Source organism: Brevundimonas sp., assembly GCF_030704825.1.
GTDB lineage: Bacteria > Pseudomonadota > Alphaproteobacteria > Caulobacterales > Caulobacteraceae > Brevundimonas.
On the sequence record NZ_JAUYNX010000011.1, the window covers coordinates 1 to 54145 of the forward strand.

General features: G+C 69.8%; 59 protein-coding genes, 1 other RNA gene and 1 pseudogene (1 of these 61 cut by a window edge). 29 read left to right on the forward strand and 32 right to left on the reverse strand.

Annotated features, from left to right (window positions below):
• On the reverse strand, positions 1–1159 hold a 1159-nt coding region (locus Q8Q71_RS03610; protein WP_305758271.1), incomplete at its 3' end, for a DUF2793 domain-containing protein.
• Positions 1160–1332: 173 nt separating this feature from the next.
• Positions 1333–1806, reverse strand: a complete 474-nt coding sequence (locus Q8Q71_RS03615; protein WP_305758272.1) for a DUF4112 domain-containing protein — start codon at positions 1804–1806, stop codon at positions 1333–1335.
• Positions 1807–1839: 33 nt separating this feature from the next.
• Between Q8Q71_RS03615 and Q8Q71_RS03620 the strand changes: the two genes are divergently transcribed.
• Positions 1840–2838, forward strand: coding sequence for an endonuclease/exonuclease/phosphatase family protein (locus Q8Q71_RS03620; RefSeq protein WP_305758273.1), 999 nt, complete (start codon positions 1840–1842; stop codon positions 2836–2838).
• Here Q8Q71_RS03620 and Q8Q71_RS03625 read toward each other — a convergent pair.
• The 6 genes from Q8Q71_RS03625 to Q8Q71_RS03650 form a co-directional block, all read right to left on the reverse strand.
• Positions 2819–4039, reverse strand: a complete 1221-nt coding sequence (locus Q8Q71_RS03625) for a CCA tRNA nucleotidyltransferase (protein WP_305758274.1) — start codon at positions 4037–4039, stop codon at positions 2819–2821. The two genes, Q8Q71_RS03620 and Q8Q71_RS03625, sit on opposite strands and share 20 nt — an antisense overlap.
• Positions 4036–4698 (reverse strand): CoA pyrophosphatase, encoded by a 663-nt coding sequence (locus Q8Q71_RS03630; protein WP_305758275.1) that lies wholly within the window; start codon positions 4696–4698, stop codon positions 4036–4038. Before Q8Q71_RS03630 ends, Q8Q71_RS03625 begins: the two co-directional genes overlap by 4 nt.
• Positions 4695–5261: a DUF1285 domain-containing protein gene (locus Q8Q71_RS03635; RefSeq protein WP_305758276.1), complete on the reverse strand. Its 567-nt coding sequence runs from the start codon at positions 5259–5261 to the stop codon at positions 4695–4697. The genes Q8Q71_RS03630 and Q8Q71_RS03635 overlap by 4 nt, the downstream gene beginning before the upstream one ends.
• Positions 5262–5522: 261 nt before the next feature.
• Positions 5523–6014: a GNAT family N-acetyltransferase gene (locus Q8Q71_RS03640; protein ID WP_305758277.1), complete on the reverse strand. Its 492-nt coding sequence runs from the start codon at positions 6012–6014 to the stop codon at positions 5523–5525.
• A gap of 34 nt (positions 6015–6048) precedes the next feature.
• A complete protein-coding gene (locus tag Q8Q71_RS03645; protein WP_305758278.1) occupies positions 6049–6822 on the reverse strand; it encodes an enoyl-CoA hydratase in 774 nt (257 codons plus the stop codon).
• The gene (locus Q8Q71_RS03650; protein ID WP_305758279.1) at positions 6819–7910 is read right to left on the reverse strand and encodes an MBL fold metallo-hydrolase; all 1092 of its coding nucleotides are present in this window, start codon (positions 7908–7910) and stop codon (positions 6819–6821) included. Before Q8Q71_RS03650 ends, Q8Q71_RS03645 begins: the two co-directional genes overlap by 4 nt.
• A 134-nt stretch (positions 7911–8044) precedes the next feature.
• Here Q8Q71_RS03650 and Q8Q71_RS03655 point away from each other — a divergent pair, with 134 nt between their 5' ends.
• The 5 genes from Q8Q71_RS03655 to Q8Q71_RS03675 all read left to right on the forward strand — a co-directional run bounded on the left by Q8Q71_RS03655 (position 8045) and on the right by Q8Q71_RS03675 (position 12509).
• Positions 8045–9022, forward strand: coding sequence for a hypothetical protein (locus tag Q8Q71_RS03655; protein ID WP_305758280.1), 978 nt, complete (start codon positions 8045–8047; stop codon positions 9020–9022).
• A 108-nt stretch (positions 9023–9130) separates the two neighbouring features.
• Positions 9131–9928 (forward strand): exodeoxyribonuclease III, encoded by a 798-nt coding sequence (xth, locus tag Q8Q71_RS03660; RefSeq protein ID WP_305758281.1) that lies wholly within the window; start codon positions 9131–9133, stop codon positions 9926–9928.
• Between the two features lie 125 nt (positions 9929–10053).
• Positions 10054–10569, forward strand: a complete 516-nt coding sequence (locus tag Q8Q71_RS03665) for a hypothetical protein (RefSeq protein ID WP_305758282.1) — start codon at positions 10054–10056, stop codon at positions 10567–10569.
• Positions 10570–10661: 92 nt separating this feature from the next.
• Positions 10662–11567, forward strand: coding sequence for a cobalamin biosynthesis protein CbiG (locus tag Q8Q71_RS03670; RefSeq protein ID WP_305758283.1), 906 nt, complete (start codon positions 10662–10664; stop codon positions 11565–11567).
• A 3-nt stretch (positions 11568–11570) separates the two neighbouring features.
• Complete coding sequence (locus Q8Q71_RS03675; RefSeq protein ID WP_305758478.1) at positions 11571–12509, forward strand: glycerophosphodiester phosphodiesterase family protein; 939 nt, start codon at positions 11571–11573, stop codon at positions 12507–12509.
• A 445-nt stretch (positions 12510–12954) separates the two neighbouring features.
• Here the strand turns inward: Q8Q71_RS03675 and glyS are convergent, their stop codons facing one another.
• Genes glyS through Q8Q71_RS03690 form a run of 3 tightly spaced genes read right to left on the reverse strand, consistent with a single transcriptional unit; the run spans position 12955 to position 16508 of the window.
• On the reverse strand, positions 12955–15114 hold the full coding sequence (gene glyS / locus Q8Q71_RS03680; RefSeq protein ID WP_305758284.1) for a glycine--tRNA ligase subunit beta: 2160 nt from the start codon (positions 15112–15114) through the stop codon (positions 12955–12957).
• Positions 15115–15624: a YegJ family protein gene (locus Q8Q71_RS03685; RefSeq protein WP_305758285.1), complete on the reverse strand. Its 510-nt coding sequence runs from the start codon at positions 15622–15624 to the stop codon at positions 15115–15117.
• Entirely contained in the window at positions 15621–16508 is an 888-nt protein-coding gene (locus tag Q8Q71_RS03690) for a glycine--tRNA ligase subunit alpha (RefSeq protein ID WP_305758286.1), read from the reverse strand. The genes Q8Q71_RS03685 and Q8Q71_RS03690 overlap by 4 nt, the downstream gene beginning before the upstream one ends.
• 110 nt (positions 16509–16618) lie before the next feature.
• On the opposite strand from Q8Q71_RS03690, the gene Q8Q71_RS03695 reads away from it, so the two are divergent.
• Entirely contained in the window at positions 16619–17356 is a 738-nt protein-coding gene (locus Q8Q71_RS03695) for a polysaccharide deacetylase family protein (RefSeq protein ID WP_305758287.1), read from the forward strand.
• 12 nt (positions 17357–17368) lie between these two features.
• On the opposite strand, the gene Q8Q71_RS03700 is transcribed toward Q8Q71_RS03695, so the two are convergent.
• The 5 genes from Q8Q71_RS03700 to Q8Q71_RS03720 all read right to left on the reverse strand — a co-directional run bounded on the left by Q8Q71_RS03700 (position 17369) and on the right by Q8Q71_RS03720 (position 24163).
• Entirely contained in the window at positions 17369–18292 is a 924-nt protein-coding gene (locus Q8Q71_RS03700; RefSeq protein WP_305758288.1) for a hypothetical protein, read from the reverse strand.
• A 102-nt stretch (positions 18293–18394) separates the two neighbouring features.
• Positions 18395–19390, reverse strand: coding sequence for a fasciclin domain-containing protein (locus tag Q8Q71_RS03705; protein ID WP_305758289.1), 996 nt, complete (start codon positions 19388–19390; stop codon positions 18395–18397).
• 203 nt (positions 19391–19593) lie between these two features.
• A complete protein-coding gene (locus Q8Q71_RS03710) occupies positions 19594–20475 on the reverse strand; it encodes a 4-(cytidine 5'-diphospho)-2-C-methyl-D-erythritol kinase (protein WP_305758290.1) in 882 nt (293 codons plus the stop codon).
• Between the two features lie 3 nt (positions 20476–20478).
• On the reverse strand, positions 20479–22344 hold the full coding sequence (locus tag Q8Q71_RS03715; RefSeq protein WP_305758291.1) for a hypothetical protein: 1866 nt from the start codon (positions 22342–22344) through the stop codon (positions 20479–20481).
• 67 nt (positions 22345–22411) lie between these two features.
• Entirely contained in the window at positions 22412–24163 is a 1752-nt protein-coding gene (locus Q8Q71_RS03720) for an electron transfer flavoprotein-ubiquinone oxidoreductase (protein ID WP_305758292.1), read from the reverse strand.
• Positions 24164–24260: 97 nt separating this feature from the next.
• Between Q8Q71_RS03720 and Q8Q71_RS03725 the strand changes: the two genes are divergently transcribed.
• Together Q8Q71_RS03725 and Q8Q71_RS03730 are read left to right on the forward strand one after the other, a co-directional pair.
• Positions 24261–25049, forward strand: coding sequence for a uracil-DNA glycosylase family protein (locus Q8Q71_RS03725; RefSeq protein WP_305758293.1), 789 nt, complete (start codon positions 24261–24263; stop codon positions 25047–25049).
• 158 nt (positions 25050–25207) lie between these two features.
• Entirely contained in the window at positions 25208–26872 is a 1665-nt protein-coding gene (locus Q8Q71_RS03730) for a lytic transglycosylase domain-containing protein (protein ID WP_305758294.1), read from the forward strand.
• Positions 26873–27061: 189 nt separating this feature from the next.
• On the opposite strand, the gene Q8Q71_RS03735 is transcribed toward Q8Q71_RS03730, so the two are convergent.
• The gene (locus Q8Q71_RS03735; protein ID WP_305758295.1) at positions 27062–27712 is read right to left on the reverse strand and encodes a glutathione S-transferase; all 651 of its coding nucleotides are present in this window, start codon (positions 27710–27712) and stop codon (positions 27062–27064) included.
• A 116-nt stretch (positions 27713–27828) separates the two neighbouring features.
• Between Q8Q71_RS03735 and Q8Q71_RS03740 the strand changes: the two genes are divergently transcribed.
• The 3 genes from Q8Q71_RS03740 to Q8Q71_RS03750 are packed head-to-tail and all read left to right on the forward strand — an operon-like array spanning position 27829 to position 31406.
• The gene (locus Q8Q71_RS03740) at positions 27829–29577 is read left to right on the forward strand and encodes a hypothetical protein (RefSeq protein WP_305758296.1); all 1749 of its coding nucleotides are present in this window, start codon (positions 27829–27831) and stop codon (positions 29575–29577) included.
• A gap of 33 nt (positions 29578–29610) precedes the next feature.
• Positions 29611–30912 (forward strand): adenylosuccinate lyase, encoded by a 1302-nt coding sequence (gene purB, locus Q8Q71_RS03745; protein ID WP_305758297.1) that lies wholly within the window; start codon positions 29611–29613, stop codon positions 30910–30912.
• Positions 30909–31406 carry a DNA-deoxyinosine glycosylase gene (locus Q8Q71_RS03750; protein WP_305758298.1) on the forward strand — a complete coding sequence of 166 codons (498 nt, stop codon included), beginning with the start codon at positions 30909–30911 and terminating at the stop codon, positions 31404–31406. The genes purB and Q8Q71_RS03750 overlap by 4 nt, the downstream gene beginning before the upstream one ends.
• 70 nt (positions 31407–31476) lie before the next feature.
• Here the strand turns inward: Q8Q71_RS03750 and Q8Q71_RS03755 are convergent, their stop codons facing one another.
• Positions 31477–31800, reverse strand: coding sequence for a DUF1476 domain-containing protein (locus Q8Q71_RS03755; RefSeq protein WP_305758299.1), 324 nt, complete (start codon positions 31798–31800; stop codon positions 31477–31479).
• A 275-nt stretch (positions 31801–32075) separates the two neighbouring features.
• Between Q8Q71_RS03755 and purC the strand changes: the two genes are divergently transcribed.
• Genes purC through purQ form a run of 6 tightly spaced genes read left to right on the forward strand, consistent with a single transcriptional unit; the run spans position 32076 to position 35167 of the window.
• The gene (gene purC / locus Q8Q71_RS03760; RefSeq protein WP_055829677.1) at positions 32076–32834 is read left to right on the forward strand and encodes a phosphoribosylaminoimidazolesuccinocarboxamide synthase; all 759 of its coding nucleotides are present in this window, start codon (positions 32076–32078) and stop codon (positions 32832–32834) included.
• Complete coding sequence (gene purS / locus Q8Q71_RS03765; RefSeq protein ID WP_305758300.1) at positions 32834–33073, forward strand: phosphoribosylformylglycinamidine synthase subunit PurS; 240 nt, start codon at positions 32834–32836, stop codon at positions 33071–33073. The genes purC and purS overlap by 1 nt, the downstream gene beginning before the upstream one ends.
• Positions 33070–33201, forward strand: coding sequence for a hypothetical protein (locus Q8Q71_RS03770; protein ID WP_305758301.1), 132 nt, complete (start codon positions 33070–33072; stop codon positions 33199–33201). The genes purS and Q8Q71_RS03770 overlap by 4 nt, the downstream gene beginning before the upstream one ends.
• A gap of 57 nt (positions 33202–33258) precedes the next feature.
• Positions 33259–33732: a YbhB/YbcL family Raf kinase inhibitor-like protein gene (locus Q8Q71_RS03775; RefSeq protein ID WP_305758302.1), complete on the forward strand. Its 474-nt coding sequence runs from the start codon at positions 33259–33261 to the stop codon at positions 33730–33732.
• A 25-nt stretch (positions 33733–33757) separates the two neighbouring features.
• Positions 33758–34471: an HD domain-containing protein gene (locus Q8Q71_RS03780; protein ID WP_305758303.1), complete on the forward strand. Its 714-nt coding sequence runs from the start codon at positions 33758–33760 to the stop codon at positions 34469–34471.
• Positions 34472–34504: 33 nt separating this feature from the next.
• Positions 34505–35167, forward strand: coding sequence for a phosphoribosylformylglycinamidine synthase subunit PurQ (purQ, locus tag Q8Q71_RS03785; protein WP_305758304.1), 663 nt, complete (start codon positions 34505–34507; stop codon positions 35165–35167).
• Positions 35168–35185: 18 nt separating this feature from the next.
• Here purQ and Q8Q71_RS03790 read toward each other — a convergent pair whose 3' ends face one another.
• Together Q8Q71_RS03790 and Q8Q71_RS03795 are read right to left on the reverse strand one after the other, a co-directional pair.
• Positions 35186–36217 carry an aspartyl/asparaginyl beta-hydroxylase domain-containing protein gene (locus Q8Q71_RS03790; RefSeq protein WP_305758305.1) on the reverse strand — a complete coding sequence of 344 codons (1032 nt, stop codon included), beginning with the start codon at positions 36215–36217 and terminating at the stop codon, positions 35186–35188.
• 45 nt (positions 36218–36262) lie between these two features.
• Positions 36263–36484: a hypothetical protein gene (locus tag Q8Q71_RS03795; RefSeq protein WP_305758306.1), complete on the reverse strand. Its 222-nt coding sequence runs from the start codon at positions 36482–36484 to the stop codon at positions 36263–36265.
• Positions 36485–36594: 110 nt separating this feature from the next.
• Here Q8Q71_RS03795 and Q8Q71_RS03800 point away from each other — a divergent pair, with 110 nt between their 5' ends.
• The gene (locus tag Q8Q71_RS03800) at positions 36595–37392 is read left to right on the forward strand and encodes a hypothetical protein (protein ID WP_305758307.1); all 798 of its coding nucleotides are present in this window, start codon (positions 36595–36597) and stop codon (positions 37390–37392) included.
• On the opposite strand, the gene Q8Q71_RS03805 is transcribed toward Q8Q71_RS03800, so the two are convergent.
• Positions 37389–37538 (reverse strand): hypothetical protein, encoded by a 150-nt coding sequence (locus Q8Q71_RS03805; protein WP_305758308.1) that lies wholly within the window; start codon positions 37536–37538, stop codon positions 37389–37391. The genes Q8Q71_RS03800 and Q8Q71_RS03805 overlap by 4 nt on opposite strands.
• A gap of 100 nt (positions 37539–37638) precedes the next feature.
• Here Q8Q71_RS03805 and purL point away from each other — a divergent pair, with 100 nt between their 5' ends.
• From purL to Q8Q71_RS03820, 3 genes are read left to right on the forward strand one after another with little or no spacing between them, the layout of a single operon-like run.
• Positions 37639–39849: a phosphoribosylformylglycinamidine synthase subunit PurL gene (gene purL, locus Q8Q71_RS03810; RefSeq protein ID WP_305758309.1), complete on the forward strand. Its 2211-nt coding sequence runs from the start codon at positions 37639–37641 to the stop codon at positions 39847–39849.
• Complete coding sequence (locus tag Q8Q71_RS03815) at positions 39849–40193, forward strand: DUF305 domain-containing protein (RefSeq protein WP_305758310.1); 345 nt, start codon at positions 39849–39851, stop codon at positions 40191–40193. The genes purL and Q8Q71_RS03815 overlap by 1 nt, the downstream gene beginning before the upstream one ends.
• 52 nt (positions 40194–40245) lie before the next feature.
• The gene (locus tag Q8Q71_RS03820; protein WP_305758311.1) at positions 40246–41814 is read left to right on the forward strand and encodes an alkaline phosphatase; all 1569 of its coding nucleotides are present in this window, start codon (positions 40246–40248) and stop codon (positions 41812–41814) included.
• Positions 41815–41816: 2 nt separating this feature from the next.
• Here Q8Q71_RS03820 and Q8Q71_RS03825 read toward each other — a convergent pair whose 3' ends face one another.
• The 3 genes from Q8Q71_RS03825 to Q8Q71_RS03835 all read right to left on the reverse strand — a co-directional run bounded on the left by Q8Q71_RS03825 (position 41817) and on the right by Q8Q71_RS03835 (position 43564).
• On the reverse strand, positions 41817–42647 hold the full coding sequence (locus Q8Q71_RS03825) for a DUF5694 domain-containing protein (protein WP_305758312.1): 831 nt from the start codon (positions 42645–42647) through the stop codon (positions 41817–41819).
• A 123-nt stretch (positions 42648–42770) separates the two neighbouring features.
• Positions 42771–43088: a BlaI/MecI/CopY family transcriptional regulator gene (locus Q8Q71_RS03830; protein ID WP_305758313.1), complete on the reverse strand. Its 318-nt coding sequence runs from the start codon at positions 43086–43088 to the stop codon at positions 42771–42773.
• A gap of 5 nt (positions 43089–43093) precedes the next feature.
• The gene (locus Q8Q71_RS03835) at positions 43094–43564 is read right to left on the reverse strand and encodes a hypothetical protein (protein WP_305758314.1); all 471 of its coding nucleotides are present in this window, start codon (positions 43562–43564) and stop codon (positions 43094–43096) included.
• A gap of 139 nt (positions 43565–43703) precedes the next feature.
• Here Q8Q71_RS03835 and Q8Q71_RS03840 point away from each other — a divergent pair, with 139 nt between their 5' ends.
• Positions 43704–43904, forward strand: coding sequence for a hypothetical protein (locus Q8Q71_RS03840; protein ID WP_305758315.1), 201 nt, complete (start codon positions 43704–43706; stop codon positions 43902–43904).
• 1 nt (position 43905) lies between these two features.
• Here the strand turns inward: Q8Q71_RS03840 and Q8Q71_RS03845 are convergent, their stop codons facing one another.
• The 8 genes and pseudogenes from Q8Q71_RS03845 to Q8Q71_RS03880 all read right to left on the reverse strand — a co-directional run bounded on the left by Q8Q71_RS03845 (position 43906) and on the right by Q8Q71_RS03880 (position 48914).
• Entirely contained in the window at positions 43906–44730 is an 825-nt protein-coding gene (locus tag Q8Q71_RS03845) for a TIGR00282 family metallophosphoesterase (RefSeq protein ID WP_305758316.1), read from the reverse strand.
• A gap of 6 nt (positions 44731–44736) precedes the next feature.
• Positions 44737–45348 carry a 5-formyltetrahydrofolate cyclo-ligase gene (locus Q8Q71_RS03850; protein ID WP_305758317.1) on the reverse strand — a complete coding sequence of 204 codons (612 nt, stop codon included), beginning with the start codon at positions 45346–45348 and terminating at the stop codon, positions 44737–44739.
• A gap of 63 nt (positions 45349–45411) precedes the next feature.
• A non-coding RNA gene (gene ssrS, locus Q8Q71_RS03855) (6S RNA) lies at positions 45412–45572 on the reverse strand.
• A 124-nt stretch (positions 45573–45696) separates the two neighbouring features.
• Positions 45697–47076: pseudogene (locus tag Q8Q71_RS17190) on the reverse strand (TIGR01777 family oxidoreductase); the annotation flags it as partial.
• Positions 47066–47728, reverse strand: a complete 663-nt coding sequence (locus Q8Q71_RS03865) for a DUF4166 domain-containing protein (RefSeq protein WP_305758319.1) — start codon at positions 47726–47728, stop codon at positions 47066–47068. The gene Q8Q71_RS03865 and the pseudogene Q8Q71_RS17190, both read right to left, overlap by 11 nt.
• Positions 47729–47745: 17 nt before the next feature.
• Positions 47746–48288 (reverse strand): GbsR/MarR family transcriptional regulator, encoded by a 543-nt coding sequence (locus tag Q8Q71_RS03870; protein ID WP_305758320.1) that lies wholly within the window; start codon positions 48286–48288, stop codon positions 47746–47748.
• 57 nt (positions 48289–48345) lie between these two features.
• Positions 48346–48657, reverse strand: a complete 312-nt coding sequence (locus Q8Q71_RS03875; RefSeq protein WP_305758321.1) for a cell division protein ZapA — start codon at positions 48655–48657, stop codon at positions 48346–48348.
• On the reverse strand, positions 48657–48914 hold the full coding sequence (locus Q8Q71_RS03880) for a hypothetical protein (RefSeq protein WP_305758322.1): 258 nt from the start codon (positions 48912–48914) through the stop codon (positions 48657–48659). Before Q8Q71_RS03880 ends, Q8Q71_RS03875 begins: the two co-directional genes overlap by 1 nt.
• Before the next feature lie 143 nt (positions 48915–49057).
• On the opposite strand from Q8Q71_RS03880, the gene tkt reads away from it, so the two are divergent.
• The 6 genes in view from tkt to purT are tightly spaced (at most 26 nt apart) and all read left to right on the forward strand, a layout consistent with a single transcriptional unit that may run on beyond the window.
• Positions 49058–51007, forward strand: coding sequence for a transketolase (gene tkt / locus Q8Q71_RS03885; protein ID WP_305758479.1), 1950 nt, complete (start codon positions 49058–49060; stop codon positions 51005–51007).
• A gap of 26 nt (positions 51008–51033) precedes the next feature.
• A complete protein-coding gene (locus tag Q8Q71_RS03890) occupies positions 51034–51816 on the forward strand; it encodes a hypothetical protein (protein ID WP_305758323.1) in 783 nt (260 codons plus the stop codon).
• Positions 51813–52652, forward strand: a complete 840-nt coding sequence (locus tag Q8Q71_RS03895) for an alpha/beta hydrolase (RefSeq protein ID WP_305758324.1) — start codon at positions 51813–51815, stop codon at positions 52650–52652. Before Q8Q71_RS03890 ends, Q8Q71_RS03895 begins: the two co-directional genes overlap by 4 nt.
• A complete protein-coding gene (locus tag Q8Q71_RS03900; protein ID WP_305758325.1) occupies positions 52649–53068 on the forward strand; it encodes a VOC family protein in 420 nt (139 codons plus the stop codon). Before Q8Q71_RS03895 ends, Q8Q71_RS03900 begins: the two co-directional genes overlap by 4 nt.
• 2 nt (positions 53069–53070) lie before the next feature.
• Positions 53071–53547: a group II truncated hemoglobin gene (locus Q8Q71_RS03905; protein WP_305758326.1), complete on the forward strand. Its 477-nt coding sequence runs from the start codon at positions 53071–53073 to the stop codon at positions 53545–53547.
• On the forward strand, positions 53544–54145 hold the 5' portion of the coding sequence (gene purT, locus Q8Q71_RS03910) for a formate-dependent phosphoribosylglycinamide formyltransferase (protein ID WP_305758327.1). It continues 595 nt past the right edge of the window; 602 of the gene's 1197 nt are visible here — the first part of the coding sequence; it begins with the start codon at positions 53544–53546; the stop codon falls past the right edge of the window. The genes Q8Q71_RS03905 and purT overlap by 4 nt, the downstream gene beginning before the upstream one ends.

The following is a 54145-nucleotide window of genomic DNA, read 5'->3' on the forward strand; positions in this document are numbered from 1 at the left end:
CGCCGCCGGCGCCGCCCCCGCCCGGCGCATCGGGCCGGTCGAGACTGCGGCCGGTTCCGCCGCCTGCGGCCACGCTGGAGGCTCCGCCGCCGTTGGACGCGGGCATGCCCGCGCCGCCCGACCCCGCCGCGCCGCCTGAAACCCCGTCCAGCCCGCCGCCGCCGCCCGGGGCGGTCACCAGGGGAAGGCCGTCCAGCAGGACGCGGCTGTCGCCGCCGTCCGCCCCCGGCCCGGCCAGGCCTCCGGCGCCGCCGGGGCCGACCACGACAGTCAGGAAGCCGGGCAGCTCCTCGACCGGCCATTCGCTCCGGCCGATCCCGCCGGCGCCGCCGCCGCCGCCGAAGCGGTCGCCAGACACGCCGAAGCCGCCCGCGCCGCCCCCGCCTCCTCCGCCGACGGCGATCGCCTCGACCGACCGGGCCCAGGCCGGCGGGGTGTAGACGCCGTCGGCGCCGAACACGGTCACGGACCGGCGACCCGCCCCCAGGGCGAAGGTCGCCCGTCCCGTCGTCCGGTCGACCGAAAAGGCCTCCCGCCAGTCGGAGCCGTCGCCGCTCACCTTCAGCCGCAGGTCGTCATCGCCCACCAGGCCGAGTTCCGCCCTGCCGCCCCAGCCGCTCTGGAACAGCAACGACAGGACATCCCCGGCGGCCTCCTTGTTCAGCGTCAGACGCAGGTCCCCGGTCCCGCCCGAGGCGGCGTCCAGGGCGGTCCACAGCGCGGTGTTCAGGCGGGCCGCGAACGGGCTGGCGGCGTCCGCGGTCGTTCCCAGCCCCAGCCGACCCAGGTTCTGCGCCACGCCCAGCCGCGCTCCCAGCGGCGCCCAGGCGCCCGCGTGCCGCACCACCAGTTCGTCGGCGTCCAGGACAAGGGCGATCAGCCCGTCCGGCGCCGCGATCCCGGTCCAGCCGCCGCCTTCCGCCCGCATCAGCGCCCCGGCGGGCTTGCCGTCCCAGTCAGCGCCCGAGGCGTCCGCCGGCAGGATCCACAGGGCTCCGTCCGCCGCGGAGGGCGGCTGGGCCGCCGTCGTACGGCTGACCACGGCGGTCTGGACCAGGGCGTCCAGCCGGGTCAGGGCCTCGTTCAGGGTGACATGCTTCTGCATCTGCCCCGCCGCCAGATAGGGCAGCGTCAGTCGGGCGCTGTGGTCGTCGCTCATCGAAAAATCTCCGGACATCGTCGTCGGAGATCAGTGTGGACGCCCCTCTTCCTGCGGCGCGCAAATGACGCTGCAGGCGACAAATTTCATCGTCTTTTCAACGAAACGGCCCGCAAAATTACTATGTCTGGCGATGAAATTGTAGCAGTCTCCGGCCCGGTTCCGCCGATGTTTCAGTCGTGCAGATAGACGATGCGGCGCAGCTTCGGGTTCCGCCGCATGTCGGCGACATGGCTCTCGTGCGCGCCTGACGCCCGGGCCTCGCGCTCGTTCGCCTCGACCCAGTGGGTGCTCTCGATATCCTTCTGCAGCGCCTTGGCCGCCATCAGGTGGCCGGGGAACAGCAGGTCGACGACGTCGGGAGCGAACGGGATCACCTCGCCGACCACCGTCGTGGCGCTGTCCAGACCCAGATAGCTGACCATCCGCATGAGGGTGCCGGGCGTCGCCTTCGCCTTCATCGCCTGGACCAGCAGCCAGCCCGCCGCGCCGACGCTGTAGACCGTGCCCACCACCGGTATCCAGGTCAGCAGGCCGTCCAGGCCGATCCCGAACGGACCGACGCCCACGGCCCGGTCGGACAGCTTCTTCACGCCCTCGACATTGGACCAGATTTTCTCGATATCCGCGACGGACCGTCTGGCCATGCCTGCCCTCCTGAAGCGAGACCGTAACGCGCCATGACGAACCCCGTTCACCATGAAAGGCAAGGCCGGCGTTTCCGGCTTCCGGCGTGGACGTTGAAGCGGGGGCTGGAGGTCCTGTTCCTGCTGGGTCTGGCCCCCGTCGTGGCGCTCACGGGCCTTGTGCTCGCCGGCGTCGACAACCGGGCCGTCGACCTGCTGGCCCAGTTCGTGGCGCCGGCGCTGTCCGCGACGGTCCTTCTGACCGCCGGCCTTGCGCTGTTGCGGATGAGGGCCGCAGCGGGCCTGGCCGGGTTCGCCGGTCTCCTGCTGGTCCTGGCCGTCTGGCCCCAGTGGTTCCCCGGCGGGCCCGCGGGCGAGCCGGACGCGCCTGTGGTGCGTCTGTATTCCGCCAACCTCTTCTATCTGAACAACGACACCGCCCGGATTCGTCAGTCGATCGAGGCCGCCGACGCCGACATCGTCGTCCTGATCGAACTGGCCAGCGATCCGGCGCTGAAGATCGACGAACTGCTCGCGGGCTATCCGCACCGCGCCGCCTCGATGCGGCTGGACCAGACCCGCGGCCCATCCCGGTCGGTGATCGCCTCGCGCTGGCCGCTGACCCCGCGGGCCGACCCGCCGGACGGCCTCCATTCAGTCGCGGCGACCGTCCGGACGCCGCTGGGCCCGGTCAATGTCGTCGGCGTCCACCTGACCCGACCCTGGCCGTTCCAGCACTCCTGGGGCCAGATCAGCCAGACCATGGCGCTGGATACGGTGATCGAGGGTCTCGACGGCCCGGTCGTGGCGGCGGGGGACTTCAACAGCGTCTCGAGCGCCCGCATCGGCAAACAGGTCCGGCGGGACCTCGGCCTGCATCCCGCGCCCGGCTTCCCCGGCACCTGGCCGGGCGACCTGCCCGCCGTTCTCGGCATCACCATCGACCAGGTCTACGCCTCGCCGGACCTGGCTTTCGTCAGCCGCCGTCTGGGCGGCTCCACGGGCTCGGACCATCGCCCGGTGGTGACCGGGATCACCCGCGCGGCGCGCTGACCAGGGCGGCCAACCTTTCGGCGTGGCCGTGCGGTGGAAAGTCGTCGGCGATCCAGCTCTCCTCGAAGGCCTTGAGCAGTCGGCCCGTCTCCGGTCCGGGCTCGACGCCCAGCCGCGCCAGCTCGCGCCCGCCGACGGGCATGGGCGGCCGCTTCCAGTCTTCGGCGACGGCGAGAAGGCGGCGGGCGGTGACGGCCTCGCCCGGAGCCCCGGCCCAGCGCCGGAACAGGGCGTCGGCGACGGCCCGGCGTCCGTGGCGCCAGACGGCGGCGCGGACCGCGGCTTCGTTCATCGTCAGGCTGACCATGGGCGCAATCCGTGCGGCGGCGGCCAACCGGTCGCGGATGGAGTTTGACAACCGCAGGCGGGCCGAAGCGTCTCTCGCCAGCCTCTCGTCCGCCGGAAGAAGCGCCGCCAGCCGCACCACCGGGTCGGAACTCAGCCCGACCACCGCCTCGAACAGCTGGCTCGACCCGGCCTCCGGCAGGACCTGGGCCAGCACGCCGGTCCCGGTCATCGCCGTCACGGCGGGGCGCGGATCGGGCGCCGCCAGCAGGGTCATCAGCTCCTTGGACACCCGCTCGGCGGACAGGCGCGTCATGCCCGACACGAGCGCCCGGCAGGCTTCCAGCGCCGCCGCGTCGGGGTCGCCCCGACCATACCACGCATGGAAGCGGAAGAAGCGCAGTATGCGCAGATAGTCCTCGCTGATGCGGGTTCGCGGATCGCCGACGAAGACGATCCGCCCGGCCTCGGCGTCCGCCAGCCCCTCCCCCGTCGGATCGAACACCCGACCCTCGGCGTCGGCGTAGAGGGCGTTGAGGCGGAAATCCCGGCGCGCGGCGTCCTCGGCCCAGTCGTCCGTGAAGGCGACGGTGGCGTTGCGGCCGTCGGTGGAAACGTCGCGGCGCAGGGTGGTGATCTCGAACGGCTGGCGCTCCGACACCGCGGTCACCGTGCCGTGGGTCATGCCGGTGGGCACGGATTTCAACCCGGCCGCGCGGATGGCGCGGTCGGTCTCCTCCGGCTTCAGCGTGGTGGCGATATCGATGTCGGCCACCGGCGCGCCGATCAGGGCGTTGCGCACGCAGCCGCCGACGAAGCGGGCGCAGCCGGGGCCGCCCGCCGCCTCCAGCGCCGCCATCACAGCCCGCGTGGACGAGGCCGTCAGCCAGGGCTGGTCCGTCAGCCGAACGCTCATGCCGCATCCTCCGCCGCCGCCGCGTCGGGCGCGGCCTCGAGACCGTACAGCCGCGTATGCAGGGCCCGGATGATCCCCGCTGTCACCCCCCAGATGTAGCGCTCGCCCCAGGGCATGGCCCAGAACCAGCGCGGCGGCTGGCCGTCCCGCTCGTACGAGTCCTGGCGGTGGTTGGCGACGTCCATCAGGAAGTCCCACGGGACCTCGAACACCTCCGCCACCTCGTCCAGGGCGGGCGTGGTCGCGGGCCGTTCCGTCAACCAGCCGACCACCGGCGTCACCAGAAAGCCCGTGCCGGTCTCATAGGCGTCGCCCAGCCCCAGCACCTCCACCAGGGCAGGATCCAGCGCCACCTCCTCGAAGGCTTCGCGCAGGGCGGCGTCGACGGCGGTCTCGCCGGGGTCGAGCCGGCCGCCGGGGAAGGCGATCTGCCCCGTATGGCTGGCCAGACTGTCCGATCGCCGGGTCATCAGCACCTTGGCCCCCTCCGGCTCGGCGATCACCGGAATCAGCACCGCCGCGGGCCGCAACGTGCGATCCGGACGCGCCGCGCCCGGATTGAGGTCGAAGTCCGACCGCGCCGGGACCCTGTCCGGGCTCCAGCCGGCAGCGGGCTCCAGCCGCTCGATCAGGCGTGCACGCAGGGTGGACAGGCTCATTCCACGCCCGCTCCGACCGGGCCGAGCGCGAAGGCCGCGCCATTCGAGCGCACCGTCAACCGCCCGTCCGCGACGTCCGCCATCTCGACCAGTTCATAGAAGACCGGCCGGGCGATCCGCGCCCATAGATCGGCCCGGACGCGCACCGATGGGGAGGGCTCGCCCGTCTCCGGATCCGTCTCGACCACGATGGGGTGTTCAGGCCCCGCCCCGGCCTCGTCGCCGACATCGGTGGTGAAGACCAGCGCCTCCCCGCGCCGCTCCACGGTCACCGCCCGGAACGGCAGGTCCTCGACCGTGATCGACAGCTTCTCGCCCGGCGTGACCAGCACATAGCCGTCGTCGTCCTTGCGCAGCACCGTCGAGAACAGCCGCACCAGCTCGGCCCGGCCGATCGGCGAGCCTTCGTGCATCCAGACGCCGTCGCGGCGGATGACGATGTCGATCTCGCCGCAGTGCGCCGGATGCCACAGATGCACGGGCGGCAGGCCCCGGCCCGGCGCCTGTTTCGCCGCCTCGGCGATGGCGGCCAGTCCTGTCTTGCTGTCGGCGGTGGATGCCATGGTCCAGACTTAGGCGTCGTGACGGCGGCGGCAAACCCCTGTCGGCTCTATCTCCCCCCTACGTCCATATCCGACGCAGGCGCACGGCATCATGACCGCCGTCCAGTCCGGACGGGTCTTTTGACAATCGAATACCGCGCGCGCCCGCCGTCGACGCCGTGCGGACGGAGTGGACGCTTCGCACGCTTCGGACGCTGTTTTCGCACGCGTACGGAGCGCACGCAGCGGACGCTTCGCACACTTCGCACTGTGTTTTTTCCGTCAGCCCTGACTGACGGCGCGCGCCAGACCGGCGGGCTCTCCCTCGCCTCGCCACAGCAGGCGGGCGCGATCGACCGGGCCGGACAGTCGCACGTCGGGCGCGACGGCGAAGCCGAAACGCTCGAAATAGCCCACGTCTCCGACCAGCAGGATGCCGACGCCGAGGCTGGCGGCGTGGTCCACGCAAGCCTGGACCAGATCGGCGCCCAGCCCGGCCTTGCGGCTGTCCGGGGCCACCGCGATGGGCCCCAGGAACAGGGCCGGGGTCTCGCCGATCGTGATCCGCCACAGGCGCACCGATCCGATCGGCCGTCCCTCGTCGCGCGCCACGAAGGCCGCCGCCACGCTCGAGCGCTCGCGCAGCCGCTCCGCCGTCTTGGCGAACCGGCCCGGGCCGAAGGCGGCCAGGACCAGCGCCTCGACCGCGGCGGCGTCGGCGGGCGTCTCGGCTTCGATGCGCACAGGCGCGGGCTTGGGCACGACGTCGAACATCAGGCGGCGCAACTAGGACCGTCGCCCAGCCGAATCAACCGGCTTTCGAGAAATCGGGCGCGCGCTTCTGGCTGAAGGCCATGAAGGCCTCCATCGCCTCGGGACTCTTCATCTGGCTGCCGAAGACCTCGCCTTCGCGCTGCATCAGCGCCCAGAGGCGTTCGGAATCCCGCATCAGCGCCTTGGTCCGGCGGATCGAGTTCGGCGCGCGGGACGCCAGCTTGCCGGCCAGCTCCAGCGCCGTCGCCTCGACCTGGTCGGCCGGAACCGCCCGGTTGGCCAGGCCCCAGGCCAGCGCGGTCCGCCCGTCGATCGGTTCGCCGAGGGCGAAGATCTCGAACGCCCGCTGATGCCCCAGCACCGCCGGCAGAAGCAGCGACGAGGCCGCTTCCGGCGCCAGCGCCAGGTTGATGAAGGGCGCCGACAGCAGCGCATCCTCCGCCACCACCACCATGTCGCAATGGAGCAGCAGGGTCAGGCCGATGCCGACCGCCCGGCCCCGCACGGCGGCGACCGCCGGCTTGTCCAGCTCGGCCAGGGCCTTCAGGAAGCGGAAAACCGACATGTCCAGCGGCTCGCCGGTCTGCGATCCGATGGCGATGAAGTCGGCGATGTCGTTGCCGGCCGAGAAGCTGTCGCCCTCGCTCCGGAACAACAGCACCCGGACCGCCTCGTCCGTGCGCGCCCGTTCCGTCGCGTCCGAGAGGGCCGCGTACATGGCCTGGGTGATGGCGTTCTTCTTCTCCGGCCGCGCCAGGGTGACGGTCAGGACGCCGCCCTCAAGCCCGGTGCGAATATGGTCGGTCACGCCGCCTCTCCCTGTTCGATGATGGTCCACCAGTCGACGCCCCCGGCGTCCCGGGTCCGGCTGACCCGGCCCCGTTGCAGCAGATAGTTCAGATGCGCGATCGCCTCGCCCGTCGCCATGCCGCGGACGCCGTCGCCGACGGGCCGCGCGAACAGGGCGGAAAAGACGTCCACCGCCCGCCGGGGCTCCCGCAGCGTCCGCTCCAGCCGCCTGAGGGCGGTCAGATGTCCCCGGATCAGGGCGTCCAGCCGGTTCTGCACGCCCTGGAACGGCTCGCCATGCGAGGGCAGCACCAGCACGTCGTCGGGGAACACCGTCTTCATCCGCTCCAGCGAGGCCAGCCAGTCGCCCAACGGATCGGCGTCCGGCTCGGTCGGCCAGACCGAGACATTGGACGAAATCCTCGGCAGGATCTGATCGCCGCCCAGCACCACGCCATCGTCCTCGCGCCACAGGCAGGCGTGTTCGGGACTGTGCCCCTCCCCGACCACCACCCGCCAGTCGCGGCCGCCGATGCCGAGGCGGTCGCCCTCGCGCATCCGGACATAGCCGGAGGGCATGGCTGAAACGGCGCGGCCGAACTGGCCGTACTCCCGGCGATACGTCTCGACCTGCGCCTCGTCCCAGCCGGCCGCGCGATAGTGGACGGCGCCCGCTTCCGGCGCCGGCTGGCCGGTGTCGGCCAGCAGCATCCGCGCCGTGACGTATTCCAGCCGGGTCATCACCAGCGGCGCCTCGAGCCGTTCGCACAGCCAGCCGGCCAGGCCGATGTGGTCGGGATGCATGTGGGTGCAGATCACCCGCGTCACCGGCTTTCCGCCCAGCGGGCCGGCCAGCAGGGCTTCCCAGCGGTCCCGCGAATCGGGAATGTTCAGGCCGGTGTCGACCAGGGCCCAGCCGTCGCCGTCCTCGACCGCATAGACGTTGATGTGGTTCAGCGCGATCGGCATCGACAGCCGCATCCACAACACGCCGGGCGCGACCTCGACCGCCTCGCCGGACGCCGGCGGGGCCGGATACGGATAGGTCAGGCCGCGCGCGTCGCGCGAAGCCGGGTCAGTCTCCGCCGGGGCGACGCCGTCCGCCAAGTCCGTCTCCAATCGAAACTCAGCCTAGATAAGCCGAACGGACCGTTCCCGTCCAGACGCGGACACCGGTTGGCCTTGACCGCGCCATGGAGGGCCTTCAAACGCTTTGGAAGTTCACCAGCAGGAGTTCCCCCGTGTCCCTGACCAAGCTTCTCGCCCTGGCGGCCGGCGCCCTTGCGTTGTCCCTGGCCGTCGCCGAGCCCGCGCTCGCCCAGTATACGCCCCAGCCCGGATCGGCCGCGGCCAGCACGGACCGCCCGGCCGACGCCCAGGAAGCCCAGCCCGAGTCGAACCGCGCGACCCGCACCCGGGACCCGCGCGGCCGCCGGAACCGCGATCAGGCCCCGCAGCCCAGCGCCGAGGAGGTCAAGACCGCCGTCCGGGCCCAGCTGACGGCGGCGGGCGTGGTCTGCGAGGTCACCGAGGCCTCCCTGCTGGGCGTGAACCCCGAGCAGCAATCGCTGTACGAGGCCGTCTGCGCCTCGGGGCCCGGCTATCTGGCCCTGGCGTCCACCCCGCCCCAGGTCTTCAACTGCCTGGAGCTGGCCGGCCAGGCCGAGACCTCCCGTCTCCGCGATCCGGCGGCCAACGTCGGCCAGCAGTGCACCCTTCCCGCCAACCAGAACGGCCTGGCCGTCATCGGCGGCTTCGCCCGCGACGCCGGCCTGGCCTGCACGACCGACCAGGCCGCCGCGATCGGCAAGAGCGCCGCCGGCAACCTCATCTACGAGGTCGGCTGCTCCGAGGGCGTTGGCTACTGGGTCGAGAAGCTCCAGGACGGCTGGAAGACCACTCCGTGCTGGGACCTGGCGCTCTCGAACACGGCCTGCCGCTACACCACGCCCGCCGAGGTGCTGGCGTCGTGGCGGGGCGTCCTGGCCGACTCCCCGGCCGCGCCCTGCGACGTCCAGCAGGCCCGCCGCGTCGGCCGCGACGCCCAGGGGCTGACGGTCTACGAGGTCAAATGCACCGCCGGCGACGGCTATTTCGTCCGCGTCGACGCCGCCTGGAAGGCGCAGCAGTTCCACCCCTGCGCCACCGCCCAGAACATCGGCGGAGGCTGCACCCTGACGCCGGCTCCCGCCGCCGCGCCGGCGACGTCCGAACAATAGCCGGTCCTCCGGGGCCCGATGAACGACGCCCCGGAGTTCGCTCCGGGGCGTTTTCGTTTGGGCGATGCCCGCTTCACAGACGGCCCCGATGCGCCGTAAGCATGGCGCATGCGCATCGCCACCTGGAACGTGAACTCGGTCAACGCCCGCCTGCCGACGGTGCTGGCGTGGCTGGAGGCCGCCCGGCCGGACGTGGTCGGCTTCCAGGAGATCAAATGCCTGGACGAGAAATTCCCGCGGGAGGCCTTCGAGTCGCTCGGCTACAATGTCGAGACCAACGGCCAGAAGACCTACAACGGCGTCGCCCTGCTGTCGAAATATCCCCTGTCCGACGTGCGCCGCGGCCTGCCCGGCGTCGACGCCTCGGGCTTCGAGGCCGAGTTCGAACAGGCGCGCTACATCGAGGCGGTGATCGAGGCCCCCCGTCCCGTTCGCATCGGCTGCCTCTACCTGCCCAACGGCAATCCGATCGGGACCGAGAAATTTGCCTACAAGCTGGCGTGGATGGACCGGCTGCAGGCCCATGCGAAGGATCTGCTGCGGCAGGAAGAGGCCTTCACCCTGTGCGGCGACTACAACGTCATCCCGACGCCGGAGGACGCCCGGAACCCGTCGGCCTGGGTCACGGACGCCCTGTTCCAGCCCGGGAGCCGGGCCGCCTTCCGCGCCCTGCGCCATCTCGGCCTGTCGGACGCCGGCGAACTGGGCAAGCAGCCGCCCGGGACCTTCACCTTCTGGGACTACCAGGCCGGGGCCTGGCAGCGCGACCACGGCATCCGCATCGACTTCCACCTGCTCTCGCCCCAGGCCGCCGACCGCTTCGTGGGGGTCGAGACCCATCGCGACGCCCGCGACATGGACAAGCCTTCGGATCACGTCCCCGTCGTCGTCGAACTGGAGGACTAGGACGTGATCCCGAAAAGTGTGAGCGGTTTTCGGACGAGATCACGTCCCGGTATGATGCTGGACCTCGATTCACGGCATCAGTGGAACCGCGAAGCGGTTCCCCCTCAGCCGATCGAGGTCTAGCCGTGGCCGACGCGCTCCGGGTCATCCTGCTGGTGGCGCTGGCGGCGGCGGCCCTGACCACGGCCGCCCTGGTCCTGGCCTGGTGGATGGAACCCGTCCGCCGCATGCGCCGGGCCCTGCTCAAGTCGCTCGGCGCCACGCCGGAGGCCGAGGCCCTGTCGCCCGCCGAGGGCCGCGCCGCCGGCCTCGACTTCGACGGCGCCCAGGTCGCCGTGCTGTGGAACCGCGGCGGCTCGGGTCTGGTCTACGCCTTCGAGGAGATCGAGGGCGGCGAGATCATCGTCGACGGTCATGTCGTCGCCCGCGTCCGCCGCGGCGAGGCCCGCAAGGCGCTGGACCTGATGGCCCCCGACGCCGAACAGGTGGTGCTGCGGCTGATGTTCGCCGACGCCCGCCACCCCGAGTTCGAACTGGCCCTTTGGGACGCCACCCTGCCGGTCCAGACCAGTTCGCCCGGCGAGGCCCTGAGGCTCGGCCGCCGCTGGCTGTCGCATCTGGAGGCGCTGCTGAAGGGGTGACCCAACGGATGATTTGGGTCCGGCCATTGCCGCTCCACGGGGCGGAGGGCTAGAACCCCCCATCCCCGTTCCCGAGTTCCCGAGGAGCCCCCGTGGCCCGCCTGTTTGACGCCTACATCATCGCCGACTGGACCGCCGCCGAGGGCAGGAAGCTGGGCGAAGGTTCGGTGTGGCTCGGCGTGGCCAAGCGGGACGTGCGGTTCCGCCTCTATACCGAGACCCACAATGTCGCGACCCGGGCCGAGGGCGAGGCCCTGCTGGCCTCCCTGCTGGCCGAGCACCGCAAGCGCGGCGACCGGGTGCTGGTCGGGTTCGACTTCAATTTCGGCTTCCCCGCCGGCACGGCCGCGCGGCTGAAGCTGACGGGAACGCCATGGTCGGCGATGTGGAAATTCCTCGCCTCCAACGTGGTCGACAAGGCCGACAACACCAACAACCGTTATCAGGTCGCGGCCAAGATCAACCGGCTGATGACCGACGAGGCCTGGCCCATGTGGGGCGCTCCGGCCAATCAGGCCCAGCGCTGGCTGACCACGACCAAGCCGCCGGCCGGCGCGGGCGCGGACATCCCCGAGTACCGCGCCACCCAGACCGCGGTGCGCAAGGGCAGGCTCCAGCCCAAATCGGTCTGGCAGATGCACGGCGCCGGCGCGGTCGGCGGGCAGACGCTGGTGGGCGTGCCGGCCGTGCGCCGCCTGCTGGAGACGCTCGGCCCCTCGGGCGCCGTCTGGCCGTTCGGCACCGGCTGGCGGGCGCTGGAGCCGGCCGATGTCGAGCCCCTCTCGGCCCTGGTGGTCGAGGTCTATCCGTCGATGTTCGACGTGAAGCCCGCACCGGGCGAGTTCAAGGACCAGGCCCAGGTCCGCCTCACGGCCGAGCATTTCGCGAAGCTGGACGAGGCGGGAAGCCTGTCCGCCGCCTTCGCCCCGCCCAGGGACGCGGACGAGGCCCTGATCGCGAAGGTCGAGCAGGAAGAGGGCTGGATCCTGGGGGCCTGACGGCTGGGCCGGCCCCTGATCATCGCCCATCGCGGCGCTTCGGGCGAACGGCCGGAGCACACCCGCGCGGCGTATGAACGGGCCATCGAACAGGGCGCCGACTTTATCGAACCCGATCTGGTGATGAGCCGGGACGGCGTGCTGATCGTGCGCCACGAGAACGAGATTTCCGGCACGACCGACGTCGCCGCCCGGCCGGCGTTCGCCGCCCGTCGCGCGACCAGGACCGTCGACGGCCGGTCCGTGACCGGATGGTTCGCCGAGGACTTCACCCTCGCCGAGCTGAAGACGCTGCGCGCCCGGGAGCGCCTGCCCGAGCTGCGGCCCGCCAACACGGCCTTCGACGGGCGCGAGCCGATCCTGACCTTCGACGAGGCGCTCGACATCGCCGCGGCGGCGGGCGTCGGGATCGCGCCCGAGCTCAAGCATCCGTCCTGTTTCGCCGCCCTCGGCCTGCCGATGGAGGACGCCTTTATCGGGGCGCTGGAGCGACGGGGTTTGACGGGTCCGGACGCCCCGATCCTGATCCAGTGTTTCGAGGTCGGGACGCTGCAGCGCCTGCGCCACCGGATCGCCGCGCCGCTGCTGCAACTGGTCGCCGCGTCCGGCGGCCCGTTCGACCGGCCCGACCTGACCTTCGCCGCCATGACCACGCCCGAAGGCCTCGCCGGGATCGCCGGATACGGCAGCTGGATCGGCGCCGACACAGCCCTGATCGAACCGGCGCCCGACGCCCCGACCGCCCTGATCGCCGACGCCCACGCCGCCGGCCTGAGGGTCGCCGGCTGGACCTTCCGCGCCGAGAACGCCTTCCTGCCGGAGGGCGACCGGATCGGCGACGCCCCGGCGGCGCACGGGCGGCTGAGGGAGCGGCTGGCCCGGTTCGCGGCCCATGGGCTGGATGCGGCGTTCATGGATCAGCCGGATCTGGCCAACCGCTGACCCGGATCAGGACTTTCGCCCCGGACAGGCCGCCCTTCTCGCCCCCGAAACCCGCCCTTCCCGTCCCTCATGAAAATTTTCTTCCTGGCGCCCGTTCCAGCGGCCGTAAAATACCCGTGTCGATCTCCGGATCGCCGCCAGGTCTTTGACAATCCAGCCTCCACGCCGCGACCGCCCAGGCGCGGCGACACACCCGAACGCCCGGACGCGTGTCCTCAAAGGGGCGAGAGTAGCGGAATTCGCATTTTTCGGTCGAAGCGAGACTCTCGCCCCATTCCTTCTCCCCTTGCGGGAGAAGGTGGCAGCCGAAGGCTGACGGATGAGGGGTCGCACAAGCGGTTCCGGAGAGCGATCGCCCCCCGCCAGATATCCTTCCGGCGGAATGACCCCTCATCCGACCCGCTTCGCGGGCCACCTTCTCCCGCAAGGGGAGAAGGACGCTGATTTACCCCGCGACCTGGCCGAAGTCCGCCACCCGGCCCATGACCGCACGGACCCGGCCCAGCAGTTTCAGGCGGTTGTCGCGTTCCGCGGCCACGTCGGAATTGACCATCACCTTGTCGAAGAAGGCGTCGACCGGCGCGCGCAGCAGGGAGAGCTGACGCATGGCCTCGGCGAAGTCCTCGGTCTCCAGCGCCTTGCCGACCTCGAAGTCCGCGCCGGCGACGGCGAGGATCAGCGCGACCTCCTGGGCAAGCGCGCCCTCGCGCACGGCCGGTTCGCCGGTCGGCACGGGGCCCTTCTTCTCCTCGGCCCTGAGGATGTTGGACGCCCGCTTGTACCCGGCCAGCAGATTGGCCCCGTCGTCCGTGGCGAGGAAGCCGTCGAGGGCCTCCACCCGCCGCACGATGCGGACGAGGTCGTCGTCCCCCAGCGCGAAGACGGCATCGACGAGGTCGTGGCGCTTGCCCTGATCGCGGAGGAGCACCTTCAGACGGTCGGCGAAGAAGGCGAGGAGGTCACCGGCTCGCGGATCGTTGCCATTTGAATTTCGAACTGTCGCTCGTCCCGCCGCAAACGACCCCCCAGCGGCGCGTCGCTCAGCGACATGTCGTTGGAAGGTGCCTTCATCCACGCGGTCATAGGCCGTGGTTGCAAGGGAAAGCAGTCGGGCCCGCATGCCGGTCTCCAGCACCAGCCGGATCACCCCCAACGCCGCCCGTCGCAGGGCGAACGGGTCCTTCGACCCCGTGGGCTTCTCATCAATGGCGAAGAACCCGACCAACGTGTCCAGCTTGTCCGCCAGAGCCACCGCCACCGTCAGCGGCGCGGTCGGCACGGAGTCCGCCGGCCCCTGCGGCTTGTAGTGATCGCGGACGGCGTCGGCGACGGCGTCCGGATGGCCGAAGGCGCGGGCGTAGTAGCCGCCCATGACGCCCTGAAGCTCCGGGAACTCCCCGACCATGCCGGAAGCCAGATCGGCCTTGGCGATCCGCGCGGCGGCCTCGGCCTGATCCGGGTCAGCCCCCACCAGCGGCGCGATCTCGCGGGCCAGCGCCGCGATCCGCTCGACCCGCTCGGCCAGCGTCCCCAGCTTCGCATGGAAGGTCACCCCCTCCAGCTTCTTGGCCCAGACCTCGAACCCGGTTTTCAGGTCCTCGTCCCAGAAGAAGCGGGCATCATCCAGACGGGCCGACAACACCCGGCTGTTGCCGGCGGCCAGGGCCTTGCCCCCGTCGGTCGCCTCGACATTGGCCACGACCACGAAATGCGGGGCCAGCCCGTGCGTCCCCGGATCGCGCACGGCGAAATATTTCTGGTGCGTCTTCATCGACAGCCGGACCACCTCGGGCGGCAGGCTGAGGAAGGCCGGGTCCATGTCGCCGAGGATCGGCGTCGGCCATTCTGCGAGGCCGGCGACCTCGTCCAGCAGGCCGTCGTCATCGACCAGCGCGAGGCCCCGGTCGGCGCAGACCTTCCGCGCGCCCTCGAGGATGCGCAGCTTGCGGTCGGCGACGTCGAGGATGACGTGGTTGGACTCCAGCTGGCGGCGGTAGTCGGCGAAGTCGCGGATCTTCAGCGGTCGCCCCGTGCCCATGAAGCGATGGCCTTCGGTCGCGTCGAAGGTCTCGATCCCCTGAACCCGCCCGCCCAGATCGGGCGAACCGTCCGCCACGGTGAAGGGCACGACCTTGCCGTCGAACAGGCACAGGATGCGCTTCAGCGGCCGCACCCAGCGCAGCGTCCCGTCGGCCCAGCGCATCGACTTCGGCCACGGAAACCCGCGGATGATCTGGTCGACCATGCCCGGTATCAGAGCGGCGGTGGCCTGGCCCTGGCTGCGGAGGACGGCGAAGAAGACGCCGTCGCGCTCGACGAGCTGGTCCTTCGTCAGGCCGGTCTTGCGCAGGAAGCCGTCCAGCGCCTGTTCCGGCGCATTGGCCCGCGGCCCCTTGACCTCTTCCTCCCGGTCGGGCGTCGCCGCCGGCAGCCCCTCGACCACCAGCGTCAGCCGCCGCGGCCCGGCGAAGGTCGTCAGGGCGTCATACGTCAGCCCGGCGGCCTTCAGCCGTTCGGCGGCCATGCGCTCGAGATCGCGCGCGGCGCCGCCCTGCATGCGGGCGGGGATTTCTTCGGAAAATAGTTCGAGGAGAAGCTGGGGCATCTAGTCCGAAGTCGGTTCAAGCGGAGTGTCTGAGAGGTAGGCGCGCATGCGCCGGGCGTCCTCGGGCGGCAGGTCGGACAGCATGGCCCGGCCGGTGAAATTGCCCCACATCCGGTCGTGGCGGACATAGGTCCAGTCCGAAATCTGGTTGGCCTCGAACAGGACCGGCGAGCCCTGGACCATGCCCGGCAGGCGGCGCGGGTGGTTGTACAGGCGTCCGGCGAAACCGTCCGGGGTGACCGTCACCCCCTCGACCCAGATGTGCTCGCGCCCGCCGTTGCTGGCCGGCAGGGCCACCTTCAGCATCTCGCCGCCATTCGGTTCGCCGGCCGACAATCGCGCCCAGAAGACCGGCAGCGTGCGCCGCGCCTCCTCGATGGCGGCGTTCATCTCCGTGTCGCCGGACTGGTAGTCGATGAAGGCCTCGCCGTCCTGGGCGAAGGCCGGGACCGCGACGGCGGCGGTCAGCGAAAGGGCCGCGACGGCGGCCAGACAGATACGGGCGATCATGATCGTGCTCTCTCCTGCTCAACCCATTCGGTGGCGCAGGCTTTGCACAGGTCGCGGATGCGGCCGATGTAGCTCTGACGTTCAGCCACCGCGATGGCGCCGCGAGCATCCATCAGGTTGAACAGGTGGGATGCTTTCAGGACCTGATCATAGGCCGGCAGCACCAGCGCCTGATCCTGCGGACCCTTCATCGCGAGAAAACGTGTGACCTCACCGACCATGTCCTCGAACCGGCGTTTCAGCCCGTCGACGTCATAGCCGTGAAAATTGGCCTCGGACTGCTGGCGCTCGTTCTCGAGGAAAACCTCGCCATAGGTCAGGCCTTCCCTGGTGAACTTCAGGTCGTAGACGTTGTCGACGCCCTGGACGTACATCGCCAGACGCTCCAGCCCGTAGGTCAGCTCGCCCGAGACCACATCGACCTCGATGCCGCCCACGCCCTGGAAATAGGTGAACTGCGTCACCTCCATCCCGTCGCACCAGACTTCCCAGCCCAGTCCCCAGGCCCCGACAGTCGGGTTCTCCCAGTCGTCCTCGACGAAGCGGATGTCGTGCAGCTTCGGATCGATGCCGATCGCCTTCAGCGAGCCGAGGTAGAGGGCCTGCAGGTCGTCGGGGTTGGGCTTCAGGATGACCTGATACTGGTAATAGTGCTGGAGGCGGTTGGGGTTCTCGCCATAGCGGCCGTCGCCGGGGCGGCGGCTGGGCTGGACATAGGCGGCCTTCCACGGGCGCGGGCCGAGGGCGCGCAGAACGGTGGCCGGATGCAGGGTGCCGGCGCCGACCTCGATGTCATAGGGCTGGAGAATGGCGCAGCCCTGATCGCCCCAGTATTTGTGGAGCGTCAGGATCAGGTCCTGGAAGGCGAGCGGTTCGGGGGTCACGGCGGGCTTTTTCGTCCGGGGAAGAAGGCGGCGGACCCTAGACGGGCGGCCTTGGCCGGGCAAGGCGAGGCCAAACCGTTCCTTAAGCGCCGAGGGTGCATTCTGCACCCATGAAGCTGATCGACCAGATGCGCCGGCGTGCCGCGCGCTATCTCGACATCGAAGCGGTGACCATCGCGCCGGCGCGCGGCGCATTCTCGCTGAGCTTCGACGACATCCCGGCCAGCGCCTGGACCGAGGCGGGGCCGGTGCTGGCGGAACATGGGGTCAAGGCGACCTACTATGTCTGCGGCGGCCTCGCGGGCGGCCGCAACATGGACCGCGACCAGTTCGAGGTCGAGCATCTGCAGGCCCTGCACGCGGCGGGGCACGAGGTCGGTTGCCACACCTTCGGCCACACCAGCGCGCTGCGGATGGACGCCGACGCCCTGCGGCTGAGCCTCGACGCCAACGCCGCCTGGGTGGCCGAACGGCTGGACGGCTATCGCATGACCACCTTCGCCTGGCCGTTCGGGGACGCGACGCTGGGAGCCAAGCGGGTGGTGCGCGAGCGGTTCGATCTGGGCCGGGGCGTGCGCGACGGGGTCAACGCCGGGCGTGAGGATCGGGCGCTGATCCGGTCGATCGGACTGGAGAGCCGGCGCCTGCCCGGCTACGACCTCGAGGGGCTGATGGCGGAGGCGGCGGCGCGGCGCGGCTGGCTGACGGCCTACGGGCACGACGTCTCCGACCGGCCGACGGACTATGGCTGCACGCCCGACGACCTGGACCGGTTGCTGCGGCTGGCGAAGGCGGCGGGGCTGGAGGTGCTGCCGGTCGGGGCGGCGTGGGGCCGGGTCACAAAATAATCCGGGAACAGATCAGGCCGCTTCGGCCATCTCCGCGGCCTTGCGTCCATCCGCCCATCTGATCAGCGCGGCGCGAGGCCAGGCGACGATCCACGAGCGGGCCGTGTATTCGCCCTTTTCGATCAGGGCTGCGCGGGTCGGGGAACTGGTCGCGGCGCGCTGGGTATGGATGTCGCCGGGCCCCTGATGGATCATGAAGGCGCCGTGCTTCAGCGGATTGACCCGCAGATAGGCGAGACGCGGGCTGATCTGCTCCAGCGGCGGATCGTAGAACCAGGACGAGCCGAGCATGCCGGCCATCTCCGGGCGGCGTTTGAGGATCTCCGCGGCCGTCGCCCAGGCGCGGTCCCAGCCGGCCTCGTTGAAGTCGGACAGTTCGCGGCTTTCGGTATGCACCTCCAGCCAGGGCTTCCAGGCCTGGGCGGCGGCGTAGGCCGGGATCACCGACCAGCCCCAGCCCTCGCGGGCGTGGCGCAGGATCTGGCCCGGCCCCATCGGCGAGGACAGGTCGATCATCTGGGTGCGGGCGCCGGGCACGCTGAGAACCAGCGAGATGCGCACGTCCTTGGCCCAGAAGTCGCGATCATAGGGGTCGGCGGCGGCGGTCAGGAAGTCGGCGAGGCGCTGGATCCATTCCGGATAGAGCTCCATGACCGCGGGCGGCATGTTCGCGGCCGGAACCCGGGCCGGCATCTCCAGCGCCCAGATGGCGACGAGGGCGCGGCGATGGTCGTCGGTCAGGGCGCCGCCGAAGGCTTCGGCCAGCGCCTCTTCGGCGCGATGGCCGGGCTGGTCGAAATCCCAGTGCGGAGCCGAGGCCGCGGCGGCGTCCGCAGCGGCGTCCTTCAGGGCGTGGAGCCGGGCGCGGTCTTCGGCCGGCACGCGGGCCAGCACGGCTTCGAAGGCGGCGATCTGGTCGGGCGAGAGCGTTTCCATGCCCGACAGTCTGGCAGACACCGGTTTGCCGACGGTTAAGGCTGGAACAGGCGAAGGCGGCGGCCCTTCCGGGTCCGCCGCCTTCCCTGGCCCCCGCCCGGGTCAGTCTTTCGGCGTCGGAGCCGGATTCCCCGGATCCTCCTCGTCGTCCACCTGGCCGTCGGTCGGGTTCGGCACGGGCGGCGACTGCACCGTCGTGGTGGTGGCGGCGGGCTGGCCGGACGGCGCGGTCTCGCCTGTCGCCGGCCGGGTGGTCTGCGTCACGCCCGAACCCGGCGCCGGGGCGACGTCCGGGACGGCCGGGGCGGCCGGAGCGGGGTTGGTGGCAGCCGGCGAGGGCGAAGTCGCGGCCGGGGTTTCCCCCGGCAGGGTCGGCGGCGTCGGCACCGGCGCCTCCTCGACGGCGGCCTCGTCGGCGGGCGTCGGGGCCTCCTCGTCGCCCACGGCGACCATGGATTCGGCCGGGTTCAGCACCTTGTCGATGGCGAAGATCGCGCCGTTCGAGGCGTCGATGTCGGCGCGGGTGACCATGGCGCCGTCGACCCGAAGCGCCTCGCCCGTGCCGTCCAGCAACACCCGGGTGCGCGACGCGGTCTCGACCCCGCCCCGGGCGCCCCGAATCTGGGCCGAGGACACGTCGGCGACGATAACATGGTAGAGCAGCAGACTGCGCAGTTCCGCGGCGTTGGCCGGGTCCATCAGCCGCGCCCGCTCGGCTTCGGGCAGGGCGGCGAAGGCTTCGTCGGTCGGCGCGAAGATCGACACCGCGGGGCGCGACTTCAGGGTTTCGGTCAGCTGGGCGCGGTCCAGCGCGGCGAGCAGGGTGGTGAAATTGCCCTGGGCGGTCAGGACGTCGATGACGTTGTTCGCCTGGGCCGGCGTGGCGGCGGCGACAGCCTGCGCCGGAACCGCCGGCGCGGCGGGTTGGGCCGGAACCGCGCTCGTGGTCGCCGGCTCCGCCGGAGTCGCCGGCGTGGCGGGGGTGGCGGGCGTGGCCGGGACCGGCGACGGAGCCGGCGGCACGAGCGGATCCTGGGCGAAGGCGGCAGACGCGAGGGCGGTCGCGGCGGCGGCAGACAGCAATCCGAGGCGAAGCATGACAGTATCCCTTTCTGAAACGGAAGGCCGCAAAGGGAGGTCAAGCGCGGCCGTAAGCAACCAACACTATCAGGTGGAAAACCCAGCCGACCCGGCGGTTCCAATTCCTCGGGAATGATTGTGGAGATCGCTGTTTGAACCGAATCCGCATGAAGAAGATTCGCGTTAAGCTTCGCCGTGTCGGCGAACAGCCTGGCTTTATCTCAATTCAGCCGGGGGGACGCCAGTCTCGTGGACACAACCCACCAGTCGGGACGCGAGGCCGCCAGGAGGCGGGCGGCCTCGTCGGCCGCCGCCGCCGTGGCGAACAGGGCGAAGACGGTCGCGCCCGATCCGGACATCCGCGCCAGGCGCACGCCGGGCAGGGCTTCCACCGCCGCCAGGGCCTCGCCGATGACGGGCTGGAGCGCGACGGCCGGCGCCTGCAGGTCGTTGCGCTGGTCGGCCAGCCACGCGAGCACGGAGGCCGGATCCCAGCCGGAAGGCGGCCGGGGTCGATCCGCGGCCCGCACCGGCCCGGCGTCATAGGCCCCATAGACCGCGCCCGTCGGGGACGGGACCCCCGGATTGACCAGCAGTACGGGCAGGGGCGGCAGCCGGGGCTCGAAGGTCAGGCGCTCCCCCCGCCCCTCCGCCCAGGCGCTGCGGGCGTGCAGGCACATGGGGCCGTCGGCGCCCACCACGTCGGCGATCCCGGCCAGCGCCGCGTCGTCGAGGGGCAGGCCCAGCGCGTCGCGCGCCAGCCTCAGGGCCGCGCCGGCGTCGGACGAGCCGCCGCCCAGGCCGGCGGCGACGGGCAATCTCTTGTCCAGGGCGACCCTGAGCGGCGGATCGCCGACCCCCGCCGCCTCGCCGAGCGTCCGCAGGGCGCGCAGAACCAGGTTGTCGTCCCGGCCGTCCAGCGCCCCGGCGAAGGGCCCGGCGACCGTCAGCGACAGCCGGTCGGCCGGCTCGAGGGTCAGCCGGTCGCCGACGTCGGCGAAGGCGACGAGGCTTGCGAGAGGATGATAGCCGTCCGCGTCGACTGGTCCGATGTGAAGGAACAGATTGACCTTGGCGGGCGCCAGACGGGTGACCGCGGCCATGGCTCAGAGCTGGTCGGGCGATACCGACGGGACCGTCGACAGGCCGCGCGCCAGCTTCCGCTCGACCTCGGCGCGACGTTCGGCGTCGGGCTCCAGCGTCAGCACGCGGTTCCATTGCCATTCGGCCTCGCGACGGCGGCCGATCTGCCAGTAGGCGTCGCCCAGATGGTCGACAATGGTGGGGTTGGCCGGCAGCTTGTTGACGGCGCCCTCCAGGTTTTCGACGGCGGCTTCGTACTGGCCCTGCCGGAACTGGGCCCAGCCCAGGGAGTCCTGGATGGAGCCGTCCTCGGGCGAGGCCGCATGGGCCCGGGCCAGCATTTCGGCGCCCTGTTCGACCCTCCGGCCGCTGTCGACCCACATATAGCCCAGGTAGTTCAGGATGCCGGGATCCTCGGGCCGGGCCTGCAACGCCGCCCAGAGTTCGTTCTCCGCCTCGACCAGTCGACCGAGACCCTCAAGGGCGGCGCCCCTGAGAAAGCGGAATTCGACCGGCTGGCCCGGGACGTTCATCGTCGGCCGGTTGAGGATCTCCAGCGCCTCTTCGTGCAGTTCCATGTCTTCCAGCCCCGCGGCCAGTTCGAAAGCGAACGCCGGCTGGCCGGCGGCGGCCGCGTCAGCGCGCCGCAAGGCCTCCAGCGCCCGCGCCGCGTCTTCTTCCCCGGTGAAGGTGCGCGCGAGTCCTATCTGGGCGCGGGCATAGGTGATGGGATCGGCCTGGCTGACACGCCCGAAGGCTTCACGCGCCGATTCCGGTTGAGGACGCCGTCCCGCCGTGAAGCTCTGACCCAGCCGCAGGGCGGATTCGTCGCTCGGGTGCAGACTGTAGGCCAGGCGCCGATAGATGGCGGCGTAGTCATGCAGTTCCCCGGCGCTGGTTTGCATGGCGGCGAATTCCAGGGCGTCCGCCGCCCGTTCCAGATGATCCGGAGCGGCGGGAGGGCGGCCTCGAGCGGTAACCCGGGCGCGGGCGAGGACGGCCGCGGAGTCCGGATTGTCCCCGGTCAGGGCGGCGTCGTAGATCGCTAGCGCCTCGTCCCGCCGTCCGCGGCGTTCGAGGAATTCGGCGAAATCCATGGCGTACAGGAGGGAGCCGCCCGGCGTGGCCGTCAGCGTCCTGTATTCGGCCTCGGCTTCATCGAACCGGCGGCGGCTTTCCAGCAGGCTGGCGCGCTGCTGACGCAGGATCAGGCCTGCGGGGTCGGTCGCCGGAACATCGACGGCCTGCAGCGCCCTGTCCCAGTCGCCGGCGGCGCCGGCGATCGTCGGCGTCAGATAGCGGCCGGCGAGATCGAAGGGCGGAGCCAGCGGACGGGCCGTCATCATGGCCAGGCTGGCGGCGGCGTCCCCGGCCCGCAGCGTCTGAACCAGATCCACCATCCGGCCGGCGTCGACCAGATCGGGCATGCCCTCGACCATCGGCGTCAGGCGCGCCACGGCGTCCAGGTCGCCGGAGAACAGGCCGGACTTGAACGCCTCCTCGACGATCATGGGCTGCTCGGGAGTCAGGACCTGGGCTTCCGCCAGCAATTCCGCGCCCGTGGCGCGGTCGCCGCGGATGCTGGCCAGACGGCCGGACAGGTAGAGGCCGTAGGCGGACTGGCCCTCGGCGTCGCGCGGAACGGGCGACCAGACCGGGGGGATCGCGACGGCGAAGGGCGGCGCGGACTCGACCGGCCCGCCTTCCACCATGACCCCGGGCTCGCCCTCGAGAATGATCGCGGGTCCGGCGGGGGCCGGAACGGTCTCGTCCGGCGCGGGGACGACGACAGGCGCGTCCTGGGCCCGGGCCGACGATGTCGGCGAAGCCGAGGCCAGCGCCGTCAGGGCGCAACCGGTCAGGAGAAGGGCGAGGCGAGAGAGGCGCATGGCGCGACCCTCTCCGGATTATGCGGCGACGACAAGGCCTGCCGCCACCCCGGGGAGATTTTGGGCGTCACATATTCGGATAGTTGGGTCCGCCGCCGCCCTCGGGCGTGGTCCAGACGATGTTCTGCGACGGATCCTTGATGTCGCAGGTTTTGCAGTGGACGCAGTTCTGGGCGTTGATCTGGAAGCGCGGATTGCCCCCGGCCTCGTCGTACAGCACCTCGTACACCCCCGCCGGACAGTAGAGCCGCGCGGGCTCGCCGTACTCCGGCAGGTTCACCCGGATCGGGATCGAGGGATCCAGCAGCTTCAGGTGGGCCGGCTGTTCCTCGGCGTGGTTGGTGTTGGAGATAAAGACCGAGGACAGCTTGTCGAACGACAGCTTTCCGTCCGGCTTCGGATAGGCGATCGGCTTGTGCTTCGCGGCCTTCCCGGTCGACCCGGCATCGGTCTTTCCGTGCTTCAGCGTCCACGGGAGGTTCACGCGGAAGATCGACGAGAACCACATGTCGATCAGGCCCGCCGCCCCGCCCAGGGTCGTGCCCAGCTTCGACAAATAGGGTTTGGCGTTCCGGACCTGCTTCAGCTCCCGATAGACCCAGCTCTTCTCGTATGCCGTCTGGTATTCAACCAGTTGATCGCCCGAGCGCCCGGCGATGACGGCGTCATAGGCGGCGTCGGCGGCCAGCATGCCGGTCTTCATGGCGTTGTGGCTGCCCTTGATGCGGGGCACGTTCACGAAGCCGGCGGAACAGCCGATCAGAACGCCGCCGGGGAAGCTGAGCTTCGGCACCGACTGAAAACCGCCCTCGGTGATGGCGCGGGCGCCGTAGGAGACGCGGGTCCCGCCCTCCAGATGTTCGGCGATGGCCGGGTGGTGTTTGAAGCGCTGGAACTCGTCGAACGGCGACAGGAAGGGGTTCCTGTAGTTCAGGTGCACGACGTAGCCGATGGCCACGTAGCGGTCGCCGAAATGGTAGAGGAAACTGCCGCCGCCGGTGAATTCGTCCAGCGGCCAGCCGGTGGTGTGCTGGGCCAGGCCGGGGCGATGCTTCTCCGCCGGGACCTGCCACAGCTCCTTGAGGCCGATGCCGAATTTCTGCGGCTCAGCCGTGTCGCACAGGTTGTGGCGCGCCATGATGGTCTTGGCCAGGGAGCCGCGCACGCCCTCGGCGATGAAGACGTATTTGCCGTGCAACTCGATGCCGGGCTGGAAGTCGCCGGTCGGCTTGCCGTGGCGGTCGATGCCGAAGACGCCGGCGACCACGCCCTTCACCCGGCCGGACGGTTCGTCCCAGACCACGTGGCTGGCGGCCATGCCGGGATAGACCTCGACGCCCAGGGCTTCCGCCTGTTCGCCCAGCCAGCGCGCGACATTGCCCAGCGAGGCGATGTAGCAGCCGTCGTTGTGCATGATCGGCGGCAGCAGGGGCATCGGCAGGGAAGCCTGGCCCATCGGCCCCAGGATCATGAACCTGTCCTCGGCGACGGGCGTCTCCAGCGGCGCGCCGCGTTCCTTCCAGTCGGGGAAGAGCTCGTTCAGGGCCTTCGGGTCGATGACGGCGCCCGAGAGAATGTGGCCGCCGATCTCGGCCGACTTCTCCAGCACGGCGACGGTGATCTCCTTGCCGTCCTTTTCCGCCCGCTGCTTCAGGCGGATGGCGGCGGACAGGCCGGCGGGGCCGCCGCCGACGATGACGACGTCGTATTCCATCACCTCGCGTTCGACCCCGGCCAGGGCCTCGGCGGGCGGCAGCTTGTCGATCACGGCTTCCTGCCAGGCGTTCGCGGCGCCGCCTTCGATCGCTTCCTCGGCCATGGCCTGATGTCCTCGCGGTCAGTGGGGTCTCGGTGTTTTCCGCTTATCGGAAGGTGACGCAGGGGTGGTCAAGGACTATCCCTGTCCGGACCGAACCATGAGCCCGCAACCCCTCGACAGCGCCAGCGCCGAAAGCCTGCTCGCCTTCTGGCGCGACGCGGGGGTCGACGCCTGTTTCGAGGACGCGCCGGTCGACCGCACCCATGTCGCCCCGCCGCCGGCGGTGAAGGCGGTGGCGAAGGCCACGGCCTCGGTGACGGCGCCGGTCCACTCGGGGGACGCCGTGGCGGAGGCGCGGCGGCTGGCGGCGGGCGCGGACACGCTGGAGGCCCTGGGCCAGGCCATCGCCGCCTTCGAAGGCTGCCCCCTGCGCGGCATGGGAGCCAGACAGGCCGTCTTCAGCCGCGGCAATCCCGAGGCCGAGGTGCTGATCATCGGCGAGGGGCCCGGCGCGGAGGAGGACGAGCGCGGCCAGCCCTTCATCGGCAAGGCGGGCAAGCTGCTGGACCGGATGCTGGCAGAGGCGGGGCTGGAGGGTCGGGTGTTCATCACCAACACCGTCTTCTGGCGTCCGCCGGGCAACCGCACGCCGACCCCGGCCGAACAGGCCGTCTGCGCGCCCTTCGTCGAGCGCGCCTTCGCCTTGCTGAAGCCGAAGGCCGTGCTGCTGGTCGGGGCCGCGGCCTCGAAATCCGTGCTGGGAGCGGAGGAAGGCATCATGCGCCTGCGCGGGAACTGGAAGGAATGGCGGCTGGCCGAGGGGGCCGTGTCGGCTCCCGCGCTGCCGACGCTGCATCCCGCCTTCCTGCTGCGCCAGCCGCTGGCCAAGCGGCAGGCCTGGGCCGATCTGCTGTTGCTGGCGGCGCGGCTGGAAGCCCACGGCTGAGCTTGTTAACCCCCGCGACTCAAAACCGCCCCAAAAAGGGGACAAATCTTGACATGGGTCGGGGGCGGTGGCGCCTTTCTGGCCTGACGACCGAACGAACGGCGTTGAATGGCCCGAGTCGAGACGGGCGATTCAACGTTCCAAGGGGGGCCGCCGCAGTGCTGCTTGATTTCCGCCGTGCGATCTTCGCGCCGACGCTTGCCCTGGCGTTGTGCGCCGTGGCCGGCGTCGCGCACGCCGAAGAGGACGGCCGACGCGCCCTCTCCGCCCTGAGCCCGGCCGACCGTCTGAGCTACACCAGCGCCTTCGACGCCCTGCGCCGCGGCGACCTCGACGCCGCCCGGGCCTCGGCGCGGCAGGCCAATGACCGCGTCCTGCTGGGCCAGGTCGAGTTCGAACGGCTGTTTCACGCCGACTACTCAGCCACCTACGAGGAACTGGCCGCCTGGCTGGAGGAGTATGCCGACCTGCCGTGCGCCGATCGCGCCTACAATCTGGCCATGCGCCGGCGGCCGGACGGGGCGCCCGAGCCGCGGCGGCCCTCGCGCCTCGGCAGCCGGAACTGGAACAGCGTCGCGGCGGCGGGCGGCAATACCGAGGGCGACCCGTTGAAGGCCGCCCGCGTCGCCCTGAACCGCGACGACCTGACCGGCGCCGTCGCCCTCGGCGAACAACTCGGCGACTGGTGGACGGTGGGCCTCGCCCAGTACCGGCTCGGCGAATTCGGCAAGGCCACGACCGCCTTCGAGCGCGTGCTGGACAATCCGACCGAGGACGGCTGGGTGCGTTCCGGGGCCGCCTTCTGGGCCGCGCGGGCGGCGGGCCGGTCGAGTCAGCTGGACCGGGTCCAGCCCCTGTTGCGCCGGGCCGCGGCCTGGCCCGCGAGCTTCTACGGCCAGATCGCCCTGCGCCAGCTCGGCGAGGAGCCGGCCATCGAGAACCTCGGCCCGGTTCCGTACCAGCCGGCCGGCCTGCGACAGGCGTCGTACCAGCCTGACGAGCCGATCGGGGTGGACACCGACGAACTCGAGGACTTCATCCGCCAGGAACCGCGCGCGCGCCGCACCGTGGCCTTTTTTGAGGTCGGCCGCCGCCTCGACGCCCGCGACGAGCTGCGCACCGGCCTGCGCGAAGCCGTCACCGACCAGGGACGCCGCCTGTGGGCCGCGCTCGGCCGGGCGCTGGGGCCCCGGGTCACCGGCGCCGACGACGCCCGCCGCATCGACGCCGACCGCTATCCCCAGCCGGTGATCGAGCCGGAGGGCGGCTTCACCATCGAGCGCTCGCTGGTCTACGCCATCGCCCGCAAGGAAACCGACTTCAACGCCCGCGCCCGGTCGCCGGTCGGGGCCTATGGCCTGATGCAGGTGATGCCGACCACGGCCGCCGAACTGTCGGGCGACCGGGGCTTCGTCAGCGAGCCCGAACGGCTGTTCCAGCCCAACGTCAACGCCCGGCTGGGCCAGGCCTATGTGAACCGGGTGCTGGCCATGCCGGCGATCAACGGCGACCTGCTGCGGGCCGCGGCCTCGTACAACGCCGGGCCGGGACCGATGGTGGCGGCGGTGCGCAAGCTGGGCCCGGACGCCGATCCGCTGCTGCTGATCGAGACGATCGACGTGCCCCAGGCCCGCGACTATGTGGAAAAGGTCGTGGCGGCCTACTGGATCTACCAGCGCATGAACGGACGGCCGCTGAACACCCTGGACGCCGTGGCCTCGGGCGCGACGGCGATCTCGCTGGCGCTGGACTATGTGGCCCCGCCCCCGGTTCCGGCGCAGGCCGTCGAGGTGGCCTCGGTTCCGACTGTCAGCGCCAACTAGGTGATGCTGACCAGCAGCAGGGCCGGCAGGCAGCAGGCGATCACGATCAGCAGGCCGTAGACCATCAGGCTGGGGCGACGGGCGCCGGGCTGCTGGACGGGCATGGACATGGCGGACCCCTGAACGCTTCCGCGCTCGTGAAGGTCGAAACATACCGCCGTTGTCTTAAGGCGGGGTTCCGGGGTCCGGTTAACGGACCGCCAACGCCTCCGTGGACCATTCGAGGAAATCGGGCTGGGCCAGCAGGGCGTCGCGATAGGCGGCGGCCGCGCCGTCGTCGCCGTGGGCGGCGAGATCGATCTGGAAATGCCGGAACCGCGCGGCCACCGGGGTGAAGAAGGCGTCCGGCACGGACCAGTCGCCGAACAGATACGGCCCGCCGGCGCCGAACCGGGTCCGCATCTCCCGCCACAGGGCGACGATGCGGCGGATGTCCCTTGTGACGGCCTCGCCTGTCGGCGGCGGCGAGCGGTCCGGGCCGACCATGGTGTGATCCGGTCCCATGCCGCATTCGGTGCGCAGGCCCATGAAGCCGCCGTGCATCTCGCAGGCGGCGGACCGGGCCAGCCAGCGGGCGTGGGGATCGGCCGGCCACAGTTTCGCTTCAGGATAGCGTTCGGCGCACCAGACCGAGATGGCCATGGAGTCCCAGATGGTCTCGCCCTCGACCCTGAGCAGGGGCACCAGGCGCGAGGGAGATATCCGCTCGAGCTCGGCCTGTCCGGCCGGCGTATAGATGTCGATCTCGCGCACGGCGAAGTCCGCCTTGCAGCGCTTCAGCACCAGCCAGGGCCGCAGCGACCAGGTGGAGTACAGCCGGGGTCCGATGATCAGTTCCATGATCTCGCATTTAAGGACCGGAACCCAATCCGTCCAAGGGGTTCGCCGCCACTTTAAAAAAACACTGTTCCACGCCGGATGAATTCGTGTTTGGATTGCATGGACGGGAGATCACCATGAAGAGCAGCATCCTGACGCTTGCCGCGACGGCCGTGTCCATCCTGGCGGCCCCTGCCTGGGCTCAAGACCCCCAGGCGCCCTTTCCCGCGCAGACAGGGAACAACGGAGCCCGCTCGTTCAGCGGCTGGGTAGAAGACGAAATGCAGGCCATGGTGCGATCCTGCACAGGCTCGACGGGCACGCTGACGTTGGAGAGACGGGCGCTGCCATGGAGGCTGGTCAGGCGGCCCGCCACTGCCATCCCGGTCAACCTCCAGCAGAAGCTTCGGCTCGATCAGCCGCAATGGGTAATGGTGGAGACCGACAACTCCGTTAGCCGGATTTTCGCGACGATCTTCGATCGAGATCCGCGAACCGCGCCCAATCCCGGCCGGTCCTACCTCGTGCTCGACGACGGGACCGGAAGTGTCCCTGTTCCGCTCGCAGGCGAGAATCTCGTAGCCTACCAGAGCGACTGTAATACCAGTCTGTCCGCTGCCCTATCGCAGGATAGCGAGTTCAGCATAGCCGTGGCCAGCCTGAAGAATTCGCTTTCCGCGCAATACCAAGCTTCGGGGGTCTACAGGATCAATCTGGTGAGGGGTCATTTCCAGTCCCCGCTGGGAAGCGTCTTCCACGCTCCGCAACCCGGACCGAGCGAAATCGCTCCGCTGACTGCCGGAACCGCGCTTTGGCTCTGGTACTACGCCGACCCTGCGAGACGCACCCGGGCACACTACATGGTCAGCGACTTCCATGGCACAGCACTGCTGCAGCAGGCGACCTCAGACGACGAGACTGTGTTCGAAGGGGAGGCTTCCGGCGGCGCCCGGGTCGCCACGATCGGGGCATCAGCCAGCGTGCAAGGCGCCATCGGCCGCAGGAACCACCTCACGTCCCTGGTCACGGCGATTGCCTATGACCAGAACGCATCCGGCCAGCGTTGGAACATCATACCCCTTCCGTCAGTGGAAACCGCCGCCCAGATATTCGCCGACCATGCACGAGCAACGTTCGAGAGGGGCAGGTCCGATAGCACGGAACTGATCGACACCTCGGAAGTGATGCTGATCCATTCGTTTGCCGGAATTCCCCAGGCCCTTTGCGCTCCCCGATGGGAGATCTCGGAGCCTGGGCTGAGGCCGTCCGATGTTCATTTCGATGTCGCGTCGAGACTTTGCCTCTTCGAAACAGTTTACACGCCCACGGCGTCCATGGTCGCCAATGGAGGCAATCTGACGTTCTCCTTCCGGTGGAAATTCGGAGCGACGGCGGACGGCGCTGATCTCGTGCTGCGAACCCTGCCTGTGCCCTTCACCAGACTGGAAGCTCCGGCTATCCAACTGGAGGCAGGAGACCCCGAGCCACGCGTAGGCGACGCCGACTCAGCCGGCTATTCGTCCCTGACCTGGGCAAAGGTCTATGCGCTGACCGATCCTCAATTGGCGACCCGCAAGGTTCAGCGGATCGTCATGGAGGACTTGATGATCCTGTGCGACGGCCGCGCGCCGATCTCCGTGACAGAGAGTCCCGCCGTGATTGCCTTGGACGGCCAGACCCGGAAGGTGAACCTGACCCTTGTGGCGCAGATTCCCTATCCCGTTTCGGCTGGCGCCGGGACGGATCGCTGCCAGATCACCGGCACGGTCGAGTATATCCTGCAGAACAACCAACGGGTCACGCGAGCCTTTCCCGCGAGCAACGGCTACGTCTACGTGCCGAAAATGCCGGCTCCTCGGTCGGGTCCGGAGGCCGCAATAACTTGACTTGTGGGCATTGCCGGAAGACACCCCGCGCCCATGATCAGCCGCTATTCCCGCCCCGCCGCCGTCGCCATCTGGTCACAGGAGACCAAATACCGGATCTGGTTCGAGATCGAGGCCCACGCCGCCACGAAGATGGCCGAACTGGGCGTGATTCCCGTTGAAGCCGCCGAGGCGATCTGGGCCAAGGGCGAGGATGCGGTGTTCGACGCCGACCGCATCGACGAGATCGAGCGCACCACCAAACACGACGTCATCGCCTTCCTGACCCATGTGGCGGAGATCGTTGGCGACGAGGCGCGCTTTCTTCATCAGGGCATGACCTCGTCGGACGTGCTGGACACCTGTTTCGCGGTGCAGCTGGCGCGCGCCTCGGACCTGCTGGTCGAGGGCGTCGACCGGGTTCTGGCGGCGCTGGAGACGCGGGCGAGGGAGCACAAATTCACCCCCTGCGTCGGGCGCAGCCACGGCATCCACGCCGAGCCGGTGACCTTCGGCCTCAAGCTGGCGGGCTACCACGCCGAATTCCAGCGGGCGAAGCGCCGGCTGCTGACCGCCAGGGAAGAGATCGCCACCTGCGCCATCTCGGGGGCCGTCGGCACCTTCGCCAACGTCGATCCGGCGGTCGAGCAGTATGTGGCCGACAAGATGGGTTTGGCCGTCGAGCCGGTCTCGACCCAGGTGATACCGCGCGATCGCCACGCCGCCTTCTTCGCCGCCCTGGGCGTGGTCGCCTCCTCGGTCGAGCGGCTGGCGATCGAGATCCGCCACCTGCAGCGCACCGAGGTTCTGGAGGCCGAAGAGCCGTTCGATCCGGGCCAGAAGGGTTCGTCGGCCATGCCGCACAAGCGCAATCCGATCCTGACCGAGAACCTGACCGGTCTGGCCCGGCTGGTCCGCTCGGCCGTGGTGCCGGCGATGGAGAACGTCGCCCTCTGGCACGAGCGCGACATCAGCCATTCCTCGGTCGAGCGCGGCATCGGGCCGGACGCCACCGTCCACCTGGACTTCGCCCTGCATCGTCTGGCGGGGGTGGTCGAGCGGTTGCAGGTCTATCCGGTCAATATGGAGAAGAACCTGAACCTGCTGGGCGGGCTGGTGCATTCCCAGCGCGTCATGCTGGCCCTGACCCAGGCGGGGGTATCGCGCGAGGACGCCTATGCGGCGGTGCAGGAGAACGCCATGAAGGTCTGGCGCGGCGAGGGCCGGTTCCTGGATTTCCTCAAGGCCGACGCGCGCGTGACCCTGCCGGCGGAACAGCTCGAGGCGCTGTTCGACCTCGGCTACCACACCAAACACGTGGACACGGTGTTCGCGCGGGTGTTCGGCGCGGCGTGAGCCTCAAGCGCGCCTTCGACCCGGTCGTCGATGCGAATACGCGCCTGCTGATCCTCGGCAGCCTGCCCGGCGACGCCTCCCTGAAGGCGGGTCAGTACTATGGCCATCCGCAGAACGGGTTCTGGCGGCTGGTCGGCGGGGTAATCGGGCTCGACCTCGTCGCCCTGCCCTATCCCGATCGGCTTGAGGCGCTGAAAGAGGCGGGCGTCGGCCTGTGGGACGTCATCGCCCGCGCCCATCGGCCAGGCAGTCTGGACGCCGCCATCCGCGACGCCGAGGCGGCGGACCTGAACCTTCTGGTGGGGCGACTGCCGCAACTTCGCGCCGTGGCGTTCAACGGCGGCACGGCGGCGCGGATCGGGCGGCGGACCCTGGGTTCCGCCCGGGGACTGAGTCTGATCGACCTGCCGTCCTCAAGCCCCGCCCACACCCGATCCCTCGAATCCAAGGCCGAAGCCTGGGACAGGCTGAAATCCTTCGTGGCCGGGCCCTGACGGAATCGCTGAAACGACAAGGGCCGCTCCATCGCTGGAGCGGCCCTTTTTCGGCAGAAGATGCTCGGGGCTATTCGGCGTTGCGGATCTGCTCGCGCGCCACCGAGGACAGCTCGTCCATCTTGCGGCGGATTTCGCCCTCGGACACGGTCAGGCCGGCGCCTTCCAGGTCCTGGGCGATCTTGCGGTAGACGTCTTCCTCGCCCGGCTGCTCGAAGTCGGCCTTGACGATGGCGCGGCCGTATTCCTCGGCCTGGTCGGCGCCCAGGCCCATCTTCTCGGCGGCCCAGAGGCCCAGCAGCTTGTTGCGCCGGGCGACCGCCTTGAACTCCTGTTCCTGATCGAGGGCGTATTTGGACTCGAAGCCCTTTTCCCGATCGTCGAAGGTGGTCATGGGCGTCGCAAGGCTCCGTTTGGGCGGCCGGAAGCGCGGCCGCGGTCGAGGTGGTCTATAGCCGCACCATGGCCGAACGCAACCGGAACCGGCCGGGTTGCGGCGACGCGGCGCGGGGCGGATCAAAACGCGGCTGGTTTGTATCGCGGGGCCGCATCCGCTAAGGGTTCCCGCGACTTTTTTCCCGCCCGCCCGCGATTCCGGATCAAGCCGCCCAGACCCCCGTCTGGCCGCGGGATTTGCGTTTCCGGCGGGCCCCGCCCGGACTCCAGATGATGAACGTCAAGCGCAAGAAGATTTACGAGGGCAAGGCCAAGATCCTATACGAGGGACCCGAGCCCGGCACCCTGATCCAGTATTTCAAGGACGACGCCACCGCCTTCAACGGCGAGAAGAAGGCGCAGCTGGAAGGCAAGGGCGTCATCAACAACCGCATCAGCGAGTTCATCATGTCGCGCCTGAACGGCATCGGCGTGACCAACCACTTCATCAAGCGGCTGAACCTGCGCGAGCAGCTGATCCGCGAGGTCGAGATCATTCCGCTGGAGGTCGTGTGCCGCAACGTCGTCGCCGGCTCGATGAGCCAGCGCCTCGGCATCGACGAGGGCACGCCCCTGCCCCGCTCGATCATCGAATTCTATCTCAAGAAGGACGAGCTCAACGACCCGATGGTCACCGAGGAGCACATCACCGCCTTCAACTGGGCCACGACCCAGGAGCTGGACGACATTCTGGCCATGACCGTGCGGGTGAACGACTATCTGTCCGGCATGTTCGGCGCCGTCGGCATCACCCTGGTGGACTTCAAGATCGAGTTCGGCCGGGTGTGGGAGAACGACTTCAGCCGGGTCATCCTGGCCGACGAGATCAGCCCCGATTCCTGCCGCCTGTGGGACACCAACACAGGCGAAAAGCTGGACAAGGACCGCTTCCGCCGCGATCTGGGCAATGTGATCGAAAGCTACACCGAGGTGGCCCGCCGCCTCGGCATCATGAAGGACATGCCGACCGTGATCCAGGGGGGACTGCACTGATGGCCAGGGTCAAGGTTCACGTCTTCCTCAAGCCCGGCGTGCTGGACGTCCAGGGCAAGGCGGTCGAAGGCGCCCTGCACGGTCTGGGCTGGGCCGATGTGTCCAACGCCCGGGTCGGCAAGCTGATCGAGTTCGACCTCGGCGAGGGCGTCGAGGACAAGGCCGCCGAGGTCAAACGCATGTGCGAGACCCTGCTGGCCAACACCGTGATCGAAAGCTACCGCATCGAGGTCGCGTGAAACGGCTGATCCAGTTCTCGATCGCGGCCTTCGTCCTGGTCGGCGTGCTGATCTTCGCGACGGCCCTGGCCGGCGGGCTGACCGACGATTCGGCGTTCACGCCGGCGGCGAAGCAGGCGGCCCACTAGCGACGCCGGCCGCTATCGTGCGTTAGGATTAGTCCCGACCGCAACGAGGAGCGCGCCATGACCTTCACCGTCACCTCAACGGGCTTCGCCGACGGCGGCCCCCTCCCCGACGCCCAGGTCCATGCAAAGGGCAACCGCTCCCCGCAACTGAGCTGGTCCGGCGCGCCCGAGGGCGTGAAGAGCTTCGCCGTCACCTGTTTCGACCCCGATGCGCCGACCGGTTCGGGCTTCTGGCACTGGACCGTGGCCAACATCCCCGCCGATGTGACCGAACTGGCCGAGGGCGCCTCGCCCGCCGGCCTGCCGAGGGGCGCGGTCGAGGGCCGGACCGATTTCGGCGAGCCCGGCTTCGGCGGCGCCGCCCCGCCAAAGGGACACGGCCCGCACCGCTACATCTTCACGGTCTTCGCCGTGGATACGGAAAAGCTGGACGTGACGCCGGAGAATTCGGGGGCGGTGTTCGGGTTCAACCTGCATTTCCACACCCTTGCGAGAGCCTCGATCACGGGCGTGTACGAGAACCGCGGCTGAGCGCGAGCTTCATCGGGAGGGCGGCATGAAGACCATCTTTCTGGCCGTGACGGCAGGCGCGCTTCTGTTGGGCCCGCCAACCGGATCGACGGCCCAGGAGGCGCCGACGACCGCTGAAGCGCCGACGGCGACGCCCGCCGGCATTCCGCTGGGCAGCGCCTGGCGACGGGCCGTGTACGCGCAGGCGAATACCCACCTCCAGCATCCCGGCTGGGGCGTGCGCCACTCGGAACGGAACTATGTGTTGGGGATGGCCCTGGCGGAGGCCGAGGGACTGACGGTCGACGCCGACGTCCTGTTCGCGGCGGCCTTCCTGCACGACTGGGGCGGGATCGCGCCGTTCGCGGTCGCCGGGATCGACCATGCCGAGCGCTCCGTGCAGTTGGCCGAGCCCTTCCTGGCCGAAGCCGGCTTCCCGATGGGGAAATTCCCGGCCGTCCGCGCCGCCATCCTGGGCCATATGTACGACAAGGAGCCGGAGGGGCCCGAGGCCGTCGTCCTGCACGACGCCGACGCGCTGGACTTCCTCGGCGCACTCGGGGCGGCCCGGCTGCTGGCGGCGACCGGCGAGCGGCCCGACTACGATCAGGCGCTGGGGCGGATCGAGCGATTCGCCGTCGACATCCCGCCGCGTCTGAAGACCGCCGCCGCCCGTGAGATGGCCGGGCCGCGCGTGGCGGGAATGACGGACTTCCTGGCCGGAGTGCGGCGCGAGACCCCCGAGGGCGCCAGACCCTGACAAGCGCGGCAAACGCTGCTACAGGGCCGCGCCATGAGCGCAGCCGTCATCGTCTTCCCGGGGTCCAACTGCGACCGCGACTGCAAGGTCGCGATCGAACGATCAACCGGCGAACAGGTCGAGATGGTCTGGCACCAGGAGACGGAACTGCCGTCGGGCCTGGACCTGATCGTCCTGCCGGGCGGTTTTTCCTATGGCGACTATTTGCGCTGCGGGGCCATGGCGGCGCAGTCGCCGGTGATGCAGGCGGTGAAGAAGGCCGCCGACGACGGGGTGGCCGTGGTCGGCATCTGCAACGGCTTCCAGATCCTGTGCGAGGCCGGGATGCTGCCGGGCGCCCTGTTGAAAAACGCCGGGCTCAAATACGTCTGCAAGCCGGTCAGCCTGACGGTCGCCAACGGCCAGACCCGTTTTACCGCCGGCTATCAGGGCCAGCGCGAGGTGGTGATGACCCAGGGCAATGGCGACGGCAACTATTTCGCCGACGCCGAGACGCTGAAGCGGATCGAGGGCGAGGGCCAGGTGGTGTTCCGCTATGTCGACAACCCGAACGGCTCGGTCGACGACATCGCCGGCATCCAGAACGCGCGCGGCAATGTGCTGGGGCTGATGCCCCATCCGGACCGGGCGTTCGAGGAGGAACTGGGCTCGGCCGACGGGGCGACCCTGTTCCGCAGTATCTTCGCCGCCGCCTGAGTCCTGGACGCCCGGGTTCTAGACGCCCCAGGCCTGTTCGCGGGCGCCATAGCCGTCGATGGCCCGGAACATGGCCGCGACCAGATCCCGCTCCTCGTCCGTCAGCTCGGGCTTCCAGACGTCGAAGATGAGGATGGTCCGATCGTGGCCGCTGTCATTGACGGCCTCGTGTTCGATGGTGTCGTCGAAGGCCCAGGCCTGACCCTCCTTCCAGTCGCGCACATCGTTGCCCACCCGGAAGCGGCTGCCCGGCGGCGCGATCAGCGGCAGGTGACAGATCAGCCGGGTGTTGATCAGGCCATGGTGCGGCGGAATGCGCGCGCCCGGCTTCAGTCGCGAGAACAGGATCGAGGGCGTTCGCCCCGGCACCCGGCACAGCGGGACCTCGGCCAGGGCCGCCAGGGTGCGGGGACAGCGGCGCGCGATGTCGGGCTGCTCCTGCCCGTCCTTCCACAGGAACAGGGCGCTCCAGTCGGCGTTCGAGACCATGCCGAGGGCGTCCCGGTTGGGCCGGTCGGCTCGCGGCTCGACATAGGGTCTGAACTGATCCGGTTCGGCCAGCAGGGCGTCCAGTTCGGCGCGAATGTCCCCCGCGGCCGCCTCGACCGCCGCCAGCCAGGGCAGGGTTTCGCGCGGCTGGAACTGGACCTGCGGCAGGCCCGGAAACAGGTAGAAGCGCGGCTCCTGCAGATACAAGCGCTTGCGCCCCGCCATCAGGTCCAGCGACAGGGCGAAGCGGTCGCTGGATGTCGCGGGATCGAACCCCGCGCCGGCGAGGCTGTCCGCCAGATGGGCCTCGAACCGTCGCGCCTGAGCCTGGACGGCCGCCTGGACGCGACGCAGGCCGGCGACCAGGTCGGGCGCTAGGCCCTTGCCGTCGCCGGCCGCGCGCAAGGCGGAGTTGTAGAAGCTGGCGGCCGCCCGCTCGTCGCCCAGCCCCGCGAGGGCGTCGCCCTTGGCGATCAGGGCCCGAAGGTCGCGCGGGTCGCGTGCGAGCGCGCGGTCGGCCGCTTCGAGATCGGCGCGGTGGCCCGGATCGGAGTTCGCCATCCAGCGATCGGAGAACGGCGCGCCGCGTCCGTCAAGGCGAAAGCGTCAGATCGCCCCGTCCCGGCTCCGCGCATCGCCCTGTCCGCCGTCCTCCCGGCCGACCGACTGGTCGAGCGCGTCCGGATCGCCCTCCGCGCTCCCGCCGGGACTCTCGACGCCGGACGCCTCCCCGGCGCGTCCGGCGATCGGATCGCGCGGGGCGGCGTTGCGATCCACGGGTTCGGACGCCCCCTTCCGGGCCGGGGTCAGGCGATCGGGATCGGTCATGGCGGGCTTCCTGGTGCGGAGGATCAACCGCCGCCGACGGTGAGCGGTTCCGCGCCGTTGAACCTTCGCCGCGCGCAGGCGTAGTCAGGCGACCCTGGTCTGGAGCCGCCATGTCCATCGTCCGTCCCACAGCCGCCCAGAAGACCCGCCGCCTGATCGTGCTGGCGGCGGCCATCTTCGCCGTGGCGATCGGCCAGTCCCAGGTCCTGCTCGGCTGGGGCCAGTCGCCCGCGGAGTTCTCGGCGGACGGCGACGCCACCTTGCGGGTGGCCGGTTATGCCTTCGCCGTCTGGGGCCTGATCTATCTCTGGCTGCTGGTCTATGCGGTGCGCCAGGCGCTGCCGTGGACCGGCGAGAGCCTGCTGATCCATCGGCTCGGCTGGCCCTCGGTCGCCGCCCTGCTGGGCATCGGCTGGTGGGTCGTGGCGGCGGCGTTCGATTGGGAGGCCGCCACCGTCGTCCTGATCTTCGCATCGCTGGCGGCGCTGCTGCTTCCTCTGCTGGCCAACGCCGGCGCCATCCGCGCCTTGCCACGCTTCGATCGCGACCGGCTGATGACGGTCTGGCCGCTGGCGATGCTGGCCGGCTGGCTGACCGTGGCGGCGCCGCTGAACCTGATCACGGTGGCGACGGGCGACGGCGCCCTGCCCGACACCCTCTCGCCCACGGTCTGGGCTATCCTGGCCATGGTCGGCGTGAGCGCGGCGGCCCTCGGCGTCACCCAGCGTCTGCGCACCCTGGCCTATGGCCTGCCGATCGCCTGGGGCCTGGTGGGAGCCTTCACCGCCGAGCAGGCGCGCAATCCCATGCTGGCCTATGCCGCCCTCGCCGCCGCGGTGGCCGTCCTCGTCGGGGCGGTGGCGCTGGCCTTCCGGCTGCGGTCCGGCGTCGAACGGCCGTCCGCCTAGCCGCTCCCGGCGTCGGCCTGGTCGTCATTGGCCGCCTGCCGGGCGGCGCGCTCGGCCGCGGCGCTGGCCCCGGCGTCGTCGGCGGCGATCTCCGGCGCGTCCGGGTCCCCGGGCGTGGCGGCGGGGTCGATGGGCTGATCCGGCATGACGGCTTCCTGCGGCTCCTGCCGGATTCAATGACGGACCGGCCACGATGTTCCGCGCAATGGCTGACACGACTCCGTTCAACGGCTAGAAGGCGCGCCCATGAGCGCTCCCGAAAAGACCATGGCCGAACTGGCCGCCGAATACGGCCTGGCCCCGAACGAATATCAGGTGGTCCTCGACCGGCTGGGGCGAGAGCCCAACAACGTCGAACTGGGCGTGTTTTCGGTGATGTGGTCCGAGCACTGTTCGTACAAGTCGTCGAAAATCCACCTGGGCAAATTCCCGACCAAGGGACCGCGCGTCATCTGCGGGCCGGGCGAGAACGCCGGCGTCATCGACATCGACGACGGCGACGCCTGCATCTTCAAGATGGAGAGCCACAACCACCCCTCCTACATCGAGCCCTACCAGGGCGCGGCGACGGGCGTGGGCGGCATCATGCGCGACGTCTTCACCATGGGCGCGCGGCCCGTAGCCCTGCTCAACGCCTTGCGCTTCGGCGACCCGTCCCACGAGAAGACGAAGCGGCTGGTCAAGGGCGTGGTCTCGGGCATCGGCGGCTATGGCAACTGCGTCGGCGTGCCGACGGTGGCGGGCGAGACCAATTTCCACCGTGGCTACAACGGCAACATCCTGGTCAACGCCATGTGCGTGGGCGTCGCCAGGGCCGACGCCCTGTTCTATTCGGCCGCCCCGGCCCCGGGCCTGTCGGTAGTCTATTTCGGGTCGAAGACCGGCCGCGACGGCATCCACGGCGCGACCATGGCCTCGGCCGAGTTCGATGAGGATTCGGACGAGAAGCGGCCGACCGTGCAGGTCGGCGATCCGTTCGCCGAGAAGCTGCTGATCGAGGCGACGCTGGAGCTGATGGCCTCGGGCGCCGTGGCGGCGATCCAGGACATGGGTGCGGCGGGCCTGACCTCGTCTTCTGTGGAGATGGCCGGAAAGGGCGCGGTGGGCATCGAGCTGAACATGGACGCCGTGCCCCAGCGCGAGGAGGGCATGACCGCCTATGAGATGATGCTGTCGGAAAGCCAGGAGCGGATGCTGGCGGTGCTGAAGCCGGGCCGCGAGGAAGACGGCCACCGCATCTTCAAGAAGTGGGGTCTCGACGCTGCCGTCATCGGCATGACCACCGACACCGGGCGGCTGGTGCTGAAGCATCATGGCGAGACGGTCTGCGACGTGCCGCTGGCCCCCCTGTTCGACGACGCGCCGCTGTACGACCGGCCGTGGGTGCAGCCCGAGCTGCAGCCGCGCCTCGACGCCAAGGCGATTCCCGCGCCGGACAGCTGGGTCGATGCGGTGATCAAGGTGCTGTGCTGCCCCGATATGGCGTCCAAGCGCTGGATCTGGGAGCAGTACGACCGCCATGTCATGGCCGACACCCTGCAGGACTCGGCGACCGGGGCGGACGCGGGCGTGGTGCGGGTGCACGGCACGGACAAGGGTCTGGCGATGACCTCGGACTGCACCCCACGCTATGTGCAGGCCGATCCCTACGAAGGCGGCAAACAGGCCGTGGCCGAGGCGTGGCGCAACCTGACCGCCGTCGGCAGCCGGCCCATCGCCATCACCGACAACCTCAATTTCGGCAATCCGCAGCGGCCCGAGATCATGGGCCAGATCGTCCGCGCCATCGACGGCATGGCCGAGGCCTGCCGGGTGCTGGACTTCCCGGTCGTGAGCGGCAACGTCAGCCTCTACAATGAAACCAATGGCGCGGCCATTCCGCCGACGCCCACAGTCGGCGCCGTGGGCCTGCTGACCAACTACGACACGGTCGCCGGCTTCGGCGGCATGGCCGAAGGCGACGTGCTGGTTCTGATCGGCGATACGGTGGGCGAGCTCGGCTCGTCCCTCTATCTGCGCGAGGTGCTGGGCCGCGAGGACGGCGCCCCGCCGCCGGTCGATCTGGCGCTGGAGCGGGCCACCGGCGACTTCGTGCGCGGCCTGATCGAGACGGGCCAGCTGACCTGCGTCCACGACCTGTCGGACGGCGGCCTGATCGGCGCGGCGGCGGACATGGCCCTGGCCTCGGACTGCGGCGTCGAGCTGGACGCCACCTCGGCGACCCACGCCCACATCCTGCTCTTCGGCGAGGATCAGGCGCGGTATCTGGTCGCGGTGACGGACGCGGCGTCGATCGTCGCGGCGGCGCAGAAGGCGGGACTGCACGCCTCGGTGGTGGGCCGGGCCAGGGGCCGGGACTTCGCCTCAGGCAATGCGGGCGGAGACCTGTTCCGCCTGCCGCTCGACCACCTGCGCGAGATGCACGAGGGCTGGATGCCGGCCTGGCTCGAGGGCTGATGCGTCCCGTTCCGATCATCCTGCTGGCGGCCTTGACCCTTGCGGCCTGCGACGGAGGCGGCGATCCCGTCCAGCAGGCCCTGCGCGAGACGGCGGCGGCGAACCATTCCGCCGCGATCAAGGAAACCGCGACGCCCGTCGCGCCCGAACCAACCTCCATGGAACGGGCCTGGGTCGCGGAAATGGTCGAACACCATCGCGAGACGATCGCCACGGCCGACGCCGCACTGGCGCAATCCAGGGACCCGGAAGTCCGGCGAATGGCGCAGGCGGTCAGGGACGCCCGGGCCCGCGAGATCGCGGAATTGCAGGCCTGGAAGCCCGCCGCGGCGCCGGGCCAGTGACGACCGTCACATTTCCGGGCTAGGTCGGGACAGGCGCGTTCCGGAGGTCCCGATGTCCGCATTCGATTTCCTGTCCCGTCGCGGACTGCTGCTGGGCCTTGGCGCCGGCGGCGCGGCGCTGGGCACAGGGCGTCAGGCCCTCGCCGATCCGGTGTTCGCCGAATACCCGTTCCAGCTGGGCATCGCCGCGGGCGATCCCGCCCCGGACGGCTTCGTCATCTGGACCCGGCTGGCCCCGCGGCCGCTGGAGATCGGTCACGGCATGCCGTCGGCCCCGGTGCCGGTACGGTGGGAAATCGCTACGGATCGCGGCTTCTCCAACGTGGCGCGGAGGGGCGAAGCGATCGCCCGGCCCGAAATGGGTCACGCCGTGCACGTCGAGGTCGAGGGACTGGAGCCCGGGCGGGACTATTTCTACCGCTTCACCGCCGGGACCGAGCGCACCGCCACGGGCCGGGCGAAGACGGCGCCAGCGGCCGGTTTGGCCGTCGCGCGCGCCCGCTTCGGCGTGCTGGGCTGCCAAGCCTATGAGCAGGGCTTCTACACCGCCCACCGCAAGGCGGCGGCCGAGGACCTGGACTTCGTCTACTGCTACGGCGACTACATCTACGAGGGCCGCGGCAGCCGGACCTACACCGGCTCGGGCGGGACGATGGAGAACCCGCGCCAGCATCTGGGCGGCGAGACCTATTCGCTGGACGACTACCGGCGCCGCTACGCCCAGTACAAGATGGATGTGGACCTGCAGGCCAGCCACGCGGCGACGGCGTGGTTCGTGACCTGGGACGATCACGAGGTGGCGAACAACTGGGTCGGCGCCTTCGACGATGGCGTGCCGCCCGAGGTCTTCCTGCTGCGGCGGCAGGCGGCGGCCCAGGCCTTCTACGAGCATATGCCGCTGCGCCGTTCGGCCTTCCCCCGCGGAGCGGAGATGCAGCTGTACCGGCAGTCGTCCTGGGGCGACCTGCTGGATCTGAACTTCCTCGACACCCGCTCCCACCGCTCGGACCAGCCGTGCGGCGACGCCTGGGCGACGACCTGCGCCGGCGTCTCGGCGCGCGACGCCCATGTGCTCGGCGAGGCGCAGGAGGTGTGGCTGTACCGCAACCTCGACCAGTCGCGCGCGCACTGGAAGGTGCTGGCGCAGCAGATCATGATGATGGATCTGGAGCGCAAGGAAGGGCCCGAGCCGGGCTACAACCTGGATACCTGGGCCGGCTATGCGATCCCGCGCCAGCGGCTGCTGGACCGGCTGCGCGAGCGCCGCATCGGCAACACCATCATCCTGACCGGGGACGAGCATCAGAACTACGCCGGAGAGCTGTACCGCGACAGCCGCAACCCGGAGGGGGCGCCGATCGCCTCGGAGTTCGTCGCGACATCGATCAGTTCGTCCGGCGACGGGCAGGACCAGCGGGCCGACGGCCGGCGCTATCTGGCCGACAATCCGTTCCTGAAATTCAACAACGCCCAGCGCGGCTATGTCGTCTGCGATGTCACGGCGGAGCGCTGGCAGACCGAGTTCAAGGTGCTGGACAAGGTGTCGGAGAAGGGCGGGACGCTGACGACGCGGGCGACGTTCGCGGTGGCGAGCGGGGACGCGCGGGTGGTCCCGGCCTGAGGTCAGGCGGCCGGCAGGTAGTCGTTGGCCTCGACCAGCCGGAAGCCTGGCGTGGTCTGGACGAACTGCCGCAGCCAGTAGCTGTGGCCGGCGCCGTAGACGATCACGATCCGGTCGCCGGGCTTCGCCGCCTGCATCAGGCGCGCGAAGATCAGGGCGTTGCGGGTGTACCAGCGGCCATTGAGGATGGCGCCCGGCTGGGCGTCGCCGGCGCCGAAGGCCAGCAGGGCGGTGTAGAAGGTCTGGCCCGAGGCTGCGCTCTCGGGCGTGTTCATCCAGCGCAGCACGCCGCTGACGGTGTCCGTCCGCTGGCGGGTCTCCATCTCGCCGATCATCGTCGCGACCTGTTCGTGCATCGTCCCCAGCGCGGGCGACCGGCCGTTGGCCTCGGCCCAGGCCTGGACGTCCTCAAACGGAAACCAGGACGGCTGGCCTTCGCGGTCCTGTTCGTCGATGGCGTAGACCCGCTGCAGCCCGAGACGATGGGCGAGGCGATAGCCGACCTGAACCCGCTCGTCGGGATCGGTCAGAAGGTCCGCCGACGTAAACGCACGGTAGCGATGGTCCAGCATGTCGGACTGGTCCCGGGCCACCCGCTCAATGGCGACGGCCGTCGGCCGGAACCGGGCCAGGGCCTCGGCTACCGCCTCGAGCTCGGCCTGTTTCGCCGGGGTGGTGACGGAATCGATCCGGGCGTTGTGCAGGTCCTGGCCCGGATTGCCCATGTGATAGGTTCCCAGCACCATCACCTCGATCGGCGCCGGATCGGGCGTCTGCGCCATGGCGGCGGCGGGCAGGGCGAGGGCCACGAGGGCGGCGACTAGTCTCAGCATGGACGGGCTCCGGGGTCTGGAGGCGAGAGGCTCCGAGCCGCCCGTCTGGATGCACCTGGTCCGATTTTTTCCGGTAGGCTGTTTGGCGAGCGCAGCCGCGAGACCGCGCCCGCTGGTTTCGGCCTAGAGGTCGAGCCGATCCGCAAGCAGGGCGACGAGGCGGTCGGGTTTGCCGTCGAACAGGCGGTCCAGCAGGTCCTGGACCTCGCCCTCGACCCAGGTCTGGCGGTCGATGACGGCGTGATAGCGCTGCCGGCCGTCCTCCTTCACCGATTTGACGGCGCCCTTCTGCATCAGGCGATGAAGAAGGGTCTTGATGGTCGCGTCCGCCCAGGGCTGACCAGCCTTCACCTCCTCGATCAGGGAGGCGAAGGACAGCGGCCCTCGGGCCCAGATCGCGGCGAGAACCGCGCTTTCCGCTTCGGTGACGTGCAGGCGCACGGCGGTCAGGACCCCAGGACAGTTCGATCGATGCGCGCCTCGATGATCCAGTGACAGATCACGCCGACGACGCCCGCCAGCAGTCCCAGCAGGAACAGCAGGGCCGCCTCGGCGAAGCCGGGCGCCAGCACGGTCACCGGAACCGGTGCGCCGGCGTTGGCGATGCCGATGAAGCCCATCAGCAGCACGTACATCGCGCCCATGAGGCCCAGCAGCGGGCCGCCCAGCCTCAATGCCGAAACATAGGCCGACCCGCCTGACAGCCGTCGCCCCGAAGCCAGCTTGAGCACGGTCACGATCACGGCGGCCAATGCGCCGGCGACAAGCAGAAGCATGACCAGTTTCACGCTCGGCGCGGCGTCGCCGAACACATCGCCCGGCGTGAGGCCGGCCCCCGCGGCGGAGGCGACGCCGGGAGCCGCAAGGGCGACCAGAAGGATCCCCACACCGGCCCGAGAAACTCGGTGGTCAAACATGAACGACTCCTTGGCTGCAAGATTGGAAGGGAAGGCGGACGGGCCCGCCACATCGTGACTACAACTGTAAGCTAGTGAGTTTACGCTTGTAAACTCCTATGTCAAACAATACCCGACCAAGGCGTCAGGAGATTCAAACATGAAAAATGCCGGAGCCAAGAGGTTCAGCCGGATCGAGCAGGCGAGCCGACGGCGCGTTCGCTCCGAACGTGTCGAGACCGCGCTGATCGTCGCCCTGGCCTGCCTGGTGCTTTTCAAGGGCGGCCCCGCCATCGCCGGAATCGTGCTCGGCATCAGTGAGATGTTTATGGCCCTGGTGCGCCTGTCGATCCCCGCATAGCTCAGCCCGGAACAGGAATCGCCTGGCTCAGCCGTCCCCCGACGCGGATCGGCTCAACGCGGGTTGCCAGCCCGGTCCTGTCGTCCGTCTCGACATAGACGCCGCAGACCGTGGCCGGGCCGTGGGCGGGGACGTAGCGTCCGCCCGACAGGCGGGTGGTGAAGCGCCGCAGCGGCTCTTCCTTCTCGTTGCCGATGACGCTGTCGTAGTCACAGCAGCCGCCGGCGTCGGTCTGATAGGCCGTGCCGCCGGGCAGGATCTGGCAGTCGGCGGTCGGGACATGGGTGTGGGTGCCGACCACCAGACTCGCCCGGCCGTCGCAGAAATGGCCCATGGCCATCTTCTCGGACGTGGCCTCGCAGTGCATGTCGACGATGATGGCGTCGGCGGCGACGCCCATGGGGCACGACGCCAGTTCCTTCTCGACCGCGCTGAAGGGGCAGTCCATCGGGTCCATATGGATGCGGCCCAAGACGTTCATGACCAGCACGGTCTTGCCGCTGTGGGTCTCGAACAGATTGGCCCCGGCGCCGGGGGCGTCCATCAGGCGCGGATAGTTGGCCGGGCGGATCAGGCGCGGCTCGCGCACGATATAGGTCAGGGCCTCGCGCTGGTCCCAGCTATGGTTGCCCAGGGTCAGACAGTCGGCGCCGGCCATGAACAGTTCGCGCGCGGTGTTTTCCGTGATGCCGAAGCCGCCCGCGGCGTTCTCGGCGTTGACAACCACGAAGTCGAGTTTCAGGTCGCGCTTCAGGCCCGGAAGGTGATCGCTCAGGCCGTCCCGTCCGGACTTGCCGACGACATCACCGAAAAAAGCCAGACGCATATCAGATCACGCTTTCCAGACCGTCGAGCAGAAGGCTTCGGTAAGAACGCCGTGCAGCCGCTCGTCATGCACTTCGTCGGGAAGGCTGTCGATCATCTGGCCCGCATAGCAGAGGCCGATGAACCAAGGCAGGGGGCTGGCGACGCGAAGCGCGTGAAGCGTCCGATCATAGTAGCCGCCGCCCTGCCCCAGACGGTAGCCGCGCTGATCCACGGCGAGCAGGGGAATGAAGATCACATCCGGCGTCACGACCTCCGCCAGGGGGAGTGGAGCCGGAACACCCGAGGCGTCGATCTCCAGCGGATCGCCGGGAGTCCACCGGCGAAACACGAGGGGTTCTCCGACGCCGGGGGCCACCGGTAAGGCCAGATCGACATCCCGCGCCAGCAGAGCGCGCGCCAGCGGCAAGGCGCTGAGCTCCGACCCCACGGCCTTGTAGACGGCGGCGGTGAACCGGCGGCGCTTTTGCTCTTCAGCGAAACTGCCGGCGGTCTCGAACATGGTTTCGAGCAGCTCGGGGAGATGTTCGACCACCCGCTCGGCGGCGTCGGGGCGCTCGACGGCGAGGCGTTTGCGCGTGGCGCGCATGGCCGCCCGGAGTTCGCTCTTGTCAGTCATCCCGGCGCGCTCAAGCAGTGAGCCGCCGCGCGGCGAACGGGAGCGTGCTCAGAGGATAGGGGTGGCGGCGCCGCAAGAACCGTGAAGGACGTTTAAATCCTCTCGACCTGGGTAGCCAGGTGGGCGCCGTGTGCCCAGGCCCACGAGCCTGGTCAGGGACAGCTCCCTTCGAGTGAATTAAGGTCGCAAGGAAATGTTGCCTTCGACGAGGGCCGCAGCAAGACCCGCCGTCGATGAAGATAGTCGTTTGCGGCTCTCCGCGCCAGTGGCGCGCGGCCGGGCGCCGACGATGGCGGCCAGCGCGTCCTCCAGTTCCGAATGATGGAAGCGGAATCCGGTAGCCAGCGCCTTGGTCGGCACCACCCGCTGCCCGCCCAGCAGGAGCTCGTCCGCGAATTCCCCGAACGCCAGATGCAACGGCATGGCGGGAGCGGCGATCACTGCCGGACGGCTGAGCGCCCGGCCAAGGGCGCGCGACAGATCGCGGTTGGTCACGGGGGTCGGCGCCGTGGCGTTGAGCGGACCCGTCACCCGCGGCTCGGCGATGGCGTGCAGGATCAGACGCACGCAATCGTCCAGCGTGATCCACGACATCCACTGCCGGCCCGTCCCCATCGGTCCGCCCAGGCCGAATTCGAACGGGGTCAACAGGCGGGACAGCATGCCGCCCGCGGTTCCCAGAACCAGGCCGATGCGCAGGGTGACCAGCCGGACGCCCAAGGCCTCGACCGGCGCGGCCGCCTGTTCCCAGGCGTGGCACAGCCGATGGCTGAAGCAGGCCTTGGCCGGGCCCGTTTCGTCGAGCGTCCCGTCGGCGTGCAGGCCATACCAGCCGATGGCGGAGCCGCTGACCAGCACCTCCGGCCTGTGGTCAAGTCGGGCGATGAGGCGACGGACGTCGCGGGTGACATCCAGGCGGGAGCGAAGGATGCGGCGGCGCTTAGCGAGGGTCCACAGCCCGTCGCTGATCGGCTCGCCCGCCAGGTTGACGATGGCGTCGATGCGGGTGTCGGCCGCGATCCGGGCCAGATCGGTCACCACCGTGATCGGCGCGGGCAGGTCCGCGGTTTTCGGATTGCGGATCAGGGCGATCACCTCGTGCCCGGCGCCTGTCAAGGCGGCGATCAGCCGGCGGCCGATGAAACCGGTGGCCCCGGTGACAAGCACGCGGCGGCGCCCTGTCAGGGCGCGGCCCATGGCGGCAGGATCGGGCTGGACCAGGCGGTCGGAGCGTCCAGCGGCCGCGAGGTCACGCAGGCCGAAGACGAAGACTCCGGCCGCGGCGGCGCTGGCCATCAGGGTCCACAGACCGTGGGAGGCCGGCGCGAAACCTGACGAATCTCCGCTCCACCGGATCAGCAACGGCGTCAGCAGGGTGAGGATGGCCCCGTAGTTCAGCGCCAGCAGGGTGTGGGTGACCCGCTCCGAGGCCGGCAGTCGGCGGGTGCGGTCCTCCTCCACGAAGTCGATCAGGGTGATGATCAGTTCGAGGCCCAGGACGGCACCCGTGGCCAGCGCCGCGAGACCGCGGGGCTCGCTCCACCCGAGCATCAGAAAGAGGGCGGCGTAGATGAGGTTGCGGACGCCGTGAAGGCGAAGCTCGTGCTTCTGTGACGGCCGCCACGCCAGACGCTCGGTGAGCTCGTGATGGAACAGGGTGTCGAACGCGCCCATGGCGATCTGGAGCGCCACAAGGGTCCAGAGCAGATTGGTCATCTCATGCCTCATCGTCCGGGGGATCCCGGAAAATCGCGTCCTGACCAAGCAGACGGCCGAACAGCGGGTGGTCCAGCGCCAGGGTGAAGGCGAAACGGCCCTCGCCCAGATCGCGATGGGTGATGGTCAGGGCGCCGGGCTCCATCCAGCGCGGCAGGCGAAGACGAAGGCCCGCCAAGGTCGCGAAATAGAAGGCGCTGCAAAAGACCAGGGCGCCGTCGTCGGCCGTCACCGTGAGGGCCATGCCCATCCCGCCGCCGACATGCTCTTCCAGCCCCGTCGACCCGGCGAACCGTTTCGCGCTGTGGATGACCTGCGGGAAGCCGTCGGGGCGGACATACATCCGGCTCCAGACCTGGCCCTGACCGACGGCGTCCTCAGTCACGGTGACGACGCTGGCGCCGGACGTGAACACCAGCGGCAGAGGCCCGCCGACCAGGCGCGCGGCCTGGGCCAGCACGCGGCCCATCATGTTGGCCTTCACCGTGACGACGCGACCTCGATAGACGACCGTCGCGCCGCCCTTCATCCGTTTGGAGAAGCGGCGACGAACCGCGAGGGGAAGGCTGGACCAGCCGGCTGACGGCAGCAGCGCCCGAAAACGGACGTCGGCCAGATCGCCTTCCGGCGGAAGCCCTTCAGTCTTGATCGCGACAGCCCCCATTATCCCTCCCCTCGCCGCTATTTGCCGCCGGGGATGAGCGCGGCGATGCGGGCGCCCAGTTTCAGCAGAGCCATCAGCTTGGGCCGGGCCACGGTGGTGATCTGGCCGTACCAGCGGTCGATCGTCTCGGTGAACTCCAGCATCTCCTTCAGCCGCTTGAGGGCGGTAGGAGAGACGGTCGGATCTCCCTCGGCCTCGGCGACGCAGGCGCGCAGGGTGGCGACGGCGGGGTCGATCTCCTTGGCCTTTCGGCCGGCGGCGATGCGCGAGGCGACCTCCCAGATATCGGTCTCGGCCTCATAATGGTCCCGGCGGTCGCCCCGAACCGGGACGCGCCGGATCAGGTTCCAGTTCAGAAGTTCCTTCAGCGAGTTCGAGACGTTCGACCGGGCCATCTCGAGCGCAACGGCGATGTCCTCGGCCGTCATCGGCCCGTCCGCCGTGATCAGCAGCGCATGAATCTGCGCCACCGAGCGGTTGACGCCCCAGAAGCCGCCCATCTCGCCCCAGTGCAGGACGAAGCGTTCGAGGGCGGCAGGGAGTTTCGTTATTTCCGTCATGACAGAAATATCAGACTTAACAGATCAGGAGTCAACGCTGTGATTAGCGACGTTTGGTCACAAGCCCTGGGCGATTTTCTCCAGACGGGCGGCGACGGCGTTGAGCGCCTCGGCTACGCCGTCGGTGGTCGCGGCCGCGGACGACGCAGGACCGACTCCGCCGCCGGCGCGCGCCTCATGCAGTTCGTCGGCCAGCATCAGGCCGGCCATCAGGAACAGGCGAATGTCGCCGACGTGGCCGACCTCTCCGGCGACCTGGCGGACATGGCCGTCGAACTGTTTGGCCAGGATGCGGACGCGATCCTCCTGGCCGTCGGCGCAGCCCACCGCATAGGGGCGGCCGTTGATCTCGACGGTGACCGTCGCCATCAGCGGGCCTCCTGTTCGGCCAGGCTGTCGCGAATGGCGTCGGCGGCGCGCGACAGGGCCTCGGCGGCGTCGCGGCCGGCGGCCTCCAGCTCATGGATGCGCACGCGGTCGGTCTCGGTCGAGGGCTCCGGCGCGAACAGGTCGTCGTCGGGCACCCGGCTGGTCCCCGCGGCCCGGCTCTTGAGGTCCAGCAGGCGGCGCTCCAGCAGCGCCAGCGCTCGGTCGACTCGGTCCTTGGCGGCCGATGCAGCATCCATTCGGGTCACATCCTCCAGAATCCGTATAGAACCCGCCGACGCGTCGGGGTAAAGCGGCGCGCCTCCCTTTTTCCGCCTCCCGACGAAAGGTCCTCCCCGTGACCGACGCCAAAACCGCATCCGCAAAGGCCACCTCGAAGCAGATGGCCGACGCCATCCGGGTGCTGTCCATGGACGGGGTGGAGAAGGCGAAGAGCGGCCACCCCGGCATGCCGATGGGCATGGCCGACGTAGCCACGGTGCTGTTTTCGAAGTTTCTGAAGTTCGACGCCAGCCGCCCCGACTGGGCCGACCGTGACCGCTTCATCCTGTCGGCCGGACACGGTTCGATGCTGATATACAGCCTGCTGCACCTGACGGGCTACAAGGCGGCGACGAAGGAAGAACTGTCCAACTTCCGCCAATGGGGTTCGAAGACGGCGGGCCATCCCGAGTACGGTCACATGCCCGGGGTCGAGACCACGACCGGCCCCCTGGGTCAGGGCCTGGCCAACAGCGTCGGCTTCGCCATGGCCGAACGCCATCTGGCGGCGCGGTTCGGCGACGATCTGGTCGACCACCGCACCTGGGTGATCGCCGGCGACGGCTGCCTGATGGAGGGCGTGTCGCAGGAGGCCATCGCCCTGGCCGGCCGCTACAGGCTGAACAGGCTGACGGTGCTGTGGGACGACAATTCGATCACCATCGACGGCGCGGTCGCCCTGTCGGACGCCACCGACCAGAAGGCCCGTTTCAAGGCCGCCGGCTGGGCGGTGAGGGCCATCGACGGCCACGACATGAAGGCCATCAAGTCGGCGCTGCAGTGGGCGACGCGGCAGGACAGGCCGACCCTGATCGCCTGCAAGACCAGGATCGGACGTGGCGCCGCCACCATGGAAGGCAGCCACAAGACCCACGGCGCGGCCCTGGGCGCGGCCGAGGTCGCCGCCACCCGCCTGGGCCTGTCCTGGGCGCACGAACCGTTCGAACTGCCCGAAGCGGTCGACAAGGCGTGGAAGAAGGTGGGCAGGCGCGGCGCGAAAGAGCGCAAGGCGTGGGAAGCACGACTGAACGCGTCATCGCAGGCGGCGGACTTCACCCGCGCCATGAAGGGCGACCTTCCGGCCGGCGCCTTCGACGCTCTGAATGCGAAGATCGCGGAACTGGTCGAGACGAAGCCGGCCCAGGCCACGCGCCAATCCTCGGGCGCGGCGCTGGACGAACTTTTCGCCGCCATCCCGGAACTGATCGGCGGCTCGGCCGACCTGACCGGCTCGAACAACACCTTCGTCAAGGGCACGCCGATCTTCGACGCCCCGACCTATGAGGGCCGCTACGTCAACTGGGGCATCCGCGAGTTCGGCATGGCCGCGGCCATGAACGGCATGGCGCTGCACGGCGGGGTTATCCCGTACGGCGGCACCTTCATGGTGTTTTCAGACTACAGCCGCCCGGCGATCCGCCTCGGCGCCCTGATGGGGGTGCGGGCCATCCATGTCCTGACCCATGACTCCATCGGCCTGGGCGAAGACGGCCCGACCCACCAGCCGGTCGAGCATCTGGCCGCCCTGCGCGCCATTCCCAACCTGCTCGTCTTCCGCCCGGCCGACACGGTCGAGGCCATGGAGTGCTGGCAGGCGGCGCTGGAGCACAGGAACGCGCCCTCGGTCCTGGCCCTGTCGCGCCAGAAGACGCCGGCGGTCCGCACCCTGACGGCGTCCGGAAACCTGTCGGCCCGCGGGGCATACGAGATCCGCGCCGCCAACGGCGAGGCGAAGGTCACCCTGTTCGGCACCGGCACGGAGCTGGCGCTGGCGCTGGCCGCCGCCGACGTGCTTGAGGCCGAAGGCGCGCCGACCCGGGTCGTATCGGTCCCTTGTTTCGAGCTCTTCTTCCAGCAGCCGAAAAAATACCAGGACAGCGTCATCGGCCGCGGCACGGTTCGCATCGCCGTCGAGGCCGCCATCCAGCAGGGCTGGGAGCGGTTCATCGGCGAGGACGGCGCCTTCGTCGGCATGACCGGCTTCGGAGCCTCGGCTCCGGCGGAAGTCCTGTACGAGAAGTTCGGCATCACCACGGACGCGGTGGTCGCGGCGGTCAAGGCGCGGCTCTGACGTCTGAACAGTTGGGGAGGTAAGCGATGGCGTTCAGATGGGTCCCGCGGGCGCTGGCCCTCGCCATCGCGGCGACCGCCGCCCTGTCTGCCTGCGCCCGGGCGTCTGCGGATTCCGACAACCTGGTCTGGCCCGCCGAAGTCCATCCCGGTTTCGCGGTCATGCCGCGCATGACCGGCGAGGGGGCGGAGAACCTGAACGGCCTGTTCGACCGACTGGACGCGGCGGCCGCGGAGACTCGCACGGATTGCCTGGCGACGGAGAACCACAACGCCGACTACGCCCGCACCATCCGGGCGCCGTTCACCGGCCCCCGGTTCCTGACGATCACGGTCAATGAGGACTACTACTGCGGCGGCGCTCATCCGGGCGTGGACATCCGTCCAATGACCTTCGACCGCCGGACCGGCGGTCTGCCCGACTGGACCGCCCTGTGGCCCGGCGGCGGGATCACCGCCTCCATGGAGGGCTACGGAAACCTGCCGGCCGTCAGCCGCGCGCCGGCGCTGACGGCATGGTTCCGCGCCGCGGTCAGGGCCGACGCGGCCGGCGACGCCGAATGGCTGGCCCAGTGCGACGACTGGTACGGCGACGACCCGGTGGACGAGACGGTGGTGATCTGGCTGGATGCCGAAACCGGGGGCGTCGGCATGGACCTGGCCTCCCTGCCTCACGCCGCCATGGCCTGCGGCGCGCCCCGGATCATGCCGATCGAGACGGCCGCGCGGCTGGGCGCCTCGGCCGAACTGGTGGACGCGCTGCGCGAAGGGCACGCCGCCCGCGCCTTCCATGCCCCGGCCGCCGAATGAGCCGGCTGCTTCTGACATCCCTGTTCGCCGCCCTTCTGTCGCTGACCCTGACGCCGGCCGCCGCGGCGCAGACGCCCGGGTTCGCGCCGATCGTCATCGGCCAGTCGTACGCCCTCCCTTCAGGGATCATGGGCGGGACGCGCGAGATCAATGTCTGGTTGCCGCCCGGCTATGCCGGGAGCGGCCAGACCTATCCGGTACTGTTCGTGCTGGACGGCGGTCAGGCCCAGGACTTCCACCACATCTCGGGGCTCGCCCAGCTGGGCACGGTCAATGGAACGACGCGGGACGTGATCGTGGTCGGGGTCGCATCGGTCGATCGGCGCAACGAACTGGCCCTGCCGACGGACAACGCCGAGCTGATCGCCCGCTATCCGACCCAGGGGGACTCCGCCCGCTTCCGGCGGTTCGTCGCGGAAGAGGTCCAACCATTCGTCGACGGGCGCTTCCGCACCAACGGCGAGACGGCGCTGATGGGGGAGTCCCTGGCCGGTCTGTTCGTGGTCGAGACTTTCCTCAAGGAACCGCAGATGTTCGACGCCTTCGTCGCCGTCAGTCCCAGCCTGTGGTGGGACGGCGGCCGGCTGGCGCGCCAGTCGGGCGCCCATCTGCGGGATCACTCCAACGATCCGCGCACCCTGATCCTGACGATGGGGAACGAAGGCGCCGAGGCGCAGGCGCTGATGGAGACGCTGACCGCCAACCTGCGCGATCACGCCCTGCCCGGCGTGGCCTGGGACTTCCAGCCGCGGCCCACTGAAACCCACGCGACGATCTATCACAGCGCGGCGCTGGACGCCTTCCGCCGTCTCCACGCGGTCCCGCCGGCGCCATGAGCCGCATCGGCGCCGTCAGCGTTCTGGTCCGCGACTACGACGAGGCCATCGCCTTCTACGTCGGCAAGCTGGGCTTCGCGCTCAACGAAGACACGGACATGGGGAACGGCAAACGCTGGGTACGGGTGACGCCGGAGGGCGGTCAGACGTCCCTGCTGCTGGCTCGCGCCGTGACGCCGGATCAGGTGGCGCGGATCGGCGATCAGGCCGGCGGCCGGGTCTGGCTGTTCCTCGAAACCGACGACCTGGCGCGCGATTACGCGGACTGGTCGGCGGCCGGCGTGGCGTTCCGCGAAGCGCCGCGCCATGAATCCTACGGCAAGGTCGCCGTCTTCGAGGATCTGTACGGAAACGCCTGGGACCTGATTGAGTCCGCACCGTCGGCTCCCATCCAGACCGGACGAAGGGGGGATTGATCATGTCCGACACGCCAAGCCTGTTCGATTGGGTCGGAGGTCGCGGCGCACTGCTCGGCCTGACGACGGAATTCTATCGGCGGGTCGCCCTGGATCCGATCCTCGCGCCCGTCTTTGCCGCCATGGATCCCGACCATCCCGCCCATGTCGCCGACTTCATCGGCGAGGTGCTGGGCGGACCCGCGCTCTACGACCCGTCCGGCGATGGCCATGTGCGGATGATCGGCCATCATCTGAACCGTCACCTGACCGAGACCCAGCGGCGGCGCTGGTTCGACCTGCTGCTGGACACCGCCGATGCCGTCGGCCTGGCCGCCGACCCCGAGTTTCGATCCGCCTTCGTCGGCTATCTGGAATGGGGATCGCGGCTGGCGGTGATCAATTCGCAAGCCGGCGTCGATCCGCCGCCCTCGTCGCCGATGCCGAAATGGAGTTGGGGCGCGCCCGGCGGGCCCTATATGCCGGAGACCAACCCATGAGCCGCATCGGCACCCCCCTGTCCGCCACGGCCGTCCGCGTCATGCTTCTCGGCGCCGGCGAGCTGGGCAAGGAAGTCGCCATCGAACTGCAGCGTCTCGGGGCCGAGGTCATCGCCGTCGACCGCTACCCGAACGCTCCGGCGATGCAGGTGGCGCACCGCAGCCACGTCATACCGATGACCGATCCGCACATCCTGAACGGCGTGATCATGGCCGAGGCGCCGCACATCATCGTGCCCGAGATCGAGGCCATCGCCACCGACGTGCTGGCGCAGATAGAAGCCGCCGGACTGGCGACCGTCATCCCCACCGCGCGAGCGACCCAACTGACCATGAACCGCGAGGGCATCCGCCGTCTGGCGGCCGAGGACCTGGGCCTGCCGACCAGCCCCTACGCCTTCGCCAGATCGGCCGCCGAGCTGGCCGAGGCGGCGCGACGGATCGGCCTGCCGGCCTTCGTCAAGCCGGTGATGTCGTCGTCGGGAAAGGGTCAGTCCTTCGTCGAATTCCCCGATCAGGTCGATGACGCCTGGGCCTACGCCCAGTCCGGCGGGCGGGTCGAGACGGCGACGGTGATCGTCGAGGGCCGGATCGATTT

What these genes read in the sequence shown, in the direction of transcription:
- Q8Q71_RS03615 (WP_305758272.1), bottom strand. Translation starts at nt 1,806, where the DNA reads ATGGCCAGACGGTCCGTCGCGGATATCGAGAAAATCTGGTCCAATGTC.
- Q8Q71_RS03620 (WP_305758273.1), top strand. Translation starts at nt 1,840, where the DNA reads ATGACGAACCCCGTTCACCATGAAAGGCAAGGCCGGCGTTTCCGGCTT.
- Q8Q71_RS03625 (WP_305758274.1), bottom strand. Translation starts at nt 4,039, where the DNA reads ATGAGCGTTCGGCTGACGGACCAGCCCTGGCTGACGGCCTCGTCCACG.
- Q8Q71_RS03630 (WP_305758275.1), bottom strand. Translation starts at nt 4,698, where the DNA reads ATGAGCCTGTCCACCCTGCGTGCACGCCTGATCGAGCGGCTGGAGCCC.
- Q8Q71_RS03635 (WP_305758276.1), bottom strand. Translation starts at nt 5,261, where the DNA reads ATGGCATCCACCGCCGACAGCAAGACAGGACTGGCCGCCATCGCCGAG.
- Q8Q71_RS03640 (WP_305758277.1), bottom strand. Translation starts at nt 6,014, where the DNA reads ATGTTCGACGTCGTGCCCAAGCCCGCGCCTGTGCGCATCGAAGCCGAG.
- xth (WP_305758281.1), top strand. Translation starts at nt 9,131, where the DNA reads ATGCGCATCGCCACCTGGAACGTGAACTCGGTCAACGCCCGCCTGCCG.
- glyS (WP_305758284.1), bottom strand. Translation starts at nt 15,114, where the DNA reads ATGCCCCAGCTTCTCCTCGAACTATTTTCCGAAGAAATCCCCGCCCGC.
- Q8Q71_RS03685 (WP_305758285.1), bottom strand. Translation starts at nt 15,624, where the DNA reads ATGATCGCCCGTATCTGTCTGGCCGCCGTCGCGGCCCTTTCGCTGACC.
- Q8Q71_RS03695 (WP_305758287.1), top strand. Translation starts at nt 16,619, where the DNA reads ATGAAGCTGATCGACCAGATGCGCCGGCGTGCCGCGCGCTATCTCGAC.
- Q8Q71_RS03700 (WP_305758288.1), bottom strand. Translation starts at nt 18,292, where the DNA reads ATGGAAACGCTCTCGCCCGACCAGATCGCCGCCTTCGAAGCCGTGCTG.
- Q8Q71_RS03705 (WP_305758289.1), bottom strand. Translation starts at nt 19,390, where the DNA reads ATGCTTCGCCTCGGATTGCTGTCTGCCGCCGCCGCGACCGCCCTCGCG.
- Q8Q71_RS03710 (WP_305758290.1), bottom strand. Translation starts at nt 20,475, where the DNA reads ATGGCCGCGGTCACCCGTCTGGCGCCCGCCAAGGTCAATCTGTTCCTT.
- Q8Q71_RS03715 (WP_305758291.1), bottom strand. Translation starts at nt 22,344, where the DNA reads ATGCGCCTCTCTCGCCTCGCCCTTCTCCTGACCGGTTGCGCCCTGACG.
- Q8Q71_RS03720 (WP_305758292.1), bottom strand. Translation starts at nt 24,163, where the DNA reads ATGGCCGAGGAAGCGATCGAAGGCGGCGCCGCGAACGCCTGGCAGGAA.
- Q8Q71_RS03725 (WP_305758293.1), top strand. Translation starts at nt 24,261, where the DNA reads ATGAGCCCGCAACCCCTCGACAGCGCCAGCGCCGAAAGCCTGCTCGCC.
- Q8Q71_RS03735 (WP_305758295.1), bottom strand. Translation starts at nt 27,712, where the DNA reads ATGGAACTGATCATCGGACCCCGGCTGTACTCCACCTGGTCGCTGCGG.
- Q8Q71_RS03740 (WP_305758296.1), top strand. Translation starts at nt 27,829, where the DNA reads ATGAAGAGCAGCATCCTGACGCTTGCCGCGACGGCCGTGTCCATCCTG.
- purB (WP_305758297.1), top strand. Translation starts at nt 29,611, where the DNA reads ATGATCAGCCGCTATTCCCGCCCCGCCGCCGTCGCCATCTGGTCACAG.
- Q8Q71_RS03755 (WP_305758299.1), bottom strand. Translation starts at nt 31,800, where the DNA reads ATGACCACCTTCGACGATCGGGAAAAGGGCTTCGAGTCCAAATACGCC.
- purC (WP_055829677.1), top strand. Translation starts at nt 32,076, where the DNA reads ATGAACGTCAAGCGCAAGAAGATTTACGAGGGCAAGGCCAAGATCCTA.
- purS (WP_305758300.1), top strand. Translation starts at nt 32,834, where the DNA reads ATGGCCAGGGTCAAGGTTCACGTCTTCCTCAAGCCCGGCGTGCTGGAC.
- Q8Q71_RS03775 (WP_305758302.1), top strand. Translation starts at nt 33,259, where the DNA reads ATGACCTTCACCGTCACCTCAACGGGCTTCGCCGACGGCGGCCCCCTC.
- Q8Q71_RS03780 (WP_305758303.1), top strand. Translation starts at nt 33,758, where the DNA reads ATGAAGACCATCTTTCTGGCCGTGACGGCAGGCGCGCTTCTGTTGGGC.
- purQ (WP_305758304.1), top strand. Translation starts at nt 34,505, where the DNA reads ATGAGCGCAGCCGTCATCGTCTTCCCGGGGTCCAACTGCGACCGCGAC.
- Q8Q71_RS03790 (WP_305758305.1), bottom strand. Translation starts at nt 36,217, where the DNA reads ATGGCGAACTCCGATCCGGGCCACCGCGCCGATCTCGAAGCGGCCGAC.
- Q8Q71_RS03795 (WP_305758306.1), bottom strand. Translation starts at nt 36,484, where the DNA reads ATGACCGATCCCGATCGCCTGACCCCGGCCCGGAAGGGGGCGTCCGAA.
- Q8Q71_RS03800 (WP_305758307.1), top strand. Translation starts at nt 36,595, where the DNA reads ATGTCCATCGTCCGTCCCACAGCCGCCCAGAAGACCCGCCGCCTGATC.
- Q8Q71_RS03805 (WP_305758308.1), bottom strand. Translation starts at nt 37,538, where the DNA reads ATGCCGGATCAGCCCATCGACCCCGCCGCCACGCCCGGGGACCCGGAC.
- purL (WP_305758309.1), top strand. Translation starts at nt 37,639, where the DNA reads ATGAGCGCTCCCGAAAAGACCATGGCCGAACTGGCCGCCGAATACGGC.
- Q8Q71_RS03815 (WP_305758310.1), top strand. Translation starts at nt 39,849, where the DNA reads ATGCGTCCCGTTCCGATCATCCTGCTGGCGGCCTTGACCCTTGCGGCC.
- Q8Q71_RS03820 (WP_305758311.1), top strand. Translation starts at nt 40,246, where the DNA reads ATGTCCGCATTCGATTTCCTGTCCCGTCGCGGACTGCTGCTGGGCCTT.
- Q8Q71_RS03825 (WP_305758312.1), bottom strand. Translation starts at nt 42,647, where the DNA reads ATGCTGAGACTAGTCGCCGCCCTCGTGGCCCTCGCCCTGCCCGCCGCC.
- Q8Q71_RS03835 (WP_305758314.1), bottom strand. Translation starts at nt 43,564, where the DNA reads ATGTTTGACCACCGAGTTTCTCGGGCCGGTGTGGGGATCCTTCTGGTC.
- Q8Q71_RS03840 (WP_305758315.1), top strand. Translation starts at nt 43,704, where the DNA reads ATGAAAAATGCCGGAGCCAAGAGGTTCAGCCGGATCGAGCAGGCGAGC.
- Q8Q71_RS03845 (WP_305758316.1), bottom strand. Translation starts at nt 44,730, where the DNA reads ATGCGTCTGGCTTTTTTCGGTGATGTCGTCGGCAAGTCCGGACGGGAC.
- Q8Q71_RS03850 (WP_305758317.1), bottom strand. Translation starts at nt 45,348, where the DNA reads ATGACTGACAAGAGCGAACTCCGGGCGGCCATGCGCGCCACGCGCAAA.
- Q8Q71_RS03865 (WP_305758319.1), bottom strand. Translation starts at nt 47,728, where the DNA reads ATGGGGGCTGTCGCGATCAAGACTGAAGGGCTTCCGCCGGAAGGCGAT.
- Q8Q71_RS03870 (WP_305758320.1), bottom strand. Translation starts at nt 48,288, where the DNA reads ATGACGGAAATAACGAAACTCCCTGCCGCCCTCGAACGCTTCGTCCTG.
- Q8Q71_RS03875 (WP_305758321.1), bottom strand. Translation starts at nt 48,657, where the DNA reads ATGGCGACGGTCACCGTCGAGATCAACGGCCGCCCCTATGCGGTGGGC.
- Q8Q71_RS03880 (WP_305758322.1), bottom strand. Translation starts at nt 48,914, where the DNA reads ATGGATGCTGCATCGGCCGCCAAGGACCGAGTCGACCGAGCGCTGGCG.
- tkt (WP_305758479.1), top strand. Translation starts at nt 49,058, where the DNA reads ATGGCCGACGCCATCCGGGTGCTGTCCATGGACGGGGTGGAGAAGGCG.
- Q8Q71_RS03890 (WP_305758323.1), top strand. Translation starts at nt 51,034, where the DNA reads ATGGCGTTCAGATGGGTCCCGCGGGCGCTGGCCCTCGCCATCGCGGCG.
- Q8Q71_RS03895 (WP_305758324.1), top strand. Translation starts at nt 51,813, where the DNA reads ATGAGCCGGCTGCTTCTGACATCCCTGTTCGCCGCCCTTCTGTCGCTG.
- Q8Q71_RS03900 (WP_305758325.1), top strand. Translation starts at nt 52,649, where the DNA reads ATGAGCCGCATCGGCGCCGTCAGCGTTCTGGTCCGCGACTACGACGAG.
- Q8Q71_RS03905 (WP_305758326.1), top strand. Translation starts at nt 53,071, where the DNA reads ATGTCCGACACGCCAAGCCTGTTCGATTGGGTCGGAGGTCGCGGCGCA.